General features: G+C 47.8%; 47 protein-coding genes and 6 pseudogenes (1 of these 53 running past the window's edge). 31 read left to right on the plus strand and 22 right to left on the minus strand.

The window, feature by feature from the left end; translation table 11 throughout:
* A partial coding sequence (locus A8L45_RS24620; RefSeq protein ID WP_217492174.1) for a hypothetical protein occupies positions 1–774 on the plus strand: 774 nt, incomplete at its 5' end.
* Between the two features lie 67 nt (positions 775–841).
* Here the strand turns inward: A8L45_RS24620 and A8L45_RS16190 are convergent.
* From A8L45_RS16190 to cls, 3 genes and pseudogenes are all read right to left on the minus strand, one after another.
* Positions 842–1,761: pseudogene (locus tag A8L45_RS16190) on the minus strand (manganese-dependent inorganic pyrophosphatase).
* Positions 1,762–2,210: 449 nt separating this feature from the next.
* Positions 2,211–2,513 (minus strand): hypothetical protein, encoded by a 303-nt coding sequence (locus tag A8L45_RS16195; RefSeq protein WP_068904162.1) that lies wholly within the window; start codon positions 2,511–2,513, stop codon positions 2,211–2,213.
* Between the two features lie 302 nt (positions 2,514–2,815).
* The gene (gene cls / locus A8L45_RS16200; RefSeq protein ID WP_068904164.1) at positions 2,816–4,273 is read right to left on the minus strand and encodes a cardiolipin synthase; all 1,458 of its coding nucleotides are present in this window, start codon (positions 4,271–4,273) and stop codon (positions 2,816–2,818) included.
* Positions 4,274–4,648: 375 nt separating this feature from the next.
* On the opposite strand from cls, the gene A8L45_RS16210 reads away from it, so the two are divergent.
* Complete coding sequence (locus A8L45_RS16210; RefSeq protein WP_068904167.1) at positions 4,649–6,004, plus strand: sodium-dependent transporter; 1,356 nt, start codon at positions 4,649–4,651, stop codon at positions 6,002–6,004.
* Between the two features lie 81 nt (positions 6,005–6,085).
* Here the strand turns inward: A8L45_RS16210 and A8L45_RS16215 are convergent, their stop codons facing one another.
* Positions 6,086–7,165, minus strand: coding sequence for an SGNH/GDSL hydrolase family protein (locus A8L45_RS16215; protein ID WP_068904169.1), 1,080 nt, complete (start codon positions 7,163–7,165; stop codon positions 6,086–6,088).
* 395 nt (positions 7,166–7,560) lie between these two features.
* On the opposite strand from A8L45_RS16215, the gene A8L45_RS16220 reads away from it, so the two are divergent.
* Together A8L45_RS16220 and A8L45_RS16225 are read left to right on the plus strand one after the other, a co-directional pair.
* Positions 7,561–8,253 carry a TIGR01621 family pseudouridine synthase gene (locus A8L45_RS16220; RefSeq protein WP_068904171.1) on the plus strand — a complete coding sequence of 231 codons (693 nt, stop codon included), beginning with the start codon at positions 7,561–7,563 and terminating at the stop codon, positions 8,251–8,253.
* Positions 8,250–9,203: pseudogene (locus A8L45_RS16225) on the plus strand (class I SAM-dependent methyltransferase). The gene A8L45_RS16220 and the pseudogene A8L45_RS16225 overlap by 4 nt, the downstream one beginning before the upstream one ends.
* A 155-nt stretch (positions 9,204–9,358) precedes the next feature.
* Here the strand turns inward: A8L45_RS16225 and gspS2 are convergent.
* The 12 genes and pseudogenes from gspS2 to A8L45_RS16285 all read right to left on the minus strand — a co-directional run bounded on the left by gspS2 (position 9,359) and on the right by A8L45_RS16285 (position 20,718).
* The gene (gspS2, locus tag A8L45_RS16230) at positions 9,359–9,778 is read right to left on the minus strand and encodes a type II secretion system pilot lipoprotein GspS-beta (protein WP_068904174.1); all 420 of its coding nucleotides are present in this window, start codon (positions 9,776–9,778) and stop codon (positions 9,359–9,361) included.
* A 34-nt stretch (positions 9,779–9,812) separates the two neighbouring features.
* Complete coding sequence (locus A8L45_RS16235) at positions 9,813–10,115, minus strand: YciI family protein (RefSeq protein WP_068904176.1); 303 nt, start codon at positions 10,113–10,115, stop codon at positions 9,813–9,815.
* Positions 10,116–10,213: 98 nt separating this feature from the next.
* Complete coding sequence (gene yciA / locus A8L45_RS16240; protein WP_068904178.1) at positions 10,214–10,612, minus strand: acyl-CoA thioester hydrolase YciA; 399 nt, start codon at positions 10,610–10,612, stop codon at positions 10,214–10,216.
* An 84-nt stretch (positions 10,613–10,696) separates the two neighbouring features.
* Positions 10,697–11,236: a septation protein A gene (locus A8L45_RS16245; RefSeq protein ID WP_068904180.1), complete on the minus strand. Its 540-nt coding sequence runs from the start codon at positions 11,234–11,236 to the stop codon at positions 10,697–10,699.
* Positions 11,237–11,659: 423 nt separating this feature from the next.
* On the minus strand, positions 11,660–12,481 hold the full coding sequence (gene trpA / locus A8L45_RS16250; protein ID WP_068904182.1) for a tryptophan synthase subunit alpha: 822 nt from the start codon (positions 12,479–12,481) through the stop codon (positions 11,660–11,662).
* Positions 12,481–13,670, minus strand: a pseudogene (gene trpB / locus A8L45_RS16255) (tryptophan synthase subunit beta). The gene trpA and the pseudogene trpB overlap by 1 nt, the downstream one beginning before the upstream one ends.
* An 8-nt stretch (positions 13,671–13,678) precedes the next feature.
* Positions 13,679–15,045: pseudogene (gene trpCF, locus A8L45_RS16260) on the minus strand (bifunctional indole-3-glycerol-phosphate synthase TrpC/phosphoribosylanthranilate isomerase TrpF).
* On the minus strand, positions 15,045–16,046 hold the full coding sequence (gene trpD / locus A8L45_RS16265; RefSeq protein ID WP_068904184.1) for an anthranilate phosphoribosyltransferase: 1,002 nt from the start codon (positions 16,044–16,046) through the stop codon (positions 15,045–15,047). Before trpD ends, trpCF begins: the two are co-directional and overlap by 1 nt.
* A gap of 32 nt (positions 16,047–16,078) precedes the next feature.
* A complete protein-coding gene (locus A8L45_RS16270; RefSeq protein ID WP_068904186.1) occupies positions 16,079–16,672 on the minus strand; it encodes an aminodeoxychorismate/anthranilate synthase component II in 594 nt (197 codons plus the stop codon).
* Positions 16,669–18,252, minus strand: coding sequence for an anthranilate synthase component 1 (locus tag A8L45_RS16275; protein WP_068904188.1), 1,584 nt, complete (start codon positions 18,250–18,252; stop codon positions 16,669–16,671). The genes A8L45_RS16270 and A8L45_RS16275 overlap by 4 nt, the downstream gene beginning before the upstream one ends.
* Positions 18,249–19,262 (minus strand): 3-deoxy-7-phosphoheptulonate synthase, encoded by a 1,014-nt coding sequence (gene aroF / locus A8L45_RS16280; protein WP_068904190.1) that lies wholly within the window; start codon positions 19,260–19,262, stop codon positions 18,249–18,251. Before aroF ends, A8L45_RS16275 begins: the two co-directional genes overlap by 4 nt.
* A gap of 403 nt (positions 19,263–19,665) precedes the next feature.
* Entirely contained in the window at positions 19,666–20,718 is a 1,053-nt protein-coding gene (locus A8L45_RS16285; protein WP_083228372.1) for a helix-turn-helix domain-containing protein, read from the minus strand.
* Between the two features lie 1,298 nt (positions 20,719–22,016).
* Here A8L45_RS16285 and rnm point away from each other — a divergent pair.
* From rnm to rluB, 3 genes are all read left to right on the plus strand, one after another.
* Positions 22,017–22,898 carry an RNase RNM gene (gene rnm, locus A8L45_RS16290; protein WP_068904195.1) on the plus strand — a complete coding sequence of 294 codons (882 nt, stop codon included), beginning with the start codon at positions 22,017–22,019 and terminating at the stop codon, positions 22,896–22,898.
* Entirely contained in the window at positions 22,895–23,515 is a 621-nt protein-coding gene (locus tag A8L45_RS16295) for an L-threonylcarbamoyladenylate synthase (protein WP_068904197.1), read from the plus strand. Before rnm ends, A8L45_RS16295 begins: the two co-directional genes overlap by 4 nt.
* A 145-nt stretch (positions 23,516–23,660) precedes the next feature.
* Positions 23,661–24,668: a 23S rRNA pseudouridine(2605) synthase RluB gene (rluB, locus tag A8L45_RS16300; RefSeq protein ID WP_068904199.1), complete on the plus strand. Its 1,008-nt coding sequence runs from the start codon at positions 23,661–23,663 to the stop codon at positions 24,666–24,668.
* Positions 24,669–24,744: 76 nt separating this feature from the next.
* Here rluB and A8L45_RS16305 read toward each other — a convergent pair.
* Positions 24,745–25,523, minus strand: a pseudogene (locus A8L45_RS16305) (YciK family oxidoreductase).
* Between the two features lie 181 nt (positions 25,524–25,704).
* Between A8L45_RS16305 and sohB the strand changes: the two are divergent.
* The 13 genes and pseudogenes from sohB (at position 25,705) to sufU (ending at position 41,561) form a co-directional block, all read left to right on the plus strand.
* Positions 25,705–26,765 (plus strand): annotated as a pseudogene (gene sohB, locus A8L45_RS16310) (protease SohB).
* A gap of 8 nt (positions 26,766–26,773) precedes the next feature.
* On the plus strand, positions 26,774–27,178 hold the full coding sequence (locus tag A8L45_RS16315) for a DUF805 domain-containing protein (protein ID WP_068904204.1): 405 nt from the start codon (positions 26,774–26,776) through the stop codon (positions 27,176–27,178).
* A gap of 491 nt (positions 27,179–27,669) precedes the next feature.
* Positions 27,670–30,291, plus strand: coding sequence for a type I DNA topoisomerase (gene topA / locus A8L45_RS16320; protein WP_068904206.1), 2,622 nt, complete (start codon positions 27,670–27,672; stop codon positions 30,289–30,291).
* 399 nt (positions 30,292–30,690) lie between these two features.
* The gene (locus A8L45_RS16325; RefSeq protein ID WP_068904208.1) at positions 30,691–31,545 is read left to right on the plus strand and encodes an FAD binding domain-containing protein; all 855 of its coding nucleotides are present in this window, start codon (positions 30,691–30,693) and stop codon (positions 31,543–31,545) included.
* A gap of 9 nt (positions 31,546–31,554) precedes the next feature.
* A complete protein-coding gene (locus A8L45_RS16330; RefSeq protein WP_068904210.1) occupies positions 31,555–32,043 on the plus strand; it encodes a (2Fe-2S)-binding protein in 489 nt (162 codons plus the stop codon).
* A 49-nt stretch (positions 32,044–32,092) separates the two neighbouring features.
* Positions 32,093–35,224 carry an aerobic carbon-monoxide dehydrogenase large subunit gene (locus tag A8L45_RS16335; protein ID WP_083228373.1) on the plus strand — a complete coding sequence of 1,044 codons (3,132 nt, stop codon included), beginning with the start codon at positions 32,093–32,095 and terminating at the stop codon, positions 35,222–35,224.
* A 72-nt stretch (positions 35,225–35,296) separates the two neighbouring features.
* Positions 35,297–36,217: an AAA family ATPase gene (locus A8L45_RS16340; protein ID WP_217492175.1), complete on the plus strand. Its 921-nt coding sequence runs from the start codon at positions 35,297–35,299 to the stop codon at positions 36,215–36,217.
* The gene (locus A8L45_RS16345) at positions 36,214–37,389 is read left to right on the plus strand and encodes a VWA domain-containing protein (protein ID WP_068904212.1); all 1,176 of its coding nucleotides are present in this window, start codon (positions 36,214–36,216) and stop codon (positions 37,387–37,389) included. The genes A8L45_RS16340 and A8L45_RS16345 overlap by 4 nt, the downstream gene beginning before the upstream one ends.
* Positions 37,390–37,444: 55 nt before the next feature.
* Positions 37,445–38,362 carry an XdhC family protein gene (locus tag A8L45_RS16350; RefSeq protein ID WP_068904214.1) on the plus strand — a complete coding sequence of 306 codons (918 nt, stop codon included), beginning with the start codon at positions 37,445–37,447 and terminating at the stop codon, positions 38,360–38,362.
* Positions 38,352–39,008 carry a nucleotidyltransferase family protein gene (locus tag A8L45_RS16355; RefSeq protein WP_068904215.1) on the plus strand — a complete coding sequence of 219 codons (657 nt, stop codon included), beginning with the start codon at positions 38,352–38,354 and terminating at the stop codon, positions 39,006–39,008. Before A8L45_RS16350 ends, A8L45_RS16355 begins: the two co-directional genes overlap by 11 nt.
* 1 nt (position 39,009) lies before the next feature.
* Positions 39,010–39,867 carry an XdhC family protein gene (locus A8L45_RS16360; RefSeq protein WP_068904218.1) on the plus strand — a complete coding sequence of 286 codons (858 nt, stop codon included), beginning with the start codon at positions 39,010–39,012 and terminating at the stop codon, positions 39,865–39,867.
* On the plus strand, positions 39,867–41,132 hold the full coding sequence (locus tag A8L45_RS16365) for an aminotransferase class V-fold PLP-dependent enzyme (RefSeq protein WP_083228375.1): 1,266 nt from the start codon (positions 39,867–39,869) through the stop codon (positions 41,130–41,132). The genes A8L45_RS16360 and A8L45_RS16365 overlap by 1 nt, the downstream gene beginning before the upstream one ends.
* Positions 41,133–41,135: 3 nt before the next feature.
* Positions 41,136–41,561, plus strand: a complete 426-nt coding sequence (gene sufU, locus A8L45_RS16370; RefSeq protein WP_068904220.1) for a Fe-S cluster assembly sulfur transfer protein SufU — start codon at positions 41,136–41,138, stop codon at positions 41,559–41,561.
* A 30-nt stretch (positions 41,562–41,591) separates the two neighbouring features.
* On the opposite strand, the gene A8L45_RS16375 is transcribed toward sufU, so the two are convergent.
* Entirely contained in the window at positions 41,592–42,293 is a 702-nt protein-coding gene (locus A8L45_RS16375; protein WP_068904223.1) for a LytTR family DNA-binding domain-containing protein, read from the minus strand.
* Between the two features lie 191 nt (positions 42,294–42,484).
* On the opposite strand from A8L45_RS16375, the gene A8L45_RS24625 reads away from it, so the two are divergent.
* The gene (locus A8L45_RS24625; RefSeq protein WP_175402004.1) at positions 42,485–42,697 is read left to right on the plus strand and encodes a hypothetical protein; all 213 of its coding nucleotides are present in this window, start codon (positions 42,485–42,487) and stop codon (positions 42,695–42,697) included.
* Positions 42,698–42,982: 285 nt separating this feature from the next.
* Here A8L45_RS24625 and A8L45_RS16380 read toward each other — a convergent pair whose 3' ends face one another.
* On the minus strand, positions 42,983–43,915 hold the full coding sequence (locus tag A8L45_RS16380) for an NmrA family NAD(P)-binding protein (RefSeq protein ID WP_068904225.1): 933 nt from the start codon (positions 43,913–43,915) through the stop codon (positions 42,983–42,985).
* A 92-nt stretch (positions 43,916–44,007) separates the two neighbouring features.
* Here A8L45_RS16380 and A8L45_RS16385 point away from each other — a divergent pair, with 92 nt between their 5' ends.
* Positions 44,008–44,907, plus strand: a complete 900-nt coding sequence (locus A8L45_RS16385) for a LysR family transcriptional regulator (protein WP_068904227.1) — start codon at positions 44,008–44,010, stop codon at positions 44,905–44,907.
* A 13-nt stretch (positions 44,908–44,920) separates the two neighbouring features.
* Here A8L45_RS16385 and miaE read toward each other — a convergent pair whose 3' ends face one another.
* The 3 genes from miaE to A8L45_RS16395 form a co-directional block, all read right to left on the minus strand.
* A complete protein-coding gene (gene miaE, locus A8L45_RS16390; RefSeq protein ID WP_068904230.1) occupies positions 44,921–45,697 on the minus strand; it encodes a tRNA isopentenyl-2-thiomethyl-A-37 hydroxylase MiaE in 777 nt (258 codons plus the stop codon).
* Between the two features lie 90 nt (positions 45,698–45,787).
* Positions 45,788–45,910, minus strand: a complete 123-nt coding sequence (locus tag A8L45_RS25550) for a hypothetical protein (RefSeq protein ID WP_281181528.1) — start codon at positions 45,908–45,910, stop codon at positions 45,788–45,790.
* A gap of 867 nt (positions 45,911–46,777) precedes the next feature.
* Entirely contained in the window at positions 46,778–47,140 is a 363-nt protein-coding gene (locus A8L45_RS16395) for a GNAT family N-acetyltransferase (RefSeq protein ID WP_245680747.1), read from the minus strand.
* A gap of 599 nt (positions 47,141–47,739) precedes the next feature.
* Here A8L45_RS16395 and A8L45_RS16400 point away from each other — a divergent pair.
* The 9 genes in view from A8L45_RS16400 to A8L45_RS16440 are tightly spaced (at most 57 nt apart) and all read left to right on the plus strand, a layout consistent with a single transcriptional unit that may run on beyond the window.
* Complete coding sequence (locus A8L45_RS16400; protein WP_068904235.1) at positions 47,740–49,683, plus strand: phage tail sheath family protein; 1,944 nt, start codon at positions 47,740–47,742, stop codon at positions 49,681–49,683.
* 57 nt (positions 49,684–49,740) lie between these two features.
* Positions 49,741–50,268 (plus strand): phage tail protein, encoded by a 528-nt coding sequence (locus A8L45_RS16405; protein WP_068904237.1) that lies wholly within the window; start codon positions 49,741–49,743, stop codon positions 50,266–50,268.
* Positions 50,269–50,278: 10 nt separating this feature from the next.
* Positions 50,279–51,109 (plus strand): hypothetical protein, encoded by an 831-nt coding sequence (locus A8L45_RS16410; RefSeq protein ID WP_068904239.1) that lies wholly within the window; start codon positions 50,279–50,281, stop codon positions 51,107–51,109.
* A 41-nt stretch (positions 51,110–51,150) separates the two neighbouring features.
* Complete coding sequence (locus tag A8L45_RS16415; RefSeq protein ID WP_068904241.1) at positions 51,151–52,224, plus strand: hypothetical protein; 1,074 nt, start codon at positions 51,151–51,153, stop codon at positions 52,222–52,224.
* Positions 52,221–53,531 (plus strand): Pvc16 family protein, encoded by a 1,311-nt coding sequence (locus tag A8L45_RS16420; protein WP_068904243.1) that lies wholly within the window; start codon positions 52,221–52,223, stop codon positions 53,529–53,531. Before A8L45_RS16415 ends, A8L45_RS16420 begins: the two co-directional genes overlap by 4 nt.
* Complete coding sequence (locus tag A8L45_RS16425) at positions 53,528–55,657, plus strand: ATP-binding protein (RefSeq protein ID WP_068904245.1); 2,130 nt, start codon at positions 53,528–53,530, stop codon at positions 55,655–55,657. The genes A8L45_RS16420 and A8L45_RS16425 overlap by 4 nt, the downstream gene beginning before the upstream one ends.
* Positions 55,650–57,239: an eCIS core domain-containing protein gene (locus tag A8L45_RS16430; RefSeq protein WP_068904247.1), complete on the plus strand. Its 1,590-nt coding sequence runs from the start codon at positions 55,650–55,652 to the stop codon at positions 57,237–57,239. Before A8L45_RS16425 ends, A8L45_RS16430 begins: the two co-directional genes overlap by 8 nt.
* A gap of 9 nt (positions 57,240–57,248) precedes the next feature.
* Positions 57,249–57,458, plus strand: a complete 210-nt coding sequence (locus A8L45_RS16435) for a hypothetical protein (protein ID WP_068904249.1) — start codon at positions 57,249–57,251, stop codon at positions 57,456–57,458.
* Positions 57,459–57,671, plus strand: partial view of a CIS tube protein gene (locus tag A8L45_RS16440; protein WP_068904251.1) — the beginning only. It continues 411 nt past the right edge of the window; 213 of the gene's 624 nt are visible here — the first part of the coding sequence; its start codon is at positions 57,459–57,461; its stop codon lies off the right edge, out of view.

Raw genomic sequence — 57,671 nt, forward strand, 5'->3', positions numbered from 1 at the left:
GGTGAAAGGCTGGTCGTTTTTGTAACAGGTAACCCTGTTTATAACAATGTGACAATTACTTATCGAGCTATTCAGCATAAACCAGAAGTGATAACTTTAACTCCCAATAAACCTGTAACTATGAGTAAAGATACGACTTTTCTGTTTAGCACCGAAGACGCTATACCGAGTATGACTCTAGAGTTTACTTCAGGTGATGGGCTTATTAATCTGTCCAAGGTTACCCCTTCTTCCAGCAAAGTTGGAATAAACTGTGATGACAAAATTCTTTGTCATTTAAATTCATTGGCGGAAGAAAATTTTGAAGCACAGGTAAGTTTGCTAAGTACAAGTGCAACTATAGAGTGGAAGGTTCCTGAGTTAAAAGAACTAGTAATGAACGAACCTGTAGTTTTATCTGGTATTAAAGGGCAAGACTCTACCTTTGTCCTTAGAGTGCCAAATGAGGAAAGCCAGGTTACCTTAATTGATAGCATTGGTGATGCGGACTTATTTATCCAAAATGTAAATTACTCTTCGAATAGTTTTAGTGGTTCTTGTTCTTCGGCTACGCCAGATAATGATGAACTCTGTAAGATTAGCGGTAGCACTAATGATACAAAGCTGGTCACCGTTCGAGGTTTTACTGACTATAAGGCTGTGCTGAAATTAGAGCCACTAAGCGTCACTACAAAACAAGACGACCCGCAAGACTCATCTGGCGGTAGCAGTTATTTGTTATTTTTACTCCTAAGTTGTTTCCTCTCTGTGAGAGGAAGAGTGAATAGCAAATAGCAACATAGTGACAAACAAAAAAGGGCCATGATGGCCCTTTTTCTCTATATCATCGCAGTGTTTTGCGTTAAGCAAATGCTTCCTGAAGCGGCGGAACAACCTGCTTTTTACGGCTCAGAACGCCATCTAGCCACACACGGCTATTTTCAGTTTCTTTGCCATATGCACGCTCAACGATCGTGACATCGTCTGATACGACCAACAGCTCAGAACCTTCTTTCATGATGTCAGTCAGTAGCAACATCACGGTATGGCGTTGGCCTTCTTCTTTCAGCTTGGCAATGTCAGCTTCGAGATCGGCTTTGATAGTGTCAAAGACTGACAAGTCAACCACTTCCAGCTGCCGATGCCTACCAGATTGTTGTTCATGTTGAAGTCTTTAAAATCACGCAGAACCAGATCGCGTGCTGGCGTGCCGTCTACTGCTGATTTTACTTTGAACATTTCCATGCCCAATGCTTTGTAGTCTTCAATACCCGCAATTTTAGCCAGATCTTCAACACAACGAATATCTGCTGTGGTGCAGGTTGGCGATTTAAAGATAACCGTGTCGCTGAGGATCGCACAAAGCATGATACCAGCAATGTCTTTTGGAATTTCGACACCATGGAAATCGTACATCATTTTGATCACTGTGTTGCTGCAGCCGACAGGACGAATCCAGCACTCAAGGGGGGCCGCAGTGGTCAAGTCACCGAGTTTGTGGTGATCGACGATACCAACGATGGTTGCTTCTGCGATATCGTCAGGTGCTTGTGTCACCTCCGAGTGGTCTACGATATAAACCTCTTCGCCCGCATAGCTCATCTTTAGCTCTGGTGCTTCAAAACCAAAGCGATCTAGGATGAATTGTGTCTCAGGAGACGGCTCACCCAAGCGAGATGCAATGGCTGGTTCACCAATTTTGTTTTTTAGGTAAGCCAGAGCGATTGCACCACAAATAGAATCCGAATCTGGGATCTTGTGTCCCACTACGTACATTGCCATAGAGTTCTCTCATAAGTAATTTCGGCGCAATTTTAACAAAGTGATGCTAAATGTACATCCGTCCTCTGGCGTCTTGCGCTGCAAATCGTCAGGTTACTCTTTCTCCAAAGGCTACTTTATTATGAAACCTGATGGTTTCACTCGCTCAATAAAATGAAAACGCATGCTAATGTGACATCGAGTATATTACTTTTAAAAGCCATATCTTTTTTATTATTTATTAGCGACTACTGGGTACTGTCAGGTACCGACAAGCGGTGAGGAGGAACCTTTTAAGACCGCCATGAAAATAAGAGATGCGATGAGTAATGAATATTGTTTGTTAAGCGAGGGAAAATCGACAGTGTCATTTTAAATATCGGTGTTGGCTGATGTTGATTAATGAACCTCGTACAAAAATGCCAGCTAAAATTGCTGCATTTTTGATGAGAAATAAAGAGTTTGTTTTATCACAAGTCTCTCATCAAAATTTCTAATTCTTCCGATGCATCCTCAATTAATTGAGCAAGCTCATTGGCGTCTTCAATAGCAAGTGGCACCTGCCATTGCACCTTCTTGTTGCCGGAAACAGTCTGACCAACTAACTTAGTTACTTTTCCACGTCGTTCAAATTTAACTTTGTCGAACTCGGCAGAGTGATACTCTTTATTATCGATAATTTCAACTTCAACAATACCGGTCGGATTAACCTGAAAGTGGGCACGCATATGCTTAGTATCTTGCAGAAGGTAATCCCGGTGTTTTGATAACATTCTTTTTCTCCTCCCATGTTTTTTGTCAGTGTTATCCAGTGTAGTCAAACGAATGATTAAAAACTGGGAAAATCGACTGAATTGAGCGATTAATTTATAACCAATTGGTATATATAAAAATTGCTTTTATCGAATATGAGACGGAATAAATATACCTTTTTTTGAATTGTTATCTGATCACGCAAAGAAAATATTGGCCTGAGTATACTCAGGCCCTCAATAACCGAAAGGCATCCGTAATACGGGGAGAATATCGCTACATACTATCCGTCAATTAGAAAGAATCTTTGAGAGAGTCAGCCTTAGAGAAGGGGAGCAAACATATAGAAAAATTGCTCAATAGGTTTGTTAATCATCGAACGTTTTTGCCAGCTCTCAAAGTCTAATATTTCAGATTGCTCGATATACTGCTTTTGAAGACTGACCAGCTGACAGCAAAATTCTGGGTCATCCACTGCCAGAGTAAGCTCAAAATTCAGCCACAGGCTGCGCATATCAAGGTTCACCGTTCCTATGAAGCAAAACTCATCATCGATCACGACAGATTTAGTGTGCAGAAGACCGCCATCAAAGCGGTAAATATTGACTCCTGAGTACATGAGCTCGGTAAAAAATGAACGGCTCGCCCAATCGACCATGATACTGTCGTTCTTTGCCGGAATAATGAGGTTGACTTCAACACCTCTTTCAGCCGTTGTTCTAAGAGCAGTCAATAAGCTTTCGCTGGGAACCAGATAAGGGGTGGTTATAGTAATAGATCGATGTGCCTGATGAATCGCCAACATTAATACCTGATGGATAACACCGTCTGGCATACCCGGGCCTGATGGAATCACCTGAATGGCATGCACTTCGTCAGATGAAGAGGGTATATCGCACTCAGGGAGAGCCGGAAGATCGCGGATGCCTGTTTCCACTTCCCAGTCCCACGAAAAAATACTATTCACCACAGGTACAGCTGGCCCCGTCAGTCGAACCATAATATCGACCCACTGCCCAATGCCAACATTCTGTTTGAAGAATCGAGGATCAACCATATTCATCGAGCCTGTATAGGCAATCTTGTTATCAATGACTGCGATTTTTCTGTGTTGCCTGATATCCAAGCGACGAAGGAACATTCTCAACGGGCTGACGGAAAGTGCCTCAATTAACTCTACACCCGCTTTCCTCATTTCTGACGGCCAAGGGCTTCTGAAAAATTCTTTACTGCCTGCTGAGTCCAACATCAACTTAACCGCCACACCGCGACTAGCTGCATCGCAGACAGCCTGTGCGACCCTGTCTGCATCTCCACCGGGCGACCAGATATAGAAGACCATGTTAATACTTGTCTTCGCTGCAGCGATATCTTTCTCAATGGCGCTAAGGATATCGAAAGGGTTGTGTTTCAATTCCAGTTTGTTACCAACCAGTGCCGGGATCCCCATGCGGTGGAAGCATAGGTCATTTACGTGTCGCGAGTGATGGCTGAGTAGCTGTGGTGTGTGTGCTGAACATGAACGTAGTGATATGAGCCAGCTTTCAAACGATGAATACATCGATCGAGCACGCTCGGCCCGCTTCTTACCCAGATGAAGTTCTCCAACGAGCAAATAGAGGAAAACACCGAGTATCGGTAGGATATAGATAACCATTAGCCAAGCGATGGTGACACCGGGGGCACGACGTTTAAACACCACACGAATAGTCACTGAGGCAACGATGAGCCAATAAAAAAACAGACCAGCCCAACTTACGATTTGATAAAATTTTTCCATATCACATCATTTTCACTAATGAGCTCAACAATATAGTGCGAATGAAAAGAAGTTGCATGAATTATCGCTATATGGACAAAGGAACAGGGAGACAACTCTATATTCTATTCAATGACATTAGCATGCTTTATAGGGTAGGTGAGAGGGGAGTATGCTTTTTAATCGCTTTTTGCTCATTTAGAAAGCAAATATTGAAAAAAAATAAAAATATAACGCTGGCGCTTCAAATTCTATGCGCAAACTGGTTTACTGGCTACGCATTAGTGAAAAACACTGTTTTTACGGATGTAAACAAATCAATACATCTGACTATTTGTCAGTGACTGAATGTTTTCACTGGATATGTGAGTGTGTTTAAAATATAAGCGAGTGTGTATGGCAGGAAATAGTCGAGCCCAGTTTTCTTCCCGATTAGGGTTCATCTTAGCAGCCGCGGGATCCGCCGTTGGGCTGGGTAATATTTGGGGTTTTCCAACTCAGGCCGCCAGCAATGGTGGTGCAGTCTTTTTATTAACCTATCTTTTCATGGTGTTCATTCTTGCCTACCCACTTTTAGTCGCTGAATTAACAATCGGACGTTATGGCAACGCAAACCCAATTCGCTCTCTGTTAGCTGTTGCACCAAAACAAAAAACAGTTGCCAAGATTGTTGGCATGGCAGGCCTTCTGGGTGCCAGTGGTATTTTGAGTTTCTATGCCATCGTTGCAGGTTGGCTCCTCGGCTTCTTTGCCAACCCAATGCTAAAAATAGTGGGTTTGAATGACGCTGCCGTTTGGTTGGAGACCTTCAGCAACGAACGTAACCTGCTCTTAATGCTTTTATTTATGCTACTCACTATTTTTGTCGTTCGGAAAGGTGTGGCTGGTGGAATCGAGCGCTGGTCGAGCCGCTTGATGCCAGTTTTGTTTGTACTCTTCGTACTAATGACTATCTATATTATGACCTTACCCGGTGCAGGCGAGGGCTTAAAAATGTATCTAGTCCCCGACGCTTCTCATTTTTCACCGGATCTGGTTATTAGTGCCATGGGGCAAGCTTTCTTTTCTCTGTCTATTGGCGTGTGCGCCATGATGGCATATGGATCTTACCTGAGAAAGGATGCCAACCTTCCGATGACGGCGGCGCAAGTGTCCCTTCTGGATACCGGGGTTGCGTTTCTTGCTGGCCTGCTTGTTTTACCTGCAATGTTTGTTGCTCAGAAGAACGGTGTTCAGATTTATAGCGAAACAGGTGCACTGCTAGACAGTGATACTCTGGTATTCAGCGTGCTACCTGCAATGTTCGACACCATGGGTAGTGCAGGGCTGCTGATAGGTATGGCGTTTTTCGCTCTGATGATCATTGCTGCGCTGACTTCATCAATCGCGATGCTGGAGGTGCCTGTATCCACAGCCATAGAAGAACTAAATATTGAGCGTGGCAAGGCTGTATGGCTGATTGGTGGTTTGATAGCCGCTTTCTCTACTGTCATTGTTTTCAACTTTGGAGACTTATTTGGTCTGGTGATCAGCGTAACGACTGAATATGCTCAACCAATTATCGGTTTGATGACAGCATTGATTGCGGGCTGGATTTGGCATCGTAATCAGGTGTTGGAAGAATTAAAGCAAGGAAATCCAGAGCTGGAAAGTAGCCTGTTCTGGAAAATCTGGCCGAGTTATGTCCGATTTGTTTGTCCAGTGCTGATGGGGATGGTATTTCTTTGGCCTGTGCTTAAAGGTATGTTGTAAAGTTTGCCACATATACGTATCCCCGCAATTGCGGGGATAATTTCTTATAGCTGTTAAAATTTGAAAAGTTTGCTAAGAAACTTAAAGCAGCTCATTCTGCTGGATGAATGCTGATAGTTTGGTTGCAATATCGCGGCTTTCCGTTGCGGTGGGGTGCCAAATGCATCCTTCAAGCGGCGAGACAAAGGTGTGGCTGAAAAGACCTTCGACGCCTTTTGAATGCAAGGTCGCCATCGCTTCCTGAGTGGCTGGAATAATATAGTCGTAGGGATAAGCCGGGCGAGGCATATAAACAATATTGGTATTGTCATAACGGGACTTGAGTTGCTCTGTGAACTCAACCATGCGCTCAACCCACTCTTCTCTGACTTCCCCAATGTTATTCCAAGGCTCATGGGGTTGAGGGTCTGTACTGAAGTCATTGGTACCCACTTCAATCACGATCAGATCCGGATGTTTATCTTCATAGCTAAACTGGTATTTGCCACCAAATACAGCCCCCGCTTTATCAGCGTAGTATGACAGGTCATGGTACGGCTGATTTCCACTCCAGTTTCTAATAAGTCCTAAGCCAGAAACCGATACCTGAGTGATACTGGTATTGAGTATCTCTCCTGTCTGATAAGGGAAAGCAAGCCTGGCATTCGAGGTTTCATAAATCTCATTCCAGGTACAATCACGCTTGTTTGACTCGCTGCCGAACCCTGCACTGATAGAGTCCCCAATAAAGAGAATATGTGGCTTATTCTCCCAGAGCCCCTGAAGGAAGCCATCATGATCCAAAGAGACGACTTTGACCATGGCATCCGGGTTCTCTGTTCTCTTTACCAATGATACTTCTACAGTTGCCGTTTCTTCACTGGAAAATAATTCAAATGTCTGGATATCAGGGCCATTAGCTGTGACGATTTTGTCTGTTAATTGTCCATCAATTAATACGTCAAAGTGATTACCACGACCAATAAGGTTGACTGAAAGGTGGGTACCAGTGAATTGGGTTTTCATTGTGCTGCCGGGGAAGTTAAACAGCACCGAGCCAGTGGCGTATTCTTTTACACTTCTGCCTTCATAGTTGACGGCGTAATGGGTCGCTGGCACAGTTTGTGTTATGCCATAGCTACTGTAAAGCAAGCAGGCTAACAGACCGAGTTTTCTGACCATGAACAGAATCCTTTATTGATTTAAAAGTATGAAAGTAATGAAATCTATATCTAAATCAGATAGTAATTTGATGAATTTGAGATTCTTTTGCTGAAAGCACAGGTCAAACCACATTTTAACTAAGAGAATTTAATGCAATTAATAAAAAAGTAATTTATTTATCAATGATTTAAATTTTATTTAACTCTTCTTTTTACCTCCTTTTTGCTCAGCATATTGGTATTGATCAGGTGTTTTTTCCCTTCTAATTCCTCACTCTACGTCGACTTGGGCATTTGAATGACAGCTTTTTAGTCACCAATCGCTTTAAGATGAGATGTCCGAACGCAATCTGCTTTATTAACCTCTGGACAATCAGTACACTCATGCGCTGATTTTTCTGAGAGGGTGAGAGCATGTACAGCCTGATCTTTTGCGGTGACGATTTTTTGGTCATCAACAAGTCGCCCGGTATCAGTGTTCATAAAGACAACAACGAACAACCTTTAGTGGCTAAGGTTGCGGCCGATATTGGTGATAAACAGCTTTATCTGGTACATCGGCTGGATAAGATGACATCAGGTTTACTGTTGTTAGCCAGAAATCAGAGGGCTGCAGCGACCTTAAGCGGCTTATTCGCCAATCGTAATATTGAGAAATTTTATCTCGCATTATCTGGTAAGAAACCAACCAAGAAACAAGGTGCTGTGATTGGCGATATGGTGAAAAGTCGCCGTTCTGCATGGAAGTTGACCAAAGGCAGAAGTAACCCCGCGATGACTCAGTTTTTCTCTGTTGCGGGCGCGCCCGGTCAGAGACTTTTTCTTTGCAAACCGCGCACCGGAAAAACACATCAGATTCGGGTGGCGTTAAAAAGCCTCGGTTCCGCTATTCTCGGTGACGATATCTATGGCGGCGATCCCGCTGATCGCGGTTATCTCCATGCGTATTGCCTGAAATTCACACTAGACGGCGAACAACATACATTTACCTGCCCTCCCGAGATTGGAGAGGCATGGCCAAGTATTCCTGATAATTGGCAGGCTCCCTGGGCTCTGACGTGGCCAGAAGCTTCTATCAGCGGAGTAGGTAGTAAGGATAAGCAATGAATGAAAAGATGCTAAAGCAGCTGGTGCAGATCCTTGGCGATCGACTGGACTGCGCCCCCGGTGAAGCACGACGGCTTTTTCACGGCCGTGGCCGTTGTTATGAGGGATTGGAGCAGTTAACCGTTGACTGGCTTGAACCTGTTCTACTTGTTTCGGTCTTCAAGGAACAGGAAGACGCTTTTTTTCATGTGCTTAATGAGTAGATGACGGACTTTGCGAAGACTGATGTGTGGCAACGCTCTGGAGGACAGCATATTTTGTTGCAACACAGGGACCGACCTGACTCACCGACACAGTTCATTGTAGGTGAGATCCCGGAGCAAATCGAAATTAAAGAAAATGGGCTGCGCTTCCTGCTTGATATGGGAAAACGCCAGAACAATGGTCTTTTTCTGGATATGCGCCTTGGCCGCAAGTGGGTGATGGACAGTACTCAAGGTAAGTCAGTACTCAATCTGTTTGCTTACACTTGCGGCTTTTCTATGGCAGCCATGCAAGGAGGGGCTGAGAGCGTCGTTAATCTTGATATGGCAAGGTCGTCGCTATCACGCGGGCGTGACAACCATAGACTTAATAACCACGACCTGTCCAAAGTCAGTTTTCTTGGTCATGATGTTTTCAAATCCTGGGGTAAATTGAGAAAACTGGGTCCTTACGACCTAGTGGTGATTGACCCACCCTCGTTCCAGAAAGGGAGTTTTGTGCTGGATAAAGACTATGCCAAGATATTACGTCGTCTGCCTGAGCTGGTCAGTGATGGAGGAGAAGTGCTGGCCTGTGTGAATGCACCAGACATTGGAGAGTCCTTTATTCTAGAACAGATGTCAGAGAGTGCTCCAGCGTTTAAGTTTGAAAAACGTCTCGAAAATCCCACTGAGTTTGAAGATATCAGCCCCGACAGTGCGTTGAAAGTGATGCACTTTAGACACCATGCTGAGAGTGAAGGTTAGCATGAAGCTAACACAGGTCTGCCGTTGTTAATTATCCGTTTTTTCGTGCAATTTATTTGGGTATGCGCGTTTTTAGAATCCTAATCACGTGCAGCCATGTAAAAAGGCAACCTTCGGTTGCCTTTTATATCTGTTCATCTCAGTAACAATGATCTTTAGCTTTTCTCGCCGACCACACCAGAACAGTTCGAAAGTGATATCGGGCGTTCAAAAAGCTTGCGGCCGCGTTGGTCACGAACCAAAAGGGTATAAGTGACGCCATTTTCCATCAAAGACAGTATCTCTGTATCTCTGCAATAGCGTTTTGTCATCCCCTGATACAGTTCATCGGGTTGGCGCTTACCTTGTTCACCGCCAAACAGCATTGTCAGCTCAATATTGCTCTCATTGGCTTTGGCTTTTATCAGCCTGTAACCGTCCATATCTATTGGAACGACTCTTGATAACATATCTGCACGCTGATCAGCAAAGGAGTTAGCCAACTCCTGCTCAGTAGGCGTAGATGAACAGGCTGATACCAGCAGTGTGATCAGGCCTGTCAAAAGTAGGCGATTTAACCCCAATTTGCGATGCATGTACCTTGTCCTTATCTGTTGTCTTTTTTATTTCTTACGCTGGAAGAACCTTTTTGAAAGGCTTCACAATCACATCCTTGTATACGCCAGCTTCAATGTATGGGTCTTGTTCTGCCCAGCTTTTTGCAGCGTCTAGGCTGTCAAACTTTGCAATTACAGTAGAGCCTGTGAAACCTGCTTCACCCGGCTCCTCAGAGTCAACAGCTGGATTTGGCCCCGCCACCAAGAGTCGTCCTTCTGCTTCCAACGTTTTTAACCGCGCGAGATGCTGCTCACGAACCTGCATTCGCAATGGAAGACTGTTTTCAACATCCTGAGAAAAAATGACGTACCACATCCTAAACCTAACTCCAAAATAATTGATTTCCTTCAGTGTATGCCGAATAAAGTCACAATAAAACCTGCAACGTTAAATCGGTGACCGACCTCGACGAATCAGTCTTTACTGACAGGGCGTGGTCGACCATCTGCATTGATCGCGACATAGTTGAATACCGCCTCGCAGACTTTGTAGCGCTCCCCAATACCATCTGTCGCCACAGGTTTGACCCAGACTTCGAGATCTATGCTCATTGAGGTTCGACCGATATTTGAGCATTCACCATAGCAACACACCACGTCTCCGACGCCTACCGGCGCTTTAAAAACAATCTCATTCACAGAAACGGTGACCACTTTTCCGCCACAAATTTCCTTGGCGAGAATGGCGCCTGCAAGATCAAGTTGAGACATGATCCAGCCGCCGAAAATATCTCCATTAGCATTGGTGTCTGCTGGCATCGCGAGTGTTCTTAGTAACAGTTGACCGCGTGGGCAGTGAGAATTTTCAGACATAGATTTTTTCCAGTTGTCGACAGTAAGAACGAAGACAGGGGCGAGAAGCCCCTGTTTATAAATATGTTATTAATAACAATAACGTCAGTCAGTTTTTTCTTCTTTTGGCATCTGACGATATATATAAAAACCCGTTGCCAGTGTATAAATCAGCGTGAGCGCCATGAGTCCGAACACTTTGAAGTTAACCCATACATCGAGCGGCAGTTTGTAGGCAACGTATATGTTGACGACCGCCAGCACAGCAAAAAAAGCGACCCATGCCGTGTTGATCGTGCGCCATGCTCTGTCAGGAAGGCTAATTTCTTTGCCCAACATACCTTTAATGAGCGGTTTGCCGATTATTTGAGTGACAATTAAACCTACCGCAAATAGGACGTACACTATGGTCACTTTCCATTTGATGAAGTTGTCATCATGGAAGAACAAGGTCATTCCACCAAAGGCGGCGACAAGTGCTGCTGTCACCAACTGCATTTTTTCTACTTTACGGTAAAGGAACCAGGTCACGACAACCTGAACCAGTGTGGCGACAATCAGTGCTCCTGTCGCTGTATAAATGTCGTACATTTTGTACAGCGCAAAGAAAATGATCAGTGGAATAAAATCGAGAAGTTGCTTCATCCAGTTACCTGTAAAGTCCGTTCATTAGTTTATTTTCGATTCACTAGTTTACCGGAAACCAAGTCGAGATAAAATCCACGGGTTTTACAGACACCGAAAGCAAAAATGAAACATAACATCCACAGGTCTAACTATTGAATTTACTTGTTTGAATTCAGCGAGCTGGTGTTGCTAATACTCAGTAAAGAAGACTTGCGATAAATATCCATTGAGATTGTCTCTAGGAGGATAACTCGCTTTAGAACATGTATTTAATGATTGGTGGAGACAAAACGTTACAAAAAAATACGTTTGAACATGTTGAGCTTTTTTTTGGAGTTTAATTGTCGTTTTGCTTCACTTGCCACACCGCGTTAAAAAGGGTCTGCCCCCTTTGAAAGGACAGACCCGTTAAAACCTTTACGGCGTTTACCTGAACTCGGGCTACTTAGCCGTTGCTGCTTTCATTGTGCTGACAAACTCGCCGAGTGCCAAAAGCATTTTCTCATCGTTATCAACGTTATCTTCGATAATTTTGACGACAGCTGAGCCCGATATTGCACCAGCCGCTCCAGCGTGTATTGCTTCTTTGACCTGATCAGGAGTAGAGATTCCGAAGCCCAGCAGTGGACGAGGCGCATCAAACTCTGCCAATTTTTCGAGTAGGTGGTTAATAGGTTTTCCTGCTTTTGTTTCTGTGCCAGTAACCCCAGCACGAGAAAGTAGGTAGGTATAACCGCCACCAAGTTCGGAGATGGTTTTCAGCGTTGAATCGTCAGCATTCGGTGGTGCAATAAAAATAGGATGAACGCCATGTTTCACTGCAGATTCCCGAAATTCCCGTGATTCGTTGGCAGGCACATCTGCGATAAGTACCGAATCCACACCCGCTTCGGCGCATTTTGCATAGAAACTGTCAATACCATTGGCAAAAACCAGATTGGCATACATCAGCAGTCCCATCGGGATATCTGGATGATTTGCACGAATCTGTTTCAGGATCCCAAAGCAGTTATCTGGAGTCGTACCCGAATCGAGGGCGCGAATGGCCGCGCCCTGAATGGTAGGGCCATCTGCTAGCGGGTCCGAAAAAGGGATCCCCAGCTCAAGAGCGTCAGCGCCACTTTCTACCAAAGCCTCAATCACTTTGAGGGATTGTTCCGGATTTGGGTCTCCGATGGTGACAAAAGGAACAAATGCACCCTGATTTTTTGCATCTAATTTTTCAAACATCGCTTGGTAGCGATGTGACAGAGTGTCAGCCATTAAAGCGCTCCTTTTTCTTCAAGAATATCGTACACAGTGAAAATATCCTTATCACCGCGACCAGATAGATTCACCACTAAGAGTTGTTCTTTATCTGGGTTATCTTTAGCCATTTTGACGGCATGTGCCAGAGCATGAGCCGATTCTAAGGCAGGAATGATTCCCTCATGTCTGGCCAGCTCTTGAAATGATTCCAGCGCTTCATCATCAGTGACGGCAACATATTTTGCTCGCCCAGTCGCATTGAGGTGGGCATGCTGCGGACCGACTGAAGGAAAATCTAAACCCGCTGACACGGAATAAGATTCCTCAACCTGACCGTTTGGATCCTGCATCAGCGGCGATTTCATGCCAAAGAAGATACCCAGCTTGCCGTGTTTCAGCGGCGCACCGTGTTGGTCGGTATCGATACCTAACCCGCGGGTTCAACACCAATTAGCTCAACCTCTTCGTCATCGATAAAATCAGAGAACATACCAATGGCGTTTGAACCGCCACCCACACAGGCGATGATGGAGTCAGGCAGGCGACCTTCTTTTTCCAGAATCTGTTGCTTAGACTCTTCCCCAATCATTTTCTGAAATTCACGGACGATTGTCGGGAAGGGATGGGGACCTGCAGCAGTCCCCAACAAATAGTGAGCTTTGTCGTAGCTTGCTGACCAGTCGCGTAATGCTTCGTTACAGGCATCTTTCAGCGTCGATGAACCTGAGTGTACAGGGATGACTTCAGCACCCATCAGGCGCATCCGGAATACATTGGGGCTTTGACGTTCAACGTCTTTTGCTCCCATGTACACACGGCATTTCAGATCGAGCAATGCGCAGGCAAGAGCAGTCGCCACACCGTGCTGCCCAGCACCCGTTTCAGCAATGATCTCGTTCTTACCCATACGTTTGGCAAGCAGTGCCTGACCCAGTACCTGATTAGTTTTATGTGCACCGCCATGAAGAAGATCTTCACGCTTCAGATACAGCTTAGTTTTGGTTCCTTTGGTCAAGTTTTTGCAAAGAGTCAGCGCGGTTGGTCGACCAGCATATTCTTGTAATAAGTCGATAAATTCGCGCTGGAACTCGGGATCGCTCTGCGCATCAATGAATGCCTGTTCCAGCTGGTCCAGTGCTGGTACAAGAATTTGCGGTACATATTGACCACCAAACTCACCAAAATAGGCGTTTAATTTTGTCATAACAGTCCTTAATAACGTCTGACTGCCGCAAAAGCCGCGGCCAGTTTTTGATGGTCCTTAACTCCCGGAGCTGATTCAACACCTGAGTTGAAATCGAGCCCCAATGTTCCTAATTGGCTGGCCAGTTCAGCGTTGTCTGCAGACAAACCGCCAGCAATCATAATAGTGTTCTTGTCTGCTTCAGCGATAAGTTCCCAGTCAAAGACCTTTCCTGTACCGCCGCTTTGCTCACCCACTTTGGTATCCAGCAGGTGACGGTCAGCACCAGCAACAGGTTCAGGCAGTGAATCCTCGACGCCCAATGCTTTCCATACCTGGCAGCCCTCCGGTAAAAGGGCTTTGACGGAATCAATGTAGGCTGCATCTTCGTTGCCATGAAGTTGGACAGCGTGCAGGCACAGCGCTGTCGCGATTTCCGCAACATGATGTGCGCTGTGGTTCAAAAACACGCCGACGTACTTTAGAGGTGCCTGTGTGATCACCTTTTCAGCCTGCGACGCAGTGATATAACGGGGAGACTTTTCAACAAAAATCAATCCGCCATATACCGCATTATTGTCATACGCGGCTTTGCATCTTCGGGGCGGGTTAAACCACACACCTTATTTTCACCATAGATGACTTTACGGGCAGCCATCTCCAAATCTTGTTCTTCCATCAGGGAGCTGCCGATCAAAAAGCCATTAGCATACTGAGCCAGTTCACGAATCTGTTGATGGGTATAGATACCTGATTCAGAGATCACCACAGTACCCTCAGGGATCTTTGATGCCAATTCTTTTGTCCGGTTGAGATCAATACTCATATCCCGCAGGTTGCGGTTGTTGATACCAATAACGCGTGCCTCAAGTGCAATAGCGCGTTCCAACTCTTCTTCGTTGCTCACCTCAGTCAATATGCCCAAATCCAGCTCATGGGCGAGGTCGGCGAGTTGTTTGTAATCCTGATCATTGAGGACGGACAACATCAGCAATATGGCATCTGCCTGATAGTAACGCGCGAGATAGACCTGATAAGGGTCGACCATAAAGTCTTTACACAGCACAGGAACAGTTACCTGTCCACGAACCTGTGGTAAGAAGTCAAAATTGCCCTGAAAATACTTTTCATCCGTCAGTACTGAAATAGCTGAGGCATGATTGCCGTAGACGCCAGCAATATAGTCCAGGTCAAAATCATCGCGGATCAGCCCTTTTGATGGCGAGGCTTTCTTGCATTCAAGAATAAATTTTGCCGGACGACCTGACAGTGCTTGATAGAAACTTCTGTCACTTGGTACCACTTCACCGATAAAGGATTCAAGTGGCTGGCTGCGTTTTCTTTCTTCAACCCATACCCTTTTGTCGGCAACAATTTTTGCTAAAACGGTTTCCATTATTCACTCCGTGCGGCCAACTGTTGTACCAGTTGGTAAGGCTTACCACTTTTCATGACATCCAGTGCTTTCTGAGTATTGGCTTTTAAGTCTTGATGACCAAAAAGACGTAAAAATAGAGCAACATTGATGGCTACCGCACTTTGCTGAGCGTCCGTAGCCTTACCCTGAAGAATCAGACTGGTTACTTCTCGGTTTTCTTCTGGTGTGCCACCCTTAATCGCCTCAAGTGGATAGGCCTCTACACCAAAGTCTTCAGGTGTCAGTGTATAGTGCTCGATCTCACCATTTTTGATCTCAGCTACTGTAGTTTCACCGTGAATAGCGACTTCATCAAGACCACTGCCATGAACGACAAATGCATGGTCCATGCCCAGCGAGCGCATCGTTTCGGCAATGGGAGCAACGAGTGATTCGTCATACACACCCATTAACTCACGCGGAGGCTTGGACGGGTTGATGAGAGGTCCCAGCACATTAAAGATGGTCCGGGTTTTCATGGTTTGCCGAACGGGCATCGCGTGGCGGACACCGCTATGGTATTGGGGAGCAAAAAGGAAACAGACTCCCAAATCATCTAGCGCTGCTCGTGCAGTTTCCGGCGACATTGTTAAATCAATACCGAAAGCTGCCAGTAAATCGGATGATCCTGATTTGCTGGAAACGCCCCGGTTTCCATGTTTCGACACTTTGGCACCGCAGGCTGCGGCAACAAAAGCGGCAGTGGTCGAAATATTGATGGTATTTGCCCCATCACCACCTGTTCCGACAATGTCAGCAAAATCATAGTCTGGTGAGGGAAACGGGTTTGCGTTTTCTGTGAGCGCTGAGGCCGCACCTGCTATTTCCTCGGGGGTCTCCCCCTTAATCTTGAGCGCTGTCAGTACAGCCGCCAGTAAGATTGGGTCAAGTTCGCCCTTGATGATGGTATCGAACAACTGGTGACTTTCTGACTTTGTCAGTGATTCCTGTTGATAGAGTTTATTAATTATCTCATCCATAGATTCTTCTCCTTACAATCAGCCAGCAGCTGTCAGGCGTCTGTCGCCCAGCTAATAGTGTTAGTGAGCAGGTCGGCACCAGTAGTTGTCAGAATTGACTCCGGGTGAAACTGGTAACCGACTACTTTATCGTTATCGTTAGCCACAGCCATCACCAAACCATTGACGTCTGCAATCACCGCCAGTGAATCTGGCACCTCAGTAGCAACCAGCGAGTGGTAACGTGCAATGGTCAATGTTTGCGGTAGGTCATCAAAGACGGGATGACTGCCACACTGTAACGCTGAGGCTTTGCCATGCACTATTTCTCCCGCGCCCTCTACTTTACCGCCATACGCTTCTACGATGGCCTGCTCACCAAGGCAAATCCCAATCATTGGCACTTTACCTTTTAGACGTAGGATTAATTCTGGCATACAGCCTGCGTCGGCAGGGGCGCCCGGTCCGGGAGACAGCACCACCACCGGATTATCAAGAGCGTTGATGGCCTGCTCAATCTGTTCTGCCTTCAGACTGTTTCGGTAAATAGTGACCGGATAACCCAGAGAGCGAAATTGGTCCACAAGGTTATAGGTAAAAGAGTCAAAGTTATCGATCAGAACGATCTCAGTATTATTCTGGCTCATGCTGGCTCCTTCCGGTGGGCGGCTTGTATAGCAGTGATCACTGCTTGTGCTTTACCACGGGTCTCATCAGCTTCAGCCTGGGGCACTGAGTCAAAAACAACACCTGCACCAGCTTGTACTTGCGCTATGTCGTTTTCGACGTACGCAGAACGAATGACAATACAGGTGTCCATATCACCATGCCCATTGAGATAGCCTACTGCGCCGCCATAGCTGCCACGTTTTTGTTTTTCGAAGTCTCTGATGAGTTGCATCGCACGAATCTTAGGTGCGCCCGTCAGTGTTCCCATGTTCATGCAAGCTTGATAGGCGTGCAGAGCATCAAGGTCGCTTCTCAGCTGACCAACCACTCGTGACACCAAATGCATGACGTGGCTGTAACGGTCAACTTTCAGAAGGTCGGCGACATATCTCGACCCTGGCTCACTGATCCTGGCAACATCGTTTCGCGCCAAATCTACCAGCATCATATGTTCTGCTTTTTCTTTGGTATCGTTGCGCAGCTCCAGTTCAATCCGGCCATCAAGGTCAAGGTTGATTGACCCATCGCCGTTTTTCCCCCGGGGACGCGTACCCGCAATGGGATAAATCTCAACTTGGTTGGATTCTTTACTGTATTTCAGAGCGCTCTCTGGTGAGGCTCCAAAGAGGGTAAACACTTCGTCATGCATGTAGAACATGTAAGGACTTGGGTTACCCTGCTTTAACTTGCGGTAAGCATTAAGCGGAGACGGGCAGGGCAGGGTAAAGCGTCGGCTCGGCACGACCTGAAAGACGTCTCCTTTCACCACATAATCGCGCATGGTTTCAACTGCTGCACAGAAGTCAGTATCCGATACCGATACCTGAGGCTCGCATTGCTCCAGTATTACTGCTGCTGGCAATTGAACCGGGTTAAGGCAAGATTCTTTGATCGCCTGCAAACGTCGGCTAAGATCGAAATAGCTCTCTGCGGTGTCATCACCGCCAAACAATGTGCCCTGAAGTCGCCCTTTCCGGCGTTGGTGGTCAATAACCAACAGAGTCTCGGCGACGTAGAACACATAGTCAGGACAGTTATTGGTGGCATTTGCAACGGGTAACGGTTCAAACTCCGCGACCAAATCATAGGCAAATAAGCCGCCAATCATAATGGCGTCATCAGGGTGGCCTGCCAGTTCGCATGATTCCTGAACCAGTCTTAATGCGTCAAACTGAGAATGCTCCCTCAGGCGTGCATCTTCATCGAGTGCTGATGTTGTTCGCGGAAAATGCATCTCCAGTGTGTCTGGGGTAAGTGTTGTTTCAATGGAAAGGCGCTGGCTTTCAATGCGGTGCTCGACAGCGGCTAACAGATTACGGCCATTTCCGGTTTTTGCCTCAAGCTTAACATGACGACCATAGCAGACAATGCGCACGGCGGCATCAATCAACATAAAGCTTTTAATATCTTGTTTTGAGTCGATCTCTGCCGATTCCAGTAACAGGCTATTTGGCCGATTCTGACATACGGCACTGTAGAGTTCGGTTGGATCGGCCACATAAGGCACGTCCAGACTCAATACTTCCAGTTCACCTGTTTTTACAGCGTGGTTGTTCACAGCGTTCTCCCTGCTGCCTCTACAAAAGGTTTAAGTTCCTGCATTAATTGGGCGAACATTTCTCCGGTAAGCGCCTGATGGCCATCTGATAAAGCCTCGCTTGGCTTCAGATGGCTCTCAACAATGATGCCATCCGCACCGACGGCAGCTGCCGCACGTGAAAGTGGGATCACCAACTCACGCACACCTGTCCCGTGGCTAGGGTCAACCAGCACGGGCAAGTGACTTTTTTGTTTGATCACAGCGACAGCGTTTAAATCCAATGTATTGCGGGTGGCGGTCTCAAACGTTCGAATACCGCGCTCACACAGGATAATGTTCGGGTTGCCAGCATCATAGATGTATTCTGCAGCCAGCAACAACTCCTCGATAGTGGCTGAAAGTCCACGTTTTAACAAGACTGGTTTGTCTGTTTCGCCGACGGCCTTTAATAATCCGTAGTTTTGCATGTTCCGTGCGCCGATTTGCAGGCAATCAACATAGTTGACCATCATGTCGACCTGACTGGTTTCCATCACTTCTGACACTATCGGTAAACCTGTCATCTCTCTGGCAAGGCTCATCAGCTTCAGGCCTTCTTCTCCCAGTCCCTGAAAGTCATAAGGGCTTGTGCGTGGTTTGAATGCGCCGCCACGAATAGCCATTGCACCTTCACGGGCAACCACCTCGGAGACGGATAGCAATTGCTGCTCTGACTCTACTGAGCAAGGCCCTGCAATTACAGCGAAACGATTACCGCCAACAGGCACGTCGCCAATACGCACAACGGAGTTATGAGCCTGAACATCGCGGGAAACCATTTTATATTTGGTTAAGATAGGTTTGATCTCGTCGACAGCAGGCAGGCTCTCAAGATGCAATTTCTGCAATACTCTTTCGTCACCGAGCGCACCGAGTACCGTTCGCTCAACACCGGGCATATACAGCGGTTTTAAACCTGCTTGTTCAATTTTTTCAAGAATGTGTTTGGCGTCTTGCTCAGTTGATTTTGCTTTTAATACGATGATCATTGCTCTTCCCTAAAAATGCTGATGCGCCTTGCATCTTTCGTCCATGTTATTCTCGACCCAACAAAAAGCCCGCTTTGTTTCGCGGGCTCCGGTAAATGCTGTATGCGAATAGCGGCTTACCGAAGCGGGTAATGCCACCATCCGTTAACTTTTTTGTTATCTGTTGTGTTTTGAGTCAGCAGCATTGCCGGGTTCCTTATCGAGATATTTCAGTACTTGCTAAGCACTTTTGTACTAGTAAACTAGTTCAAAGGCGACAAGTCAAGTGTTCTGGTTAAAGTTGCGATAGATATTTCGCTTTGCAACGAGTTAATTCTGGGCGCTATTTCGATACCAGGGCAGCATTAAGCACAATCGGTATTGTTGATTATCCGAGCCTGAAAAATATTACTGGATCACCCAACTACTCTTTCTTTTTTGCGGCATCAAGTCGGAACTCACTCGGTGTTTTGTTCATCCAGCGTTTGAAAGTACGGGAAAAGTTAGATGCCTCTTGATATCCAAGTGTGTCTGATATTTTTTCAATAGGCATATTTGACTTGGTGAGATACCAGATAGCGAACTCCTTGCGGATGTTATCGAGGATCAATTGGTAGGTACTGCCCTCTGCCTTGAGTTTCCGTATCAGCGTGCGCGTTGACATATTCAGCGTCGATGCAACATCGTCGAGAGAAATGAACAAATTGTCAGAGCTAAGAAGTACGCATCTGACCCGTAAAACGATGTCCTGTTTGGTCTCCTGTTGTTTCTTTATTCTTTCACATTGTGATGTAGCAATATGATAGGCGTCCGGCTCGTAGGTTAACGATGAGATATTGAGATAGTCATTAGGTATGAAAATAGATACATCTGACTGGCCGAAAAGAAAATGATTATCTGGCATTGCCTTTTCATATTCTTGATGCCACTCCGGTTGCGGATAGGAGAGGGTAAATACCCAGTTTTCTACCTTATCACCAATAATACTTGCGACTGATTGGTAGAATAAGGTCAACACTGCGATGCTTGCGTATTCCTCATCCTCCCCGAGCTCGATAGTTGGTGTAAAAACAATCTTAAGACCGCCGGGTTCCTCCACAGAGTATGAAGAGAAAATTTTCTGCCTAATACACATGAAGTTGGTGATAAAGCTAACAGCTTTCCCTAGCGTCTGGCAGACAGCGATACCAAATCCAAAGCTGCTGTGATGAGATGTCAGAATAGTTTTAGCAATATCGAATGCAACCCAGGGCCGACCAGATACCTCTACTGTCCGAGCTTTCAAACGGGAAAATTGCTCGAAAGTAATGAATTCTTTGTCGTTGAGTAACTCTTCCCACTCGATATTCGTATTCTCTAAAAAGCTTTCAACCGTCATACCCTCCTTGACGAAAAACGCACACATGATGCGTGCATAAGCCGCATGAAGAGCAGGTCTCAATCTCTCTGTATCTAGTCGCGATGTTTGATTTGTCATTACTGTATTTTCTATTTTACTGTTCTGAACAGATTACATTTTTATTTGAGCGCTGCGTGTCACAAAATGACGATACTATGTATAAATTTGGCATTGAATTCAGAGTTGTGCCAATGTCGCTGCTCTAAGTTGTCGCTAATTGACAAGATGTTTGCAGTTCAGTTCATCGTCATTGCTCTGCATCTGATGAAAGCTTTTCTGACAATTTAAATATAATGATGCACCGTAAGGTGTATGAGTATCGAATCATATTGTTTTATCTTCCATAGCCTGAGTATTTGAGAACACCGCCATAGACCTGACTTCACCGGGCTAGACCAAACTCCACCTTAATATTGCACTAACGCCCTAGTACAATGGTGACATCTACAGCCATATTATCTGCTCAAGTTGTCGTGATTTGACGATTTCTTGGCAGTTCAACCCATAGTCAGTATGCAGACGATAGTGCAATATCAGTACAACTTGATTTAGAAGATATTTATATACATTAGAGTGTTAGGATTTTTTAAATCTTGTTGCTACTCATTGTAAAAATTACGTATACAAGTACATCGCTGTTGACCCAAGTCGCATTAGGTCAAACCAAACGGCCCTCCTGAACATTGCAGGTATGGGCCTTTTTTCTTCCTGAGGTGCAAGCGCATCTTTACTCAGCTCGCTCATTGATCACACTAGAATAAATCCCAACGACATCAGACAGTGAAACGGGTATGAATAAACTCTTCAAAGCTGCCGACATTTCCAAATAGCGACATCTTTTGCCAAATCGTCAATCAAAGCTGTCTTTATTTGACGATTTTTTGGCAGTTCAACCCATAGTGAGAAGTAGAAACAAAGTGCATAATGTACCCAACATGATTTAGAGGTTAATCATATACACTAGAGTGTTAGGATTTTTAAATCTTGTTGTGACACAGGGTAAAATTACGTATACAAGTACATCGCTGTAGACCCAGTTATATTAGGTCAAACCAAACGACCCCCCTGAACATTGCAGGTGCGGGTCTTTTTCTTTTCAGGCTCAAACTTATCTAAAGTAACGCGTCACTGCCTTCTCAAAAAAACACATGCGATAAGTGCATCTATTCGTCCGCCAGAATCCAAAAATATTGTTGTTATCTCCGCCTACTTTAAATTCGGCAGACTAGCTAATGAAAATCACTGCGGATAAAAAAGTTGTTATTGACGGTGCTCTGACAAAGCAAAGTGGCAGTACTATTTGATTGATTTATCTATTTGCAATCAGCGTCTGGCTCACGCATCATGGCGCCGGTTAGTTCGCGCAGAGATAAAACATGCTATTCGATTTACACTGTCACACCACAGCGTCTGATGGCCACCTCAGTCCAGAGGAGCTGGTTGAACGTGCCGCCAAATTCAATGTGGACATTCTTGCTATTACTGACCACGACACGCTTGCAGGTCTCGACGATGCGAGGTCAGCTATTGAAGCGTCTAAGCATCCGATAACCTTGATTAATGGCATTGAAATATCAACTGCATGGAGTAATTTTGATATCCATGTGGTTGGTTTAAATGTAAATCCTGATGCACCTGAATTGACTGAACTGGTATCGGCGCAAGCGGCAAGGCGTGATGAAAGATCGAAGCAAATTGCTGAGCGACTGGAAAAAAACCGTATGCCGGGCGCACTTGAAGGGGCCAGAGCCCTCGCTGGTGACGTTCCACTTACCCGGGCACATTTCGCTCGCTGGATGGTTGAGCAGGGCCATGTCAAAAACATGCAGACTGTTTTTAAAAAATACATGACCCGCGGAAATCCCGGATACGTGCCGCCCAACTGGTGCACGATTGAAGAGGCTATTGACACAATTCACAAAGCGGGTGGGCAGGCTGTACTTGCTCATCCCGGTCGCTATAAACTCACCGCCAAATGGTTAAAGCGCCTGCTTCAGGCGTTTACTGAGGCTGGTGGTGATGCGATGGAAGTTGCTCAGCCACAACAGTCGCCCAATGAGAGGCGGCTACTCGCCGACTATGCTATTCATTATGGATTACTGGCTTCTCAAGGTTCAGATTTTCACTACCCCTCTCCGTGGTCGGAGTTGGGGAGAAATCTTTATTTGCCCAAAGGGTGTCAACCTGTTTGGGAAAACTGGAACCTGCCGGTGAACGGATTGGCTGAAAGCAGCCACATGCTCGAGGAGAAACAATGAGCCAATTTTTTTATGTTCACCCTGAAAACCCTCAGGCACGCCTGATCAATCAGGCCGTCGCCATTGTGAGAAATGGTGGGGTGATAGTCTATCCAACAGACTCTGGTTATGCACTGGGATGTCAATTGGAAAACAAGCAGGCGTTGGAGCGCATTTGTCGTATTCGTCGCCTTGATGATAGTCATAACTTTACCCTGTTGTGTCGGGATCTTTCTGAGTTGTCGCTTTACGCTCGTGTTGATAATACAGCGTTTCGTCTTATTCGAAATAACACTCCGGGTGCGTATACATTCATCTTTAAAGCAACAAAGGAAGTGCCGCGCCGTTTGATGAATCCGAAGCGAAAAACAATTGGTATTCGTGTTCCTGATAACCAAATCGCATTGGATCTTCTTGAGGCTCTGGGCGAGCCCATGATGTCGACGTCATTGATTCTGCCAGGTAACGATTACACCGAATCCGATCCCGAGGCTATTCGCGATAACCTTGAGCATGCGGTTGATGTCATTTTACATGGCGGCTACCTTGGTGAGCACCCGACAACCGTGATTGATTTCAGTGAAGATAGCCCAGAAATAATGCGACATGGAGCCGGTGATCCAACGCCGTTTGAATAATAGTTTTTTCATCGCCTAGATCACAAAACACATGGTGTATTCTTGTACACTTTGGCATAATGCGCCGTCGTTTTACATACGGCCTCTAAAACACCCCTAATTTCCGACATCGACGCCTGTGAAGGCGACAGTAAGGTAAAAGTTAATGAGCGAAAAATTACAGAAGGTGCTGGCTCGCGCTGGCCTGGGTTCCCGCAGGGAAATTGAAAGTCTTATTCAGTCAGGCCGCATCAGCGTCAATGGCATTGTCGCCAAGCTGGGAGATCGTCTTGATGATCTCAATGCACATGTCCGCCTTGACGGCCATAGCGTGAAAATTTCAGCGTCTTCTGAAGTTGTCTGTCGTGTTCTGGCATACAACAAACCTGAGGGTGAGCTTTGTACCCGAAGTGACCCTGAAGGCCGTCGTACTGTTTTCGACCGACTGCCACGTTTGAACAGTGCCCGCTGGGTCGCTGTTGGTCGTCTTGATGCCAACACATCGGGTTTAATGCTTTTCACTACTGACGGTGAACTGGCCAACCGACTGATGCACCCGAGCCGTCAGGTACAGCGTGAATACATGGTACGTGTATTCGGCGAGGTAAATGAACAGATGATTCGCAACCTCGTCAACGGCGTAGAGCTTGAAGACGGACAGGCGCGATTCGAAGATGTTCAGTACGCTGGTGGCGAAGGTATGAATCACACGTTCTACGTTGTGATCACTGAGGGCCGTAACCGCGAAGTGCGTCGTCTCTGGGAAACTCAGGGAGTAACGGTAAGCCGACTCAAGCGTGTTCGTTATGGTGACTTATACCTGAGCAAAGAGCTGCCTCGTGGCGGCTGGATGGAACTTGATCTGAAGGAAGTAAACTACCTGCGAGAAATGGTAGAAATGCGCCCTGAGAAAGAGACCTTTGTTACGCCAGAAGCCGAAAAGCGCAAAGCGCGCTCCCAGAAGATCCGTCGTGCGGTTCGTCGCCACGAAGAGCGTGTAGACTCCTCTGATACCCGCAAAGTGCGCCAGTCAAAGCGTGGTAACCCCACTGCTAAACCCGGCCGTAATAAACCGTCCGGTCAAGGCAAAGGCAATGGCGGCCGCTCTGGTAACCGTCAGCAGCGTCCGGGTCAGCCATCTACCCGTCAACGACAGGGTGGACCTAAGCGCTAAGTCTGTCAGGCAAAACGTTTTAAAATTGAAGGCCAGCAAATGCTGGCCTTTTTGCATTTAAGGACTAAAAAGTGATTCAGCCTTCGTCCTTCGATGCAGTCTGCTCTCCGGGCGCTAGCTTGGGTTGAGCATAAATACACTGGCCATGAACGTCTTTCCCCTCTGGTGCCATCAGGTAAACATAAAGCGGCATAATATCAGCAGGTGTCTTCAGTAAATTGCCATCCTCAGCCGGAAAGGCCGATGCACGCATTTTTGTGCGCGTGCGCCCGGATTGATCGCATTGACGCGCACCCTGGTGTCAGACAATTCGTCTGCCAGAACCTGCATCATACCTTCTGTCGCAAACTTGGAAATAGCATAGGTGCCCCAGAAGGCGCGGCCCATGTGTCCGACAGTAGAGGAGGTGAAAACCAATCTGGCGTCATCTGATTTTCTGAGTAGCGGGACCATCGCCTGAGTCATGAGGAAAGCACCTTTGACATTCACTTGCATCACGTCATCAAAGGTTTTCTCATCAATCTGCTCGAACGGGCACAGCACACCCAGTAGGCTGGCATTGTGAAGCACTCCATCCAAGTGACCAAACTGACCTTCTATGGTATCTACCATATCGAGGTAGTTTTGTTTGGTTGCGCCCATCAGGTCCAGCGGTATAATCGCGGGTGTTGGCCCGCCAGCGGCTTCTATTTCGTCAAATACGGCTTCCAGCTTGGACACAGTGCGGCCAAGCAAAATAACAGTCGCACCGTGTGCGGCATAGCTCAGAGCAGCCTGACGACCAATACCATCGCCCGCGCCTGTTACCAGAATCACTTTACCTTTCAGTGCGTCAGATGAGACATGATAATCCACAATAGCATTCCTAAATATTGTAATGAAAGGCCATTCTAAAGGGTCATTATCTCGGGAAACAACCAATCTATTCGCTTAAAGCAGTAAAAATTCGTTGCAATTACATGTACTCTGGGCCGTAATAATTTTTATGAATTAGTAGTAGAATTCCAAAACGACAAAGATAAAGAGGAAATGCATAGTGGAGTTTCTTTTTGAATACGGACTTTTTTTGCTGAAGGCGGCCACAATTGTGGTGGTTGTTTTTGCTATTTTGGCCATTATCCGTAGCGGCGGCAAAGGGGAAGAGCAGCCGGGAGAACTAAAAGTAACAAATCTGACGGAAGCGTTTAAAGACAATGTGTCGACCATGGAGTCTCACTTGTTCGATGATGCTGCAATGAAACTTCGTGCCAAAGAAGAGAAAAAAGCAGACAAAGCCCGAGCAAAAGAAGAAAAGAACAAAGCGAAAGAGCTGGCTGAAAGCGGTGATCTCGAATCAATCCGGAAACCTCAGTTATTTGTTATCGATTTTAAGGGCAGCATTGATGCCCGTGAAGTTGCCGCAATGCGCGAGGAAGTCACTGCGATATTATCTGTCGCCAAAGCTGATGATGAAGTGCTTGTCAGACTGGAAAGCGGGGGAGGCATGGTTCACGCTTATGGCCTTGCTTCATCTCAGTTGGACCGAATTAAAAAAGCAGGCGTAACACTGACAATATCTGTCGATAAAGTAGCGGCCAGCGGTGGATATATGATGGCTTGTGTCGCTGATAAAATCATTGCTGCGCCTTTTGCTGTTGTCGGCTCAATCGGTGTGATCGCTCAATTGCCGAACTTCAATAAATTATTGAAAAAAAATGATATTGATTATGAGCAACTTACCGCAGGTGAATTCAAGCGAACGTTGACCATGTTTGGTGAAAATACCGACAAGGCGCGCGAGAAATTTCAGGAAGAACTGGAGCAGACACACGTATTGTTCAAAGACTTCATTGCGGACCATAGACCTGATCTTGAGCTACAAAAAGTCGCCACAGGTGAGCACTGGTTTGGTAATCAGGCACTGCCTCTGGGGCTGATTGATGAAGTGGGCACCAGCGATGATTTTTTGATGGCTGCCTGCAAAGAAGAGAGAGATATTCTCAAAGTTCAGTATACTGCCCGTAAAAAACTGGTGAACAAAGTATTTGATTCATCCTCTGAGGCAGTTGACCGCTTGTTATTGAAGTGGGTCGCGCGCGTCAGCGACCGATCGTTTAGGAGTAATAATGAATCCAACCTGGGCTTTCTTTTCATTTAATGGAAGAATGCGGCGCCGGGATTACTGGTTGTGGAATCTGGTGCTGGCAATGATCCTTATTCCTGTGTTACCGACTGTGCTACAAAATGGTAACGGGGATATGATCAGTGTGCTTGCGAGATTGGTGTTTTTAGTCGGTGTGTGGGCATCAGCAGCAATGAACGTGAAACGATTACGGGATAGAAATAAAAGCCCGTGGTGGATTTTGCTGACATTCATGCCTGTCGTTGGCATTTTATTCCAATTGGTTGAGCTTGGTATTTTGGATGGAACACCGGGTCCCAACCGTTATGGCCCTGATCCTAAAGGCCGAGGAGGTCAACCTCCAAGAGAAGGCGGCGATCGCAAAGACGAAGCCATTTTTGAGGGCTAATAGGGTTAATAAGGCAAGGAAGCCACGATATTCATCGTGGCTTTTTACTCGGCTTGTGAAAATGGCGTATATACTTTAGCCGTTCTGCAATGTCTGGATTAGTGATAACGTCACTGATATCTCGGTACAATTAATGAGCTGGCCTATGCATGTTGGCACTATTTGTTGGCTTTAATTGTCAGGTTGATTGATATTTTAGTGTGACGCAGGCCAGAAATTTGTGCATGTCGATAGCCTTCATACGAGCAGCAATGGTAATGATTAGCGCCCATGAGTACGTTGCTTGCCAATGACCTTGGACAGTTATTCAATATCTGTTCATTTTTTTTTCAATAAACGAAGAAGCCGCGACCAATCAGTGGCTTTTCAAAAGAAACAGGTTGATATTCAGATCTACACGCTCAATATTAAAAAGCGTTAGGGTGTCTCATTGGGCTAGCATCCAACCTGATCAATAGATTTTTTAAACACGAGGGCGTAATTGGTTCATTATGGGTAAATCTCTCGTTATCGTGGAGTCACCAGCGAAGGCGAAAACGATAAACAAATATCTCGGTAAAGATTTTATCGTTAAGTCGAGTGTCGGCCACGTCCGTGATCTTCCGACAGGCGCCTCTCAGGGCGGCAAAAAAGCTGCGCCGGTGTCTACCAAAGGGCTAAGCCCTGAAGAAAAAGCGCGAATCAAAAAGGAAAAAGATAAGAAAGCGCTGATCAACAAAATGGGTGTTGACCCATATGATGACTGGAAAGCCAACTATCAAATTTTGCCCGGCAAGGAGAAAGTCGTTGCCGAGCTTAAATCTCTTGCTGAAAAAGCTGACCATGTTTATCTCGCAACCGATTTAGACCGTGAGGGTGAGGCGATAGCCTGGCACTTGCGGGAAATTATCGGCGGTGAAGAAGACCGCTTCAAACGTGTTGTTTTCAATGAGATCACCAAAAATGCCATTACGCAGGCGTTTGAGACCCCGGGCGAATTAAATATTGATGGCGTGAATGCCCAGCAGGCACGTCGTTTTCTCGACCGCGTTGTAGGCTTCATGGTGTCACCGCTGCTTTGGAAAAAAGTAGCGCGTGGTTTGTCTGCAGGTCGTGTTCAATCGGTAGCGGTGAAGCTTCTGGTCGAGCGAGAGCATGAAATCAAAGCGTTTGTCCCGCAGGAATATTGGGACATTCACGCTGATACTCAGACGGCAAGTCAGAACGCACTCCGCCTTGTTGTTGCTCAACAGGGTAAAGGATCTTTCAAACCGCTTAATGAATCGTCAGCGATGGAGGCCACTCGTGCGCTTCAGGCTGCGAGTTATAAAGTTGTTGATCGCGAAGACCGACCGACAAGCAGCAAGCCATCAGCACCTTATATCACGTCAACGTTGCAACAGGCAGCGAGCACCCGAATGGGCTTTGGTGTGAAAAAGACCATGATGCTGGCTCAGCGTCTGTACGAGGCCGGGTATATCACTTACATGCGTACAGACTCCACGAACCTGAGTAAAGAAGCTGTAGAAGCGGCTCGTGGATTTATCAGCAGTGAGTATGGTGATAACTACCTACCGGGAAACCCGGTTGTTTATGGTGCGAAGAGCAATGCTCAGGAAGCGCACGAAGCGATTCGTCCTTCCAGTGTTGATGTTAGTGCTGATCAGCTGACCGGTATGGATCCGGACGCACATCGCCTTTACGACCTGATCTGGCGTCAGTTTGTTGCTTGTCAGATGGTTCCCGCGAAGTATGACTCCAGCACCATTTCGGTAGAAGCGGGTGAGTTTACCCTGAAAGCCAAAGGCCGCACACTGAGGTTTGACGGTTGGACACGCGTACAGCGACCAATGGGTAAAAACGAAGACACCACGCTACCACACGTTGATGTTGGTGAGATGCTGACACTTGAGAAAGTTGATCCCAAGCAGCACTTTACCAAACCGCCTGCTCGTTTCACCGAGGCGGCACTGGTAAAAGAACTGGAAAAACGTGGAATTGGCCGTCCATCGACCTATGCATCTATTATCTCGACTATTCAGGATCGAGGGTATGTCAGGGTTGAGCAGCGTCGTTTCTACGCTGAAAAAATGGGTGAAATTGTTACAGACCGTCTTGATCACAGCTTTGCTGACCTGATGGACTACGACTTTACTGCTCGGATGGAAGAGCGTCTCGACCAAATTGCTATCGGTCACAAGAACTGGAAAGAAGTGCTGAATGCCTTCTTCGATGACTTTACCGATGTACTTGGTACTGCTGAGCAGGAAGAAGACGCGGGCGGTATGAAGCCCAACAACATTGTGCTGACCGATATCGAGTGCCCTACCTGTGGCCGCGAGATGGGTATCCGCACAGCGTCTACTGGTGTGTTCCTCGGTTGTTCCGGCTATGCATTGCCGCCAAAAGAGCGCTGCAAAACCACCATCAATCTGATGGATGAAGAAGGGATCATCAATGTCCTTGAAGAGGACGTTGAAACCGAGGCACTTCGTGCCAAGCGCCGTTGCCCCAAGTGTGAAACAGCGATGGATGCCTACCTGATTGATCAGGACCGTAAACTGCATGTTTGTGGTAATAACCCAAGCTGTGACGGCTATGAGGTGGAGAAAGGTCAGTTCCAGCTGAAGGGTTACGATGGCCCGGTTGTCGAGTGCGATAAATGTAGTTCTGATATGGTGCTGAAAAATGGCCGCTTCGGAAAATACATGGACTGTACCAATGACGAGTGTAAGAACACCCGTAAGATCCTAAAGAATGGCGAAGTTGCACCACCGAAGGAAGACCCTGTGCACTTCCCTGAATTACCGTGTGAAAACTCGGATGCGTACTTTGTGCTTAGAGACGGTGCTTCGGGTCTGTTTATGGCAGCCAGTAACTTTCCTAAATCCCGTGAAACCCGTGCGCCATTGGTCGAGGAACTGTCACGATTTAAGGACCGTCTTGCAGACAAGTTTAAATACCTTGCCGATGCTCCTCAGGAAGACCCTGACGGTCGCAAAGCTGTGGTTCGCTTTAGTCGTAAGACAAAGGAAAATTACATACGTACCGAACAAGATGGCAAGCCATCAGGTTGGACTGGCTTGTTTATCGACGGCAAGTGGGAAATCACTGATAAGCGTAAAAAAAAGTAGCCTTACTGGCTATTTAGCCAAGCATTAAAAGTGATTTGAGATAAAGGCAGCTTAGCTGTCTTTTTTTTGCTTAAACTGAGCTGTCTAGATTTCTCTATTACAGTGATTTTCATTATTTATGTGAATTAACATAAGGTTAAGAATGACTGCTCAGAAGTGTTCTTATCTCTTTATACAAAATGCCTACCTATTATTCCTACTTGTTGTCCGTTCGTGCACAAATATGTCCCACTGATGACAAATGTAATTGCTAATCCTCAATATCCATACATCAATTAAGTGTAAATGCCTGAGAGGGTGTGGTCCCTTCATGTCTACCGTTAAGACCTGATGCAGTCATTCCAGTCTTACCTCACCGACCACGTCCGCGGGCTTACCTCGTAATGACGGAGACACACAATGATAGCGAAGGATTTTAATTACTACTCACCGGATACCGTTGCGGATGCAATCGCACTGCTGGCCGAGTTCGGTGGCGATGCCAAACTCCTTGCAGGAGGGCACAGCCTACTTCCCATGATGAAAATGCGTTTTGCCGAGCCAGTGAACCTCATTGACATCAATGGCCTGAATGAAATCAAAGGTATCGATATTGATGAGGAAAACATCATCATTGGTGCCATGACGCCCGAGAACGACATTCTGAGAGATGATCGTCTAGAGACGGCCTGTCCGCTTTTGTTCGAGGCGACGAAGCTGATTGCTGACCCACAGGTGCGAAACCGGGGCACGATTGGTGGTGACATCGCTCATGGCGACCCGGCTAACGACCAGCCGTCCATCATGCTTGCACTGGACGCCACGCTTGAAATTACAGGTGTTGAAGGCCCGCGTCTGGTTGCTGCGGCTGACTTCTTCCTCGGCACCTATACCACGGCAATTCAGCCGAATGAATTACTGACCCGCATTATCATCCCGCGTGCTCACGGGTCGAAAGGGTGGGGCTTTCAGAAACTCAAGCGGAAAACGGGTGACTATGCGACTGCGGCCAGCGCTGTGACGATGAGAATGGTTGATGGCAAATGCGACCAAGTACGGATTGCGTTGACCAATCTTGGACCCAAATCTTTTCGTCCTGTCAAAGCCGAGTGGATTTTAGAAGGACATCCACCGACTGACGACAGAATTGAGGCAGCGGTTCAATTGGCAATGGCGGAGACAGACCCTGCTGCCGATCAGCGAGGCAATGAAGAATACAAAACAGCCATGGCCGGGGAAATGCTTCGCCGTGCACTACAACAGGCAATGAATTAGGAGCTTTTTATGTCAAAGCAAACTGTATCGTTTCGACTAAATGGCGAGCCGGTTGAGGTAAGCGTCGACTCGCGGACTCTTCTGGTCCACGCCCTGCGTGAGTCACTTTCACTGACAGGAACCCACATTGGCTGTGAAACCTCCCATTGCGGTGTGTGCACTGTCGATCTTGACGGCGAGTCAGTGAAATCCTGCACACTGCTTGCCGTTCAGGCTCAGGGCAAAGACATCACCACAGTGGAAGGATTAGCTGATGCTGAGGGACTTCATGCTGTTCAGGCCGCTTTTATCGAGGAGCACGGCTTGCAATGCGGCTTCTGCACACCGGGCATGTTGATGCGCACTTATCGATTTTTGCAAGAAAATCCCTGCCCGACGGAAGAAGAAGTCCGATGGGGATTATCCGGTAACCTTTGCCGTTGCACCGGTTATCAGAACATTGTGAAAGCGGTGATGACGGCCAGTGAGAATCTCAAAGCCGTGTCTACTGTCAAATAACGTTGCTTGTTACATAACTTGACCCAGAGCGTCAAACGGGAAGGTTTTTATGGATGAGAAAGTGAACCCAGATTACGCAGCAAAGCTTGCTGCGGAAGAATTATCTGAAGTGACACAGCGAGTGCAGGGCATTGGTTGCTCCCGCAAGCGCAAAGAAGATCCGAAATTTGTTCAGGGAAAAGGCCAGTACGTCGATGACGTGCAACTGACAGGCATGGTATTTGTAGACATGGTCAGAAGCCCTTATGCCCATGCCAGAATCATTTCTATCAACAAAGAAAAGGCGTTGGCTTTACCCGGTGTGCACGCCGTGTTGACTGCAGATGATCTCAAACCTCTCAACTTACACTGGATGCCAACGCTGGCAGCGGACAAGCAGGCGGTGCTGGCAGACGAGAAAGTTCACTTTCAGTATCAGGAAGTGGCTGCGGTAGTGGCTGATGACAGATACATTGCTGCCGATGCCATCGAGCTGGTTGAGGTCGAGTACGAAATACTGGAGCCGCTTGTCGACCCTAAAACAGCGATGGAGGACGGAGCACCTCATATCCGCGATGATTTGCTGGATGAAGAGGGTAACTGCGAACAGTCCCATCCAAATAAAATCTTCGAGTGGGACGTCGGCGATAAGGATGGCACGGATGAGATATTCGAGAAAGCGCCTGTTACTGTCTCTCAGCACATGTATTACCCCAGAGTTCACCCATCCCCGCTGGAAACCTGTGGCTGTGTCGGCTCGTTTGACCCTGTGAAGGGAACCTTAACCATTCATATCACGTCTCAGGCACCGCATGTGGTCAGAACCGTTGTCTCCATGCTGTCAGGTATTCCTGAGAGTAAAGTGAGAGTGATATCACCGGATATCGGCGGTGGATTTGGCAACAAAGTAGGTATCTACCCCGGCTATGTGGTGGCTATTGTGGCCTCCATCGTACTGGGCAGGCCAGTGAAGTTTGTCGAAAACCGTACCGAACATCTTTCGACAACGGCATGGGCGCGCGATTACTACATGACAGGAGAAATCGCAGCCGATGAACACGGCCGCATACAGGCTCTCAGGGTCAATGTCTTGGGTGATCATGGTGCCTTTAACTCTCAGGCACAGCCTACCAAGTGGCCAGCCGGCTTTATGAATATTTGTACGGGTTCGTACGATATTCCCGTGGCATACCTCAATGTGGTGGGTGTTTACACCAATAAAGCGCCGGGCGGTGTGGCGTATCGTTGCTCCTTTAGGGTGACAGAGGCGGTATATCTCATTGAACGTATGATGGATGTGCTGGCACAGAAAACAGGGTACTCACTGGCCGAGATCCGGATGCGTAACTTTGTTAAGCCCGAGCAATTTCCTTATGACACCGCATTGGGTTGGCAAATTGACAGTGGTAACTATCAAAATGCTTTGCAGAAAGTGCTGGATGCTGTTGATTACCCCGAACTGTTGAAAGAGCAGGAGGAAAAACGTCAACAGGGCGAGCTAATGGGTATCGGTATTGCCACGTTCACCGAGATTGTTGGTGCCGGCCCGACCCGAAACTGCGACATTCTGGGGATTGGAATGTTCGACAGTGCTGAGATAAGAATGCACCCAGATGGCAGTATCATTGCCAGAATGGGAACCATATCGCAGGGGCAGGGACACGCAACCACCTATGCGCAGATCATCGCCTCCGAACTGGGAATTGAGTCTGACAACATCACGATTGAAGAAGGTGATACGGACACCGCGCCTTATGGTCTGGGAACTTACGGCTCCCGCTCAACACCGGTCGCGGCCGCTGCTGTGGCAAAAGCGGCACGTGAGATCAGAGAAAAGGCGAAAAAGCTGGCTGCGGCCATGATGGAAGTGTCGGAAGACAGTCTGGAGTGGGAAGAAGACAGATTTACCGTAAAAGGTGTACCGGGCATGGAAAAAACCATGAAGGAAATTGCCGGTGCGTCATACGGACAGATGCCTTCTGGACTTGAACCCGGACTTGAGGCTGTCCATTACTACGATCCACCCAACTTTACCTATCCCTTTGGCGCTTACCTTTGTGTTGTTGATATTGATAAAGGCACAGGAGAAGCCAAGGTCCGTCGTTTCTACGCACTGGACGATTGCGGAACCCGCATTAATCCAATGATCATTGAGGGTCAGGTGCATGGCGGTCTCACAGAAGGATTCGCTGTCGCGTTCGGGCAGGAACTACCGTTCGACAAAGATGGCAATATTCTGGGTAATACCTTGATGGATTACTTTATTCCTACCGCAGTGGAAACGCCGAAGTGGGAAACAGACTACACAGTAACGCCGTCTCCGCATCATCCGTTGGGAGCAAAAGGCGTGGCTGAGTCACCTCATGTCGGCAGTATTCCCTGTTTCACCTCTGCGGTGGTTAATGCGTTTGCCCATCATGGTGTCACGCACATGGACATGCCACACACGGCGTATCGCACCTGGCAGGAAATGAAGAAACTCGGCCTGACTGAGCAGGCTGTCAGTGAAAGTGTGTCTGCGTTAGTCGCTGAGGCCAATGCCTCTTCCGTGACGGCAGAAACCGCCAAGACTGCCACCGTAACTCCTATCGATACCCCCACCCACAAGGATACTGACGACAAGGATGGCCTGACCATTGTCAAAGCTTTCCCCGTCAATGCTGATCCAGATATTGGCTGGAAGGTGTTAACTGATATCCCGACGGTGACGTCTTGCATCCCCGGCGCATCTATTGTCGAACAACTCGATGATACGAATTACAAGGGACAGGTAAGTGTGTCACTTGGCCCGGTATCTATGTTGTTCAACGGCAAGATCACCATTCTGGAGCAGTCCGAGATGTCAAAGACCATGGTGTTGCTTGGCGAAGGTAAAGACTCAAAGGGCAGTTCTTCGGCCGAAATGAAGCTGGTAGCAAAAATGGACCAGACACCGGATGGGTTTGTGCTCAACGGCAATGCCAAGATCAAGGTGCGGGGTAAATTGGCAACCTATGGCGGCCGGATGATTGGTCAGGTTGCTGATCAGATACTCGACCAGTTTGGCCAGACATTCAATGACAATGTGATTGCCGCAGCAGGTGGGGAGGACTCTGAACAAGCTCGCCAACGCCTCGCCGACAGTGCTGATTCAGCAAGCGGATTTGGCTTTTTGTTTGGCTTTATCTGGACGTCAATTAAGCGCCTGTTTGGCGGCAAATAGGTGGAAAGCTCATCAGTGTCTCCGGGCTATCGGAGACACTGAAGGGGCACTGTCACAACAAGGAGGACATGTTTGTCTGACTATCTTCAAGACAAAAGGACAGACGTCGGGGTGAGGCTAAGCCCATCAGACATTCGGGAGCAACTGAGTCAAAGACATTATGTCTGCGACAAGAGCCTTGCTTTCAGTCTTTCATTAATGATGCGTTTACAGCGTCCGTTATTGCTTGAAGGCGAAGCGGGGGTAGGTAAAACCTCAGCGGCAAAAGCCATCTCAGATTCGACAGGACTCCCTCTTATTCGTCTGCAATGTTACGAGGGACTAAATGCCAGTCAGACACTCTATGAATGGAATTATCAGCGTCAGTTACTGAGCATCAAGTTGCTTGAAGATCAGTCGGCCGATATCAACGCCATCGAAACAGAGATTTACAGCGAGAAATATCTGTTAGAGCGTCCGTTATTAAAAGCTATTCGCGCTGATCAGCCTGCTGTGTTGCTGATTGATGAAATCGATCGGGCCGATGAAGAGTTTGAGGCATTTTTGCTGGAATTACTGGGTGAATTTCAAATCACTATCCCCGAGATAGGCACAGTCACCGCCAAACATAAGCCGATCGTTATCCTGACATCCAACGCCAGCCGAACCCTCAGCGAGGCTCTTCGTCGTCGGTGTCTTTACCATTACATCAACTACCCCAGTGCGGAGGAGGAGTTAGCCATTGTCCGAGCTAGATTACCGGATATTGATTTCCGACTTGGTGAACAGATTTGTCGCTTTGTGCAGGCGCTGCGCCGCAAGGAGCTGAAAAAGGTTCCCGGTATTGCGGAGACACTTGATTTCGCCGAGGCACTCATTGGACTGGAATACAAAACCTTAGATGACGATTTGGATGGGCTCTACCAGAGTCTGGTTTGTCTTCTCAAACACAAAGACGATCGTTATCAGATTGACCGGACAGCGTTGGACAAGCTGGTGGTGATAGCGCGATGAATATTCACATGCCCTTTCCTGTGATAGAGACCGAACGCAAGATGATTGCCTTTATGCGAGACATGAAGCAACGCGGCTTTCTGGTTGATACCGAGACCGAGCAACTGGCGCTGTCACTGCTCGCCGAGCATGACTTTTTTGACAGGCAGGGAATGGCGTTGACCCTGAAGCCGCTTATGTGTGACAGCCGGGTTCGCTGGCTGCAGTTCGAGCCGTTATTCAACCAGTACTGGTCGGTAAAGCCTGTATTGGGCGGTAAGGTAAAAACACGCGGCCTGCACCGGGCAGAAAATCGCCATCAGAATCAATCTGAGCAATCCGGTGAACCTTTTGAGCAACAGACCGGAGAGTCAACTGCGCCTCGTGCTGGTGCGGTATCAGACGACATTGATGAAGAAACACTGAGGAGATATCGAGCGTCAAGCGCCGATAGCGTAGAGCGGATTGATTTTTCTAATCTCGATCCCGCTATGCTGAATCGGCTCTCAGCGGCCTGCGAAGCAATGGTCCGTCAGTGGCTCAGATGTCGTCAGTCTTCTTCTGCCTCATCAAGACTGAATCAGTCGCTCGATATCAGACAAACCGTTCGATCAAATCTCCAACATGGCGGCTTACTGCTAGAGCTGCAGTGGCGGGCAACGCGGACGGAAGCGCCCAAGGTGAGCATTTTTATTGACGTCAGCCGATCTATGGAGAAACACACTTCACTGTTTCTGCTTTTTGCCATGGCCATGGTGCGTCAGGTCAGGGACAGCCGTGTGTATGTGTTTAATACTCAGTTGTCGGAAGTTACCGACACCCTTAATCGCCAGCAATATCAGAAAGTAAGAGAAAAAATCCTGCTGCAGCAGATGTGCTGGGGAGGAGGGACCAAAATTGCTTCCTGCTTTGACCAGTGGCTATCGACCGCCAATAAGCCTGCGCGTCGCAATCATTATGTCCTTGTACTCAGCGATGGTCTGGATACTGATCCCAGAGAACGGTTTGAAACAGCGATTCGCGGGTTAAGGCGCTGTTGCCGGAAGTTGATATGGCTTAATCCGCTGATGCTGGTCAAGGGCTACGACATCGACACCCAGTCGTTTGCAGGTGTGATGGATTGCATCGACCATATGATGCCAGCAAACAGCATTGATAGCTTCGCCGAGCTGACTTCAGCATTAAACGCTTAACCTAGTTCACCGACGTACACATGTTCATCACAGAATCAAAGAAGGTAACAACAGAATGACAGGTATGTACACAGAAGCAACGTTTCTCAATGAAGTACAGCGTCTGGTTGAGCAGGGTGCCGGTTTTGTTACGGCAACGGTGGTGAGAGTTCAGGGCTCATCATCCGGTAACAAAGGCGACTCTGCATTGGTGGTCAATGGCGAGATAAAAGGATGGATTGGTGGTGGCTGTGCGCAACCAGCAGTGAAAAAGGCGGCCCGTTGGGCGCTCGATGAGGGAAAGCCCCTGTTAATTCGTGTCGGTCCAGAGGGTGAAAGAGCCAACGCGGGCGACCTGACTTTTCTACCCTCTCACTGCGCCAGTGAGGGGATATTGGATATTTTCATTCAACCTTACAATTGTGCTCCCACATTACTGGTGTTTGGTTCAACCCCCACTGCCGCTCATATCGCGCATTTTGCTCTCTCACTGTCGTATCAGGTCAGGATGTTTGCCAAGACAGAGGTCTGGCCCTCTATCCCTGATTCAGTGATGAAACACGACTTCGCTGACCTCTCTGATGAGGCCATGCCAAGCACTGGCGGTGTCCATATTTTCTCTGTTGTTGCAACACAGGGACAGGGTGATATGCGGGCACTCAAGGCCGCCCTGAATACCGATAGCAGCCACATTCTTCTGGTCGCCAGTCGGAAAAAGGCCGCCTCTATGATGGGTTCGCTTGCTGACGAGGGAATATCAGAGGCATCGCTGTCCCGAATTATATCACCCGCGGGCTTGGAATTGGCTGCAGTCACCCAGCAGGAAATCGCGATTTCTGTGGTCGCGCAGTTGGTTAAGCTTCATCGCACTGACGTTGACCACTCTGGCGATACGGCTCAATCCGATGGCGATGAAGTACCGGAGAAACCGACAACTGCTGGTGTATCAAAGGAAAAGAAAACCAGTAAAAAGGCATGTTGTCATGGCAACTGAATGGCACTCAGCAATGAAAACTGTTGGTGTGGTTTTACTCGCCGCCGGGTTATCAAGGCGTATGGGTGAGGTGAATAAGTTACTGCTTGATATTGACGGACAGCCGATGGTAGCTCGAATGGCGAAGATGTTCTCTGAAACCGGAGCAGGTGATCTGGTCTGCGTGACAGGGTTTGAGGTTGAACATGTTACAGAGGCCTTGGCGGGCATGTCAGTCAGGGCTGTTCACAATCCGGATTTTGAGGATGGACAGCAGTCATCGGTATTGGTTGGCCTCAACGCTGTGTCGTCAGAGTGCCGTCATGTGATCGTCGCGTTGGCGGATCAGCCGAGTTTGAGTGTTGAGGATGTGTTGACGCTGGCTTCAGCGCATTTTATGGAATGCCGCCATAGAGCGGCGCAAGAAGGGATGAATGAGCCTGAATTGATCACTGTGCCCTACAACGAGCATGGGCGCGGCAATCCCGTGATGATGACCATGGCATGTCTGCGAGATGTCGCGGGAGGAAAGGTCAGCCTGGGGTGTCGCAAGTTAATTGATAAACACCCCGAATGGGTGCACAGATTTGATGTAGACAGCGAGGGTTTTTACCTCGATATCGACAGGCCGCAGGACTGGGATCGCCTGTCAGCAGGGAGACAATAATATGCAGCAAAACATTCAAACTTTGATTGCACAGTACCAGCAGGAGGGAAAACGTTTTGCTGTGGCAACCGTGGTTGATCACTGGGGCTCAGTTTCGGCAAAGTCTGGCTCAAAAGCCTTGATAGATGAAAACGGTCATATTGTCAGTGGCTGGATTGGCGGCGGATGTGCAGAGTCTGAAACCTGTTATCAGGCAGTTGAAGCGATCACTGAACAAAAAACAAGGGTCTTCGATATTGACCTTGATGACGAGATGCTGGGTGTGGGTATGCCTTGTGGAGGTGCAATGAAAGTGTTTGTCGACCCCTTTATTCCCCAGCCACGGCTCTGGCTTATTGGTCATGGCCGTGTTGTTCAGACCCTATGTTCACTCGGACATATGATGGGATTTGAGGTGATGATTGATGATCCGATTGCCGAGCACAAAGACTACCCAGAGGCGTCCACACTGATTAATGATGATATCGATTACGCTCAGCTGACGCCCACTGGTGATGATTACGTGATCATCGCAACGCAGCATAAAGGCGACCACTTATCAATGAAGCAGGCTATTGAGTCAGGTGCGGGTTACATTGCGCTGATTGCCAGTCAGAAAAGAGCCAAACTGGTGCTGGAGTTTCTTGATCAAGAAGCGTTGTCGGGGTGTGACACCCTCATTAGTACGCCGGCAGGTCTTGATATTGCTGCCCATTCGCCCGAAGAGATCGCGCTCAGCGTAATGGCTGAAGTGGTCATGACACGCCGAGGTGGCTCAGGAGGCATGATTCACCACAAGAAATTGTCATTCGAAGAGACTTCTGAGGCGCTGGACAATGCAGCCCGTCGCGCAGACAACAATCCTGCGGGAGATGAGTGATGGCAATGGTATCTCCTGACAGACATCAGCCCGTGTCTCTCCGGCTTCAAGATGAAACGAGCCACCCTCAATTCTCAGATCTGTTTCCGTTTATGAGTGAGCAGGACACTTTGTACTTAGACAACGCCGCAACCACGCTCAAAGCTGAGCCGGTGCTCAGGGCGATATCAGATTATTACCGGTTTCACTGTGCGCCAATCCATCGCTCGGCCTATCCCCGAGGTTACGATGCGACCGAAGCATATGAAGCGGGAAGACAAAAGGTGGCTGACTTTATCGGTGCCGCTGCAAACGAAGTCATTGTGACTAAATCCGCGACAGAAGGAATTAATCAGGTCGCATATGGCTGGGCACTGCCAAGGCTCAAGTCGGGTAAACAGATTTGGATCACCGACCTTGAGCACAATGCCAATTACCTGCCATGGCAGAGAGTATGCGATCAGACAGGGGCCACACTGAGACGAATTGCCGTGAACGATGATGGCAGTCTTGATCTTGACGAGCCGGATATCTGGGGTGAGGACACGGTACTGATCGCAGTATCCCATTGCTCGAATGTTATTGGTGGCGAGTTTCCGGTTAAAGAGATTTGCCAACGCGCATCAGGGAAAGGAATAGCCGTGCTGGTGGATGCGGCACAGTCGGTTGGTCATCAGTCGCTGGATATACGAGACATAGGATGCGATTTTCTGGTTTTCTCGGCGCATAAAATGTATGGCCCTGAGGGCATCGGCATCCTGTATTGCCATTCGGCCAGACAACAGCAAATGTCTCCATTACTACTTGGCGGAGGGATTGTCAGTGATATTAGTACAGATGGAAACATCAAATGGCTGAACAGCGTTGAACGATTCGAAAGCGGTAGTCCACACGCGGCGGGAATGGCTGGGTTAGTCGCTGCAATTGATAGCGTGCAATATCTCGGAATCGACAACATCAAATCTCATCTTTTTTCTTTGGAATCACAAGCACGAACTCAACTTCAGGCTCTTCCTGAAGTATCAGTGTTACCGAGGGGCGGAGCGGCTCAAGGTTCCTGTCTTTTGTCTTTCTCTGTTAAGGGCGTTCATCCTCATGATCTTGCCGACGTAATATGGGAATCCGCAGGTATTTCACTCAGGACAGGATCTCATTGCGCGCACTTATTGATGAACCGTTACCAAATGTCAGCACTTACCCGAATCAGTTTTGCTGCATATAACAGCGATAAAGCCATGTCTTCGCTGACAACGGCAGTCAAAAAAGCGATCAACCAATTTGGATGAAACATGGATAAATCAGATCAACACCGACAGGCGCTAATGGAGCATTATCGCGCTCCCAAAGGGCAGGGTGAAGTTAACTCTGAAGAGTCTGTTTCTGGAGTCAATCCTTTGTGTGGAGACAGAATTTCATTGCATGCAGCGATTGATGGCGGCCGAATCCACAATATTCAGTTTCAGAGCAGAGCATGCTCGATATGTGTGGCATCAGCGTCGATCATGACAACACTCTGTGAAAATCAGTCTGTTGAAAACTTTAATGGTTTATTTCAGATGCTGCATCGCGCGTTTGAACAAGGCAGTGTTGCCACTGATGAAGAGATGTTGACCGTTATTACCGCAACGACAATAAAGTCACGTCAGAAATGTGCCTTATTAGCATGGGAAGCCTTGTCTGAGTTTGTAAAGCAGACTCAGGAGCTGGCTGATTAAAAATACAAGAACGGCAAAACGTATGAGCCGCTAAGAAACATTGAGTAATCTTTTCACTTCAACGGTATGAAGCTTACTGACAGGCGCAGTAAAGTCTTTCGCGGTATTAAAGTGCAACAGTAAAGAACGATTCAGTTTTTCAATGTGTTTTACTTTTTCCAAGTTGACTAAAAAACTCCGGTGAGTTTTAACGAAATATCCCTCTGGTGACTTTTGTTCAATCTCACCAATAGCCAAATTACATAAGAAGCTGTCTTCGGCGGTATGTATCATAGTGTAGTGGCCTTCAGCTTTAAAGTAGAGTATTTCATCTATATCTATTAAGTACATTTTCTTATTTTTATATACCGGGTACTTCCTGATTTTTATTTTATCTTTTTCGAGTTCAGTCGCTATTCCTGTAAGGTCATAAAAAATGACATTAGTACCATAGATACCAGATCTGCCAACTGTCTTACTTATCTTTAGAAGTAACAGTTTATTAATCGCGGTGATCACCATGGAGATAGGGGGAGGAGATGAGATTGGACACTTAGAAAAGTCCATCAATCGGGCTACTTTATCGCGGATGTTGGGTGGATGGAATTTTACGATTTCCTGCCCTAATGGTTTGCCATCAGGACACTCAAGTACCTCAAGGGCAACATTATTCATGGCAACAATGTTATTTTTCGCATCAAGCCAGATCACACCGGGATCAAAGCGTTGAAGAATATATTGAAACTGTTCCATTACGCTCACTTTGCTATTTTGACATTGATCATATGTGTTTTTTATTCAGCCTTAATATTTAATGAATTACTATTTATGGCTGTTTAGATTAATTATATCCCTTACCAAATACTGTGCTGTTTCTTTTATAAAGCATGGAGACAAGCTTAACAAAATTGATGATATAAGAAGCTTAAGATAGCAATGATTAATTGAGACCAGTTCACCATGATAGGGGATATCTGTTTTGGTTTATCGAAAAAGTGCTTCTAACTTGGTACCGCAGTAGTAAACATATAAGCTTTTATTCTGCAGGAATCAGCCAATATCAGGTCTCACTGACCGAAAGCCATATAGCCCGTTTTGTTAATACGCTGAATAACGCAGCGTTGCTCAGTTTTCACGGGCAGATTGCTATGGCATGAGGTCGGTGTGGTCTCAAAAATAAACTGAGTGATAGCATTCCTGTCACTAAAACAGTCAAACTGCGACTGCTGAAATAGTTAATATTTGGTATAAGCCCCTCATGAAATCGATAGTCATTTTCTGGTTTGACTGCCTCTTCAATCCAGCTTTGCGGGATCTCGCAGTGAAGGAAATCACTGACAAGCGGAAACAGAAATAACGCAAGCCAGTCATTGCTCTAAATTTGAAAGGACAGCATTAGCTGTCCTTTTTCTTATCTAATTACCCGGGTATTGAATGACCTCTTATATCAGCTCACTCTCTGTAAGAGCGTCAAAGATAGGTGTTTGCTTCTTGGCGTTTGCACCTAGGTAACGTTCAAGTTTTTTGCTCGATAGGCTCATCGGTTGTTGCCAAAGATAGCGCATTTCAATAACGCCCTTGAGTTTTGGCATCAATAGGGAAAGCAGCCGGATAGCGAGCCAAGGAAAGTTTTTTATGGTAACTCGTTTCCCTGTTTTATTTTCTATTTCTATCGCCAGTTCACTCATAGAGAACTCATAGCCTGCGAAATGAAAAGTCTCGAAATCGGCAAGCTCTGCATCCAAAAGTGCGACGGCGCTGGAAGCGACATCTGGCAGATAAGCAAAACTGTGTTTGGTGTCTTTTTTGTCCGGGTTCTGAATCTGGATATTTCCCCCTCGCTTTGACAGCAACTCACTCAACCAGGTGCTGGGTGCACGTTTTCCGATATAGTCACCACAGCGGATGATAAGCGCCGTCATGTTGCTTGCGTTCACTGCTTCACGAATATGTGATTCCATCTCAACGCGTATCCGGCCTTTTTCAGTTCGGGGGTTAACTGTCGTGTTCTCGTCTATGTGAGGTGTTTTCGTTGGATCGAAGTTATACACATTACCCGGGAAAACCATTTTCAGGCTTTGCTCCCTGCACACATCGACTGAGACAGAAAGGAGAGAAAGACTCTCTTTGCGCCACTTATGATAAGGGGGATTAACACCGTAAACGAGAATACTACAACCTAAAGCGGCTTTACTGACTGCAGCTTTGTCTTGTGCGTCCCCACCAATGTATTCAACTTTTCCCTGTAATTCTGGTGCCAGAGAGGCCTTACCGCTGCGACACAATGTCACAACATACCAGCCTGCCTCTAAAAGAGCCTCTGCCATATAATGACCAAAACCGCCAGATGCGCCTAAAACCAATGCTTTTTTCATGATGTGCTTCCTGCTTCATTAAGTGATTGGAAGATAATGACAAGTCATTGATGTATAAGGAATCGACAGAACTTCAAGCAGACTATTCAATTATGAATAACGAGGGTAGGGATATAAACTGGGAATGGCTGCGCGCGTTTGTGACGGTTGCAGAACAGGGAAGCCTCAACAAAGCAGCGGAAACCCTCACTGTGTCACAACCCACCTTAAGCAGACATCTGAACGCACTCGAAAAACACACGGGTGTATTGCTTTTCCATCGCACAACCCAGGGCGTATCGCTCACTCCTGAGGGTGAGGCATTATTGGTGAGCGCCATGCCAATGAGAGAGGCGTACGATGCATTCTCACGCGCACTGCAAGGTAATGACGATAGCGTAGAAGGTGAGATCAGATTAAGTGCCAACGAATTGATGGCGCATCATTACATCGCAGATCATTTGGTGGCATTTCGTCGTGAGCACCCTGCCATATCGGTTGAGCTCGTGGTATCAAATCAACAGGCAAATATCAGTCGCCGTGAGGCAGATGTTGCGATTCGAATGTTTCGACCTCAACAGCTTGAATTGAAGTGCCGTCGAATTGGCAGCGTTGATCTTGGGTTTTATTGTCATCGGTCGCTGACTGATGAGGTTAAGCCTTTAACGGATGCCGAAAACCCCTTTGGGGAGTTGCCAATGATTGGCTTCGACAAAGATGACACCTTTATTCGCCATGCTGCTCAACTTGGGATTAATTTGACTGTGGACGATTTTCAGTGGCGAACTGACAGCTTGGAAACCCAAATTGCATTGCTGAGAGCAGGAGGAGGTATCGGCATAATGCACAAAAATCTCGCTGAAAAAGATAAAGAGCTTGTGCAGATCTGGGATGAAGTCGCTATCCCATCGTTGGATGTGTGGCTGGTGTGTCATCGTGATAGCTGGAAAAACGCCCGCATACGAGCGTTGATCAACTTCCTTTCATCCCGTTTAGGGGCGGATTTGTATTGAATGAATAAACTGCTCAGGCTGCAATCGGTGTACCGCTGTGAAAGCGGAACAGATCGTCAGGACTCTTAATCAGTTCAGCTTCCTTCTGTCCTATTACTTTGATCCGATCACTGATATCACCACCGGCAATTGCTTCTGCCAGAGTTAAATAATCTTGATAGTGACGGGCCTCTGATCGAAGCAGGGAAATATAAAATTTCTGCAGGTCAGCATCCAGATAAGGAGCAATTTTCGCAAAGCGTTCGCAGGATCTGGCTTCGATATAAGCACCGATTATGAGTTTATCAATCAGGGTTGCTGGTTCATGAGTTCGCACCGCTGACATCAGTCCACGCGCGTAGCGGCCAGCATTGAGCGGAGAATAAGCCATGTCACGCTTTTCCATTATCTCAATAACCTGCTCAAAATGGTGGAACTCTTCCTTGATCAGCCTGACCATTTTGTCGATCAGTTCTTGTCCGTGTTCAAATCCCGCTTTAGGTTTCAGTGGGGCACTTAATCCATTTTTCTTTGCATGAAAAATACCGCTGTGTTCCCCACGGTAAACAAAGTCCTCATAAGGCTTTGCCCATTCAAGCAGAAGGTGGCCTGACTCTTCATCAATTGCATATTTTCGAATCAACCACATGGCAGTCTGACTGGCTTTTAACTCGCAGTTGGCATGATCGCGAAGCAGTATGGTTTCATTTTCTGGTTTGACTGCCTCGTCAATCCAGCTTTGCGGGGTGTCACAGTGCAAAAAAGCACGGACTGGGGTGAGCAGAGTTTCAATTTCTTGGCTTAACGACATCAGCTTTAGTCTGAATCAGTGAAAAATAACAGTGGGGAGGATTATAGCCTTTGGTCAAGATCGAACAAAGCAAAGTTGGAGTAGGTATGGTTAGTCGAGGGCAAAACGAGCGGGTGTGAAGCCAACCGGACCTTTAGTGACCTTCTCTTCAAGATCAAACACGCTCTTCAGCAAATGTGCACTGGAAATAGTCGTCATGGCCCCTTTGGTCATGGAGCTGCCGTCTTTTAACAGCATGAGTTATGGAGTATTACGAGTATCACAATAAATATTTAAGACTGATTTGTTAGGCATGCATACTTTTCAATATATCATAATTTAATTATTGATAATATAAAGGTTATTATGTGGGGTTTATTGATTTAAATATGGAGTTTAAATATTAGTTTCAATAGGTTCTTATATACTTTATTTTTCCTTTCTCTCAAAAAACACCTTTAATTTTAGGATGGTAATTTTTCAATATTTTACAATGAATCAATGAGTTTATATGAAAGTGAATAGGTTAATACTACGTTTTCTCTAAGGTTTTTCCATCTATTAGATAAATAATGGGTTAAGAATATATCGATCCTGTATATCACTTGTAATATTAATGATCTTAAAATGTCATTGAAGAAAATGATAATAAAAATTAAGGGTGTTTTACGAATTAAGATTCTCAGATATCGAAATATTACTCACTTATTCCTGTGTGATAAATATAAAAAATTATTATCTACATTACTAATATTTTAAATATAAATAGTAGTAACTAAAAATGACTATTCGTATAGATACTCTGCTAACAGCAAGCTAAGTGACTGTGGTTATTATTATGTCATTTGCTCTTTTAAGCTATGATAGCCTTATGGCATACATTTACCCTGAATAGGTTTTCATTCCTCTCATGACAACAATTTCTACAATATAATCGAAGCAGTCATTTCGCCTGCTTGATGTTAATACAGGTTTTGTATCTTGCAAAAAAGGTGAGGCCGTATGCTCTGGCCTCATGTGAAGAAATACATTTTTAATGCATGTAGTCCCTCCACATTGGCGAAGGGTATATATGCTTCATTAACAGCGTTAGTGAGCTGGCTATGCTGGCTCCAATACCATTGGTATATCAACCATCCCATTCCTGTTTCGGATCCCGTCCATACGTTGGAAGCCAAGTTTTAAGTACACGCTTTCAGCATTAACCGATGAGTTGACAGTGAATCGGCCAGGATGTTTTTCATCTATCACTTCATATTTAATTTGCTGCCACAACTGACGTGATAACCCATTACCCTGATAGTCATCTCTGACGAAAAGATGATAAAGGTGGGTACCGCCCCGTATCGCTGCGACGCCAACTATTTCACTCTTTTCGTTGAACGCACCGATATATTGATAGTCAGAGGCTAAATATTTTTCAATATTTTCTGTAGACATAGAATCTAATAAAATGTGCCTCATGGAGATATCAATAGTTGGAAAAATATACTTTTCTACTAACGGAGATATTAATTTACTTATCGATCTTGCGTGACTCTCGTTTAGATTTATTATACTAATTTCCATATTTTATCATTTTCCTGAAGAAAGGTGTAAACTCTCACTTTTGTAACACAGTACTTCTCAAAATTATTATTTAGTAATAAAGAATTGTGAATCTCGTTAGAATTTTTACTCTATAAATTAAAAGGTGGTTCCTTTAAATTTGAAGATGATTGGCGAAAAAAGTGTATGCCACAGAGTATGTTCTTTAGGAAAGAATATCGATTATTTTTTAATTACCACATTAACTATATATGGTGATATTTTTTCTATCTATTTCTGAGGAGATATATTTGACATTACCTAATTAGTTAGGGGTGTCTTTTATTCTTACTCCTTAGTGTTTTTTTATGAATCTAATCTTTGGGACATAATTGCACAGATTTTTTGCCCACAATTTTTTACAGTGTATTAATATAAGAATACACATAGTATTTTTTTTTGGTCACAAATGGGCTTACAAGAACTCTTTCATTTTTATGAAAGCCAGATTTTAGACGTGGCAGAGGAGAGCACCCATGCCAGTAGCATTGACTTATCCCGGAGTTTACATTCAGGAGTTACCCAGCGGCAGTCGTTCTATCAGCGGTGTCGCAACATCAATAGCTGCTTTTGTCGGTAGCTTCTCTCGTGGCCCCCTCGATACGCCAGTCCGGTTATTTCATGCCGGAGATTTCGATTCCCATATGGGCGGAGTGAGCAACAACAGTGAGACCAGCTATGCCATTTCCCAGTTTTACAGCAACGGCGGCGGCGAAGCGGTCGCCGTAAGGGTTGGTGGCGGTACTAACGGCAGTGTGACTGCACAAAGCTGGAACGGGAGCACCTCGCTTACTCTGGCTGCTGGCCGTCAGTTTCAGGGACAGTCAGTGCAAGATCCCGGCAATTGGAACAATCATATTCGGGTCGATATTGACTACCAAACCTCTGACCCCGCCTCACTGTTCAATCTCTCTGTCACCGAGATCCGACATGTCGACGGTCTTGAATTGCCAGCCAGAAACGAGACCTACCGTAATGTCTCTATGGTTGCGGCCCATCCTCGCTATGTGCTGAATGTGGTCAATGATGACTCGGTTTTAGTGCAGCTCACAGCGACGGCGGGAATAGACAGGCCAGCGCCGACCGGTTTTTACTCAGCGATGCAGGATACGACGACCTATGCGGGTGTCGCAGCCGCCAATACTTTGCAGGTTGATTTGGGGACTGGCCCCTATGATGTGGTTGTGGACGCTTCTGTGCCACCTACCACCATGGCAGGCGCGGCGCTGATGCTACAAAACGCGATACGCGATACCCGTCCAGCAGATCCACTGTGGGCGCAGTGTCAGGTGGTAGTTCGTGGCAACAGACTGGCGATATTTAGTGGCCGGAACAGCCCTGAATACCGCGCGGGACACCTAATATCCATTGCCGAATCTGTTGGTGATTTTGCAACTGCCATGGGGCTGCTTGCTGCGGATGCAGACGCCAATGTCCAACAGTATGCAATGAACACAGCATCTCCAACAGGTTTCCAAACTGCCGCAACAGCAGGGGCTGACGGCGCTGCTCCAACGGCGGCCCAGTTACGGGGTAATCGCAATCTCAGAACGGGTATTTATGCGCTGGAAGATGTTGATCTGTTTAATCTGTTGCTGATTCCTGAAGCGTCAGATCTCGGCACGGTAGCCGCTATGTCGAGTGTGATGAGTCCGGCGATTGCCTACTGCGAAGAGCAAAGAGCTTTCCTACTGATTGATCCACCCGGAAATGTGAACAGCGTCAGTGAAGCCGCTGACTGGCTCGATGAAGTCGCGGGCGCCGGGCTGCGTCACCGAAATACGGCGGCCTATTATCCGCGTGTTCAGGTGCCTGATCCAAACAATGAAAACCGTCTGCGGACCATCGCCCCCAGTGGCAGTGTGGCTGGTGTTTACGCCCGTCGCGACGGCGAAGCCGGGATCTGGACAGCGGCAGCGGGCATCACGGCCAGTCTACGTAACGTGATCAGTTTCAATCACAACCTGACCAACAATGAAATCGGCCTGCTTAATCCGGTCGGTCTCAACTGTCTGCGCAATGGCGGCATCAGCGGCAACATTGTCTGGGGAGCCAGAACGCTGCGCGGTGCCAATGAACTGGCGTCCGAATGGACCTATGTTCCGGTTCGGCGCACGGCCCTTTTTATCGAAGAGTCGCTATTCAGAGGCTTGCAGTGGTCCTTGTTTATGCCTAACGACGAGCCGTTATGGTCTGAGATCCGCATTGCGGTCACCAGCTTTATGCAAGGGCTGTTCAGGCAGGGTGCGTTTCAGGGGAGCTTACCCGAACAGGCATTTTTGGTTAAATGCGATGCAGAAACGACCACTCAGGCTGACATTGATGCGGGCATCGTAAACGTGCTGGTTGGCTTTGCGCCCTTGAAGCCAGCAGAATTTGTTGTCGTCAGTCTGCAATTGATGAATAACAGCGGAAGCTGAACCTGTCCATTAGAAGCTGAACCTGTCTATTAACTGTTTAACATAGCGAGGGCCGATATGTCTCAGCTCAACGTGAATGGTCAACGTGTCGTGCCCTATCCGGGGTACAAATTTATTATCAAAGAGGCGGGTGGCGAGGTGTTGGCCGCTGTGCAAAAAGTATCTGGCCTCAGCCGCACGGTAGAAGTGATTGAATATCGCGCTGGTGGCGACCCGTCACACACCAGGAAGTCACCTGGTCAGGCCAAGTTTGAGGCCATCACGCTGGAGCGTGGGGTGACTGAGAACCTGCAGTTTGAACAGTGGGCCAATAAGAGCTGGCGGATCGGCACCGATCTTGGTGGTGAAGTCTCGCTGGCCGACTTTAGAAAAAATCTGATTCTGGAAGTGCTCAACGAAGCAGGGCAGAAAGTACTGAGTTACAGCATTTATAACTGCTGGGTATCAGAATACAAAGCCATCCCGGCACTGGATGCGTCAAGCTCGGCTTTTATGATTCAGACAATCAAGCTGGAAAACGAGGGCTGGGAACGCATGGCAGTGACCTTGCCGGAAGAGCCCAGTTTTGTTCACCCTGAACAGTGAGTAGCCATTGATGTCACTGGTGTTGCAGGCGTTGAGCGATAACCTTCAGGTCGAGGTGTGGGAAGCGGCCTCGTCGGCTCCCTCGTGGCAGCGGGCCAACATTCTGGCTGCGGCCTATTTACCCGATGGCCGGGTATCATCGCTGGCACATTGGACGCTGGCCGGACGCGACCACCTGTTGTTGCTGGCCTACCAACATCAGTTTGGTGACGCCATCAGCGTTGAGTCCCGATGTTGTCATTGCAATAGCAAAAACCAGCTCAATTTTGGCGCTTCTCAGCTTCTTGCCATGGCTTCGCCAGAGTTATCTGCTGCATGGGATCATAGAAGCCAGACGCTGAACACCGGGGCTTATGTGTCTCGCTTTACCGAGATCAACATTGAGGGTATGGCCTGTCAGTTCCGGCTACCCACTGTTGGTGATGTATCGGCAATGGGTGATGATCGCTTTACCGCCGCTGATTCTGACAGTCACCATCTGTTTCGTTTTGCTGAGCAGGTGGTTGAGCCTGATAATTTCCGTCAGCTGCGGCAGGCTTTCGCTGAACGGGCGGATTCAGAGCTGGCGTGGATGTCGCTGTTCGAATCGTTGGAGGCGGGTATCTTAGCCTCTGAGCCTTTGTCGGTGATTTCCATCGAAGCATCGTGTAACGAGTGCGGGACCATTACCTCGCACCAGTTTGATATTGCCAGTCAGTTCTGGGCGCAATTGTCCGCTGATGTCGAAAGGCAGCTTTGGGATGTTCACCTGTTGGCCTCTAAGTATGGCTGGTCCAGTCAGGATATTTTATCGATGAGCCCGGCCAGACGACGCCGACATATCGCGATGATCATCGAATGAGTCTGATGATAGGGAATATGGAGTGACGCGGAGGTGAAATCATGAGTCGGGTTCTCAGTCAGTATCTTCGCCGCCAACTTGTCGGTGAGCAATCATTGAAACCGATCGTTCAATCCTATTATTCAGGTCTTGGAGCTGAGCAAGCGGGATCAGTATTGACAGGTTTGCACAAGCCAGAGTCAGCTCAAGCACACGGCAGACAAGATAGTGAACTTGCTGTGTCTCAGCAAAGACGGGCTCAAGATTCAGAACCTACGTTTTCCTCACCCACTTCCACAGAGTCACCAGTTTCTCAGCCCCCAAATATCGGACAAGATTCGCCCCCTCCCACCGCGTCGTCGCAGGTGCAGCCAAGGCTTTCGGATCCATTGAGACCCCCGGCATCAAAAACAATGAGCAGAGAGAGTTCTGTCAGTAGCTCGACTGGGATTCAGCAAGATATACCGGGCGAATCAAAGACAGTCGTATCGTCAGCACCGAGAACATCGTCAGCAAATCACCCAGATCCAGGCGATAGCCAGCGCTCGCCGAAATATCAAGCATCTTTTCCAGCGTCTGCCAAAGCGAAAGAGTCGGCGATAGTTGAACCGTCAAAGCCAAGTCCGAGTCAACCACCTCAACGGGACCAGAAGGAAAAAAGACCGCCAGAAGCGCGGATGGATAGACGAAACCCCCGGTCTTTTGATGAAGCTCGCTTCTCCGATAAAGCTGGTTCCTTGGATGAAAAGAGCAACAAGGCATCAGATTCGACATCAGCTCAACGATCAGAGCATGATATTAGCGCGGTACTGAATCCGCCTATTCATTCGACGGAGCAAAAGAGCAATGATTCTGCGCCTTCGGCGTCTTCAAATAACGCTCACTCCCATGCTCGTCGAGATTTTACCCAACAAGTGGCGGCAGCGATTTTATCCGGCGATAGCGGACCAGAGCGGCCTTATGCTGAGTTACCCTCGAAGCAAGAAGCTGGCTCTGACAACCTTGAGGTCTCAGTCACCATCGGTCATGTCTCAGTCATGCCCAGCCAAACCGAACCATCGCCCAAAAAGGCAAGTTGGAAACCGCCTATCAGTCTCAGTGATTACCTACGTGAACGTAAAGAGGGTAAACGATGAGTACGGCACTGGCGATTGCAGGCGTCACTCAATTATTGCGCGATTTGCTCAATGATGGGCTGGTCGATAACGATGTCGCGTGTGTGGTGAATACCAATGTGCCTGTTCATGCGTTGCCACCGGATCGCATGCTGGCGGAGGAAGACAATAACGGTCCGGCGCTGAATGTGTTCCTTTATCACACCGAAGTTAACGGCGGTTTGGCCAATCAAATTCTGCCTACCCGCAACCAGCAGGGTGACAGAGTGAATAACACCCCTCTGCCGCTGGATTTATTTTACATCGTTAGTGCATATGGTTCGGCCGATTTACACAATGATGTTTTGCTGGGTTATGCCATGCAGATTCTGCATGAGCATCCGGGATTCACCCGGGCGGAAATTCAGACGGCACTGAACCCGTCACCAGCTATTGCGGCAGGGCTGCCGCCTCTGTTGCAGGCACTGGCCGATACTGGCCTTGCCGAACAGGCAGAAGCGATTCGCATTGCGCCGCATCAAATGCCAGTGGCAGAAAAATCTGCCTTGTGGAGCGCCTTACAAAGCCAATACCGACCCTCGGCGATTTATCGGGTATCCACCGTATTGATTCAGGCACAGTATCCGGTGCGGAATGTATTACCCGTTCTCACTCTGGGTGCTGACAATGACGGTCCTGCCGTCCAGCCAAGCGTGATGTCACCATTTCCGACGCTTGCTCGCGCCATACTGCCAGCGTTACAAGCCAGTGTCAGGCTGGGAGATACGCTGGATGTTGAGGGGATTGGGCTGGATGGCGCAAACCCCCGGTTCACTTTTTCTCATCTGTCACAGGCGATAAATCACACCGTTAATGCACAGGCAGGCGGTAACGCTCGGGCGCAATCGGTCGCTATTCCTACGCTGTCGTCTGACTGGGCGGCAGGCATTTATTCAGTGATGTTTTCGGTCGATGTCAGCGGCGATCCGGTACATTCCAACAAGCTTTCAATCCCGTTCGCCCCTGTTATGACGTTGCCGCCAAACAGTGTGGTGCGAAATGATCAGACCGTGGTGGTGACAGTGCAAGTCACGCCGCATGTGTACCCGGGCCAGCAGGCCATGATGTGGTTGGGGGCTGAGGGCGCAATAGCAGAATCGGTCCCGACAGCCAGCAATACTCTGGTGTTTATTTTCGGTCCATTGGCCGCAGGTTCTTATCCCGCCAGAATGCGGATTGATGGTGTCGACAGCTGGTTTATCTTACGCGACAGACCGCCTGTAGCACCTGGTTTTACTTCCAGAGCGCCAGTGTATGATCCGACGCAAGTCGTGGTGGTGCCATCATGACAGACTCGCTTTCTAACACCAGTCAAAATACCAATGATCGCACGACGGAAGAACATGGCTCGGATACGTGCGCGCCTGTGTCTCAATTTGAACAGTGGCATGCCCGAAATGAAGCGCATCTTCGGGCTATTGTTGACTGGAGTCGACAGGTTCTCGCTGGTTTTGAGTCTGATGCGGCTGACAGCAGAGCCCAAGAACCTGCTCACGTTTTGCATGCCCGTTATCGCTGTCCTGCTGTCAAGCAACCAAGTATTGATGAGAGCCTTATCGACGAAAGCCCAGAAGATAGTGCGGACAGCGCAGTGAATGTGCTGATTGATCAGTTTGGATTAAATGAGAGTGATCAGGCGGTGCTGGCCTTGGTGACCGCCGCAGCACTGGATTCGGATATCAGCCGTTGTATCGCTGTCAGTCAGATGGGGAGAGAGCGTCCGACTGCTGGCTTCTGTATCGCCACCATACCAGAGTGCGACTGGAGCAGCTTCTCGCCGCATTCGCCGCTGCGGTATTGGCTGTTGATCGATTGGCAGCCATTAGGATCTGGCAACGGCGAGCTGAATGCTGATGAGCGGATAGTGAACTTTATCCGCGGTCTCAATTATATCGACGAACGCCTGTTGATATTGCTTGAGCCTTTATCGACCAACAGTTCGTTCCGACTCATGCCCTCACAACAGCAACAGGTCGACGTTGCCCTGTCATTTTTGAGTCAGCAGCATGTCGTTGCCAGTCAGCAGCAAAGCCCGGCAGTGATTGAATTGTATGGCGACGATTTGTCTGTTCGGGTGTCAGTGGCCCAAGCGATCGCTGCGATGATGGAAAAAGAGTTGCTGCGGCTCAACGGTGCCAGTCTGCCGACATCAGCTATTGACCTCGATGCCTTGTCACGGCTCTGGCTGCGTGAGGCCAGACTCTATCCCATGTTACTCATGGTCGATATTACCGATACCTCGACACGGCAACTGACCCAATTTATTGGCCGGTTGAGCGGATTGGTACTGCTCAATACCGGGCGTACGCCCGCCAACACGGTCGAACATGCGTTCCCGCTCAAGGTCGTACGGCCGACAGCCGGTGAGAGAGAGTTGTTATGGCAGCAGTATTTGGGCGATCAGATCGACAGCCAACTTTGCTCCCGGTTGGCTGAGCAATTTTACCTCGGTGAGTCGGAGATCCGGCGACTGGCATCGGTGGCTATGGCTGAGTGCGGCAGCATCGCGGCCACCAATGACGAGATGGCAGAGGCGAGCAGTCGGCACAGTAAAAAACTGGAAACCCGGGTGTGGCAGATTTGTCAGCAAAGTGCTTCGACCGACCTAGCCAAGCTGGCGACCAAAATCGATGGCAAAGCCTGCTGGGACAATTTGGTGTTACCCGAGCCTCAAACCCGGTTACTGAGCCAGTTGGTGTCACAAGTGGCAATGCGGGGCCGGGTATACCAGCAATGGGGGTTCCGTGACCGAATGAGCCGTGGGATGGGGATCAGTGTGATGTTCAGCGGTGAGAGCGGGACGGGGAAAACCATGGCGGCAGAAGTGATCGCTAACGCCCTTAACTTGGAATTGTACCGCATCGATCTGGCGAGTGTGATCAGCAAATATATTGGCGAGACCGAGAAGCAGATGCGGGCGCTGTTTGAGGCAGCTGAACAAAGTGGCGCGATATTGTTTTTCGATGAGGCGGATGCCTTGTTTGGCAAGCGTGGTGAAGTCAAAAACAGCAATGATCGCTTTGCCAATATCGGCATTGACGACCTGTTGCAGCGGATTGAAAGCTACAGCGGGCTGGCGATCCTTGCCACCAATCTAAAGTCAGCAGTTGATAAAGCCTTTCTGCGCCGCCTGCGGTTTGTGATTGATTTTCCGTTTCCCGGCCCCGTAGAGCGTGAGCGAATCTGGCAGTCAGTGTTTCCACCTCACACACCATTGGCCGCCGACTTTAATCCGGCTCACCTTGCCAAACTCAATCTCACTGGCGGCAATATTCAGAATGTGGCGTTAAATGGTGCCTTTCTCGCCGCGCAGCACGATCAGCCTGTCTCTATGCGTTGGCTGATGGACGCCGCAGCTGCTGAACTACAAAAACTGGAGCGGCCAGTGAAAGCGGGAGACCTCGATTATGGTTGATTATAAACCGCTACAAGCTGAAAAAACGGGCGGTACAGAGACTTCCACAGCTGGCCGTAGCTTCACGATTCAGAGAAAGTGTCGTTGTGGCGCAGTATCTCCAACGCCTGTGACTCAGAAGCGTGAATGCTCGGCATGTGCCGCCAAATCGGCAGCGAAAAGCCCGATTCTCGACAGACCGAACCTTTCCCGCCAGTCCGACCATGCTGCTTTGGTGGAACTGCCAGCGACGTCTATGTCATCAGCACCAATGCCCAAGCCGCTTCGACAACGGGCAGAAGCAACCTTTGGCAGTGCGTTGCCTAACGTGAATTTTCATACCGACGGCAAAGCCCAGAGCTATGCCAGCCAATTGCAGGCGAAGGCGTTTACCACTGGTAATGACATCTATTTTGGCAGCGGCTTTTATCGACCGGATACCCGGGAGGGCATGCAGCTGATTGGTCATGAGTTGACCCATGTGGTTCAGCAGCGCCGTGGACTGGCGAGGGCCAGCCTGCGAGGATCGGCGGATGCGTATGAGCAGGAGGCTGACCGCGGCGGTGAGGCCTTTGCTGCCGGAAAGCGCTTTAGTGTCTCCACGCCGCAGGGCAACATCGGGCGTTTTCCGCAGCGGATGGGCGCGGGGGAGTCAGCGGCGCTGGTTGGTACCGAAGATCCGCCTTATGACTTGGACTTTCTCGGCGAGATGGCCGATCAGGATGAATTGAATGCGACCATGGACAGCTTGCGGTCGTTGGAAAATGCCAATCAAAAGTTGGTGTTGATTCCCGAATCGGCTATTGAACGTGTTGGGGCAGCTTCTGCTCCGGCAACCTCTACGAATATTGCCCAAAGCAAGGCATTGACCACTGCCAAATCAAGTCAGCCCATTGATTACCCGATTATCCAGAGAGCACAGGTGGCAGGTTGTAATGTTCCATCCATGACAGCAAGCCAGATTGGTGTAGCGGCACATATGCAGATCGGAGGGGCGTGCGGTCTTTTGCATGCAGCACTTCCCAGCTCTAGCTGTCTTGGTGGTGGTCATCCAGGATTCTTCATCCCGGGCGGAGCAACACGTCCAGATATGGTTATTCAGCATCAGATACTGTTGGATGAATTGGGGGAAATTAAGCCCGCTTCATGGCTCAATCCTCACAACAATCTGCAGGCGACGGCACAAGCACAGTTAAATCGTGACCTTATCAGCTATCAAACACTCGTTGGTCCGGCAACTACCATGTACTCTTATGTTTTCCCGACAACACCGTTTGTAGCCAATCCGCAGCAGAACCTTTCAGTCTGGCCGGCAATTGGTGGTTCTGTATCCAACGGTGTTTATTACTATCGATGCACTAGTAAGCCCAAGCGTCCACGTCCACCTACTCCGATCACTGTCCCTGTTCCGGTCCCTGTGGTACCGCCTGTCACTCAGCCCGTGACGCCACGAATCCGAACACCGAGTGTTAATCCTAAAGTGGTAGTGGGCGCGGCAGCGACTGTCGGCGTCGGATATCTTATCTACCGGGGATTCAGAATGTTACCGTCGCTACTCCCTCCATTTTGGCCAACCATTCCGGCCAATCTTGCGGTGCCTTAGGAGAGTCAGATGAAGATAAACATTCATGTTGAACAACTCGAACTGACCGAAAAAGCGACCTATGGCGAGGTGTATCGTGCTATGTATCAGGCGATTCAAGAACACTGGCCAGTGATGCACGCTGTGTCGCCAGATAAACAGGCATTGGCGCAGCAACAGGCGGCGGCTACATCGGCCAAGAAGGTGTTAGCGTTACGTCAGACGGGGAGGGCGCGATAAATGTTGTCGTCGCAACCTAACTATGTCAAAGCGGGTATTGTGCTGCTTGATCCTTCCAGTGGCGAGCCCACCAATGCGATTCCGATGCTGATCAATCCTGAATCACTGAGCACCCAATTCAGCATCAAATCGCCCACCGCATCAGAAACCCGGACCGAACCGTTGCGCTTAAACGGCCCGCCAACCGAGACCATTACCTTTGATGCCATGCTG

Origin of the sequence: Veronia pacifica (genome assembly GCF_001707825.1) — a bacterium.
Classification (GTDB): Bacteria; Pseudomonadota; Gammaproteobacteria; order Enterobacterales; family Vibrionaceae; genus Veronia; species Veronia pacifica.

Bases quoted from the DNA above. Each gene is read 5' to 3' on its own strand.
- A8L45_RS16355 (WP_068904215.1), top strand. From the start codon at position 38,352: ATGGCAACTGAATGGCACTCAGCAATGAAAACTGTTGGTGTGGTTTTA.
- trpD (WP_068904184.1), bottom strand. From the start codon at position 16,046: ATGGATGAGATAATTAATAAACTCTATCAACAGGAATCACTGACAAAG.
- A8L45_RS16210 (WP_068904167.1), top strand. From the start codon at position 4,649: ATGGCAGGAAATAGTCGAGCCCAGTTTTCTTCCCGATTAGGGTTCATC.
- rluB (WP_068904199.1), top strand. From the start codon at position 23,661: ATGAGCGAAAAATTACAGAAGGTGCTGGCTCGCGCTGGCCTGGGTTCC.
- gspS2 (WP_068904174.1), bottom strand. From the start codon at position 9,778: ATGCATCGCAAATTGGGGTTAAATCGCCTACTTTTGACAGGCCTGATC.
- A8L45_RS16410 (WP_068904239.1), top strand. From the start codon at position 50,279: ATGTCACTGGTGTTGCAGGCGTTGAGCGATAACCTTCAGGTCGAGGTG.
- topA (WP_068904206.1), top strand. From the start codon at position 27,670: ATGGGTAAATCTCTCGTTATCGTGGAGTCACCAGCGAAGGCGAAAACG.
- A8L45_RS16430 (WP_068904247.1), top strand. From the start codon at position 55,650: ATGGTTGATTATAAACCGCTACAAGCTGAAAAAACGGGCGGTACAGAG.
- A8L45_RS25550 (WP_281181528.1), bottom strand. From the start codon at position 45,910: ATGACCAAAGGGGCCATGACGACTATTTCCAGTGCACATTTGCTGAAG.
- A8L45_RS16285 (WP_083228372.1), bottom strand. From the start codon at position 20,718: ATGACAAATCAAACATCGCGACTAGATACAGAGAGATTGAGACCTGCT.
- A8L45_RS16420 (WP_068904243.1), top strand. From the start codon at position 52,221: ATGAGTACGGCACTGGCGATTGCAGGCGTCACTCAATTATTGCGCGAT.
- A8L45_RS16415 (WP_068904241.1), top strand. From the start codon at position 51,151: ATGAGTCGGGTTCTCAGTCAGTATCTTCGCCGCCAACTTGTCGGTGAG.
- A8L45_RS16220 (WP_068904171.1), top strand. From the start codon at position 7,561: ATGTACAGCCTGATCTTTTGCGGTGACGATTTTTTGGTCATCAACAAG.
- A8L45_RS16215 (WP_068904169.1), bottom strand. From the start codon at position 7,165: ATGGTCAGAAAACTCGGTCTGTTAGCCTGCTTGCTTTACAGTAGCTAT.
- cls (WP_068904164.1), bottom strand. From the start codon at position 4,273: ATGGAAAAATTTTATCAAATCGTAAGTTGGGCTGGTCTGTTTTTTTAT.
- rnm (WP_068904195.1), top strand. From the start codon at position 22,017: ATGCTATTCGATTTACACTGTCACACCACAGCGTCTGATGGCCACCTC.
- A8L45_RS16380 (WP_068904225.1), bottom strand. From the start codon at position 43,915: ATGAAAAAAGCATTGGTTTTAGGCGCATCTGGCGGTTTTGGTCATTAT.
- A8L45_RS16345 (WP_068904212.1), top strand. From the start codon at position 36,214: ATGAATATTCACATGCCCTTTCCTGTGATAGAGACCGAACGCAAGATG.
- A8L45_RS16335 (WP_083228373.1), top strand. From the start codon at position 32,093: ATGGATGAGAAAGTGAACCCAGATTACGCAGCAAAGCTTGCTGCGGAA.
- A8L45_RS16295 (WP_068904197.1), top strand. From the start codon at position 22,895: ATGAGCCAATTTTTTTATGTTCACCCTGAAAACCCTCAGGCACGCCTG.
- A8L45_RS16245 (WP_068904180.1), bottom strand. From the start codon at position 11,236: ATGAAGCAACTTCTCGATTTTATTCCACTGATCATTTTCTTTGCGCTG.
- aroF (WP_068904190.1), bottom strand. From the start codon at position 19,262: ATGATCATCGTATTAAAAGCAAAATCAACTGAGCAAGACGCCAAACAC.
- A8L45_RS16365 (WP_083228375.1), top strand. From the start codon at position 39,867: ATGGCAATGGTATCTCCTGACAGACATCAGCCCGTGTCTCTCCGGCTT.
- A8L45_RS16435 (WP_068904249.1), top strand. From the start codon at position 57,249: ATGAAGATAAACATTCATGTTGAACAACTCGAACTGACCGAAAAAGCG.
- A8L45_RS16330 (WP_068904210.1), top strand. From the start codon at position 31,555: ATGTCAAAGCAAACTGTATCGTTTCGACTAAATGGCGAGCCGGTTGAG.
- A8L45_RS16315 (WP_068904204.1), top strand. From the start codon at position 26,774: ATGAATCCAACCTGGGCTTTCTTTTCATTTAATGGAAGAATGCGGCGC.
- sufU (WP_068904220.1), top strand. From the start codon at position 41,136: ATGGATAAATCAGATCAACACCGACAGGCGCTAATGGAGCATTATCGC.
- A8L45_RS16375 (WP_068904223.1), bottom strand. From the start codon at position 42,293: ATGGAACAGTTTCAATATATTCTTCAACGCTTTGATCCCGGTGTGATC.
- A8L45_RS16400 (WP_068904235.1), top strand. From the start codon at position 47,740: ATGCCAGTAGCATTGACTTATCCCGGAGTTTACATTCAGGAGTTACCC.
- A8L45_RS16360 (WP_068904218.1), top strand. From the start codon at position 39,010: ATGCAGCAAAACATTCAAACTTTGATTGCACAGTACCAGCAGGAGGGA.
- A8L45_RS16235 (WP_068904176.1), bottom strand. From the start codon at position 10,115: ATGTGGTACGTCATTTTTTCTCAGGATGTTGAAAACAGTCTTCCATTG.
- yciA (WP_068904178.1), bottom strand. From the start codon at position 10,612: ATGTCTGAAAATTCTCACTGCCCACGCGGTCAACTGTTACTAAGAACA.
- A8L45_RS16350 (WP_068904214.1), top strand. From the start codon at position 37,445: ATGACAGGTATGTACACAGAAGCAACGTTTCTCAATGAAGTACAGCGT.
- trpA (WP_068904182.1), bottom strand. From the start codon at position 12,481: ATGGCTGACACTCTGTCACATCGCTACCAAGCGATGTTTGAAAAATTA.
- A8L45_RS16405 (WP_068904237.1), top strand. From the start codon at position 49,741: ATGTCTCAGCTCAACGTGAATGGTCAACGTGTCGTGCCCTATCCGGGG.
- A8L45_RS16325 (WP_068904208.1), top strand. From the start codon at position 30,691: ATGATAGCGAAGGATTTTAATTACTACTCACCGGATACCGTTGCGGAT.
- A8L45_RS16270 (WP_068904186.1), bottom strand. From the start codon at position 16,672: ATGAGCCAGAATAATACTGAGATCGTTCTGATCGATAACTTTGACTCT.
- A8L45_RS16425 (WP_068904245.1), top strand. From the start codon at position 53,528: ATGACAGACTCGCTTTCTAACACCAGTCAAAATACCAATGATCGCACG.
- miaE (WP_068904230.1), bottom strand. From the start codon at position 45,697: ATGTCGTTAAGCCAAGAAATTGAAACTCTGCTCACCCCAGTCCGTGCT.
- A8L45_RS16395 (WP_245680747.1), bottom strand. From the start codon at position 47,140: ATGAGGCACATTTTATTAGATTCTATGTCTACAGAAAATATTGAAAAA.
- A8L45_RS16195 (WP_068904162.1), bottom strand. From the start codon at position 2,513: ATGTTATCAAAACACCGGGATTACCTTCTGCAAGATACTAAGCATATG.
- A8L45_RS16385 (WP_068904227.1), top strand. From the start codon at position 44,008: ATGAATAACGAGGGTAGGGATATAAACTGGGAATGGCTGCGCGCGTTT.